Annotated in this window: 54 protein-coding genes and 2 tRNA genes (2 of these 56 running past the window's edge); 14 read left to right on the top strand and 42 right to left on the bottom strand. The window is 62.0% G+C overall.

All coding sequences use genetic code 11. The annotated features are described in order from the left end of the window. The 16 genes in view from nuoN to ndhC are tightly spaced (at most 55 nt apart) and all read right to left on the bottom strand, a layout consistent with a single transcriptional unit that may run on beyond the window. On the bottom strand, window positions 1-847 hold the 5' portion of the coding sequence (gene nuoN, locus EV664_RS00985; RefSeq protein WP_133493828.1) for an NADH-quinone oxidoreductase subunit NuoN. 599 nt of this gene lie to the left of the window's left edge; only the first 847 of its 1,446 coding nucleotides appear in the window; it begins with the start codon at window positions 845-847; its stop codon lies beyond the left edge, outside the window. Then, window positions 847-2,388, bottom strand: coding sequence for an NADH-quinone oxidoreductase subunit M (locus tag EV664_RS00980; protein ID WP_133493827.1), 1,542 nt, complete (start codon window positions 2,386-2,388; stop codon window positions 847-849). The genes nuoN and EV664_RS00980 overlap by 1 nt, the downstream gene beginning before the upstream one ends. A gap of 13 nt (window positions 2,389-2,401) precedes the next feature. After that, window positions 2,402-4,501: an NADH-quinone oxidoreductase subunit L gene (gene nuoL / locus EV664_RS00975; RefSeq protein ID WP_133493826.1), complete on the bottom strand. Its 2,100-nt coding sequence runs from the start codon at window positions 4,499-4,501 to the stop codon at window positions 2,402-2,404. A gap of 7 nt (window positions 4,502-4,508) precedes the next feature. Continuing rightward, window positions 4,509-4,814, bottom strand: a complete 306-nt coding sequence (gene nuoK / locus EV664_RS00970; RefSeq protein ID WP_133493825.1) for an NADH-quinone oxidoreductase subunit NuoK — start codon at window positions 4,812-4,814, stop codon at window positions 4,509-4,511. Next, window positions 4,811-5,422, bottom strand: coding sequence for an NADH-quinone oxidoreductase subunit J (locus EV664_RS00965; RefSeq protein ID WP_133493824.1), 612 nt, complete (start codon window positions 5,420-5,422; stop codon window positions 4,811-4,813). Before EV664_RS00965 ends, nuoK begins: the two co-directional genes overlap by 4 nt. A 34-nt stretch (window positions 5,423-5,456) precedes the next feature. Continuing rightward, window positions 5,457-5,942, bottom strand: coding sequence for an NADH-quinone oxidoreductase subunit NuoI (nuoI, locus tag EV664_RS00960; RefSeq protein ID WP_133493823.1), 486 nt, complete (start codon window positions 5,940-5,942; stop codon window positions 5,457-5,459). Window positions 5,943-5,946: 4 nt separating this feature from the next. Then, window positions 5,947-6,996, bottom strand: coding sequence for an NADH-quinone oxidoreductase subunit NuoH (gene nuoH / locus EV664_RS00955; protein WP_133493822.1), 1,050 nt, complete (start codon window positions 6,994-6,996; stop codon window positions 5,947-5,949). Next, complete coding sequence (gene nuoG, locus EV664_RS00950) at window positions 6,993-9,017, bottom strand: NADH-quinone oxidoreductase subunit NuoG (protein WP_133493821.1); 2,025 nt, start codon at window positions 9,015-9,017, stop codon at window positions 6,993-6,995. The genes nuoH and nuoG overlap by 4 nt, the downstream gene beginning before the upstream one ends. Window positions 9,018-9,026: 9 nt before the next feature. Then, on the bottom strand, window positions 9,027-9,662 hold the full coding sequence (locus EV664_RS00945; protein ID WP_133493820.1) for a hypothetical protein: 636 nt from the start codon (window positions 9,660-9,662) through the stop codon (window positions 9,027-9,029). A gap of 5 nt (window positions 9,663-9,667) precedes the next feature. After that, the gene (nuoF, locus tag EV664_RS00940) at window positions 9,668-10,969 is read right to left on the bottom strand and encodes an NADH-quinone oxidoreductase subunit NuoF (RefSeq protein ID WP_133493819.1); all 1,302 of its coding nucleotides are present in this window, start codon (window positions 10,967-10,969) and stop codon (window positions 9,668-9,670) included. A 1-nt stretch (window position 10,970) separates the two neighbouring features. Beyond that, on the bottom strand, window positions 10,971-11,129 hold the full coding sequence (locus EV664_RS19120; RefSeq protein ID WP_162848737.1) for a hypothetical protein: 159 nt from the start codon (window positions 11,127-11,129) through the stop codon (window positions 10,971-10,973). Next, on the bottom strand, window positions 11,126-11,803 hold the full coding sequence (locus EV664_RS00935; protein WP_133493818.1) for a complex I 24 kDa subunit family protein: 678 nt from the start codon (window positions 11,801-11,803) through the stop codon (window positions 11,126-11,128). Before EV664_RS00935 ends, EV664_RS19120 begins: the two co-directional genes overlap by 4 nt. Then, window positions 11,803-13,035: an NADH-quinone oxidoreductase subunit D gene (locus EV664_RS00930; protein ID WP_133493817.1), complete on the bottom strand. Its 1,233-nt coding sequence runs from the start codon at window positions 13,033-13,035 to the stop codon at window positions 11,803-11,805. The genes EV664_RS00935 and EV664_RS00930 overlap by 1 nt, the downstream gene beginning before the upstream one ends. 55 nt (window positions 13,036-13,090) lie before the next feature. Continuing rightward, complete coding sequence (locus EV664_RS00925) at window positions 13,091-13,936, bottom strand: NADH-quinone oxidoreductase subunit C (protein ID WP_133493816.1); 846 nt, start codon at window positions 13,934-13,936, stop codon at window positions 13,091-13,093. Further along, complete coding sequence (locus tag EV664_RS00920) at window positions 13,933-14,472, bottom strand: NuoB/complex I 20 kDa subunit family protein (protein ID WP_133493815.1); 540 nt, start codon at window positions 14,470-14,472, stop codon at window positions 13,933-13,935. Before EV664_RS00920 ends, EV664_RS00925 begins: the two co-directional genes overlap by 4 nt. Beyond that, window positions 14,463-14,837, bottom strand: coding sequence for an NADH-quinone oxidoreductase subunit A (ndhC, locus tag EV664_RS00915; RefSeq protein WP_133493814.1), 375 nt, complete (start codon window positions 14,835-14,837; stop codon window positions 14,463-14,465). The genes EV664_RS00920 and ndhC overlap by 10 nt, the downstream gene beginning before the upstream one ends. A gap of 193 nt (window positions 14,838-15,030) precedes the next feature. Here ndhC and EV664_RS00910 point away from each other — a divergent pair, with 193 nt between their 5' ends. Further along, window positions 15,031-15,543 (top strand): YbjN domain-containing protein, encoded by a 513-nt coding sequence (locus tag EV664_RS00910; protein WP_162848743.1) that lies wholly within the window; start codon window positions 15,031-15,033, stop codon window positions 15,541-15,543. A 208-nt stretch (window positions 15,544-15,751) separates the two neighbouring features. Here the strand turns inward: EV664_RS00910 and EV664_RS00905 are convergent, their stop codons facing one another. Genes EV664_RS00905 through EV664_RS00890 form a run of 4 tightly spaced genes read right to left on the bottom strand, consistent with a single transcriptional unit; the run spans window position 15,752 to window position 18,208 of the window. Next, window positions 15,752-16,573, bottom strand: coding sequence for an inositol monophosphatase family protein (locus EV664_RS00905; RefSeq protein WP_133493812.1), 822 nt, complete (start codon window positions 16,571-16,573; stop codon window positions 15,752-15,754). Continuing rightward, window positions 16,574-16,927, bottom strand: coding sequence for a hypothetical protein (locus tag EV664_RS00900; protein WP_133493811.1), 354 nt, complete (start codon window positions 16,925-16,927; stop codon window positions 16,574-16,576). A gap of 4 nt (window positions 16,928-16,931) precedes the next feature. Then, window positions 16,932-17,495 (bottom strand): elongation factor P, encoded by a 564-nt coding sequence (gene efp / locus EV664_RS00895; RefSeq protein ID WP_133493810.1) that lies wholly within the window; start codon window positions 17,493-17,495, stop codon window positions 16,932-16,934. 50 nt (window positions 17,496-17,545) lie between these two features. Next, a complete protein-coding gene (locus tag EV664_RS00890; protein WP_188656343.1) occupies window positions 17,546-18,208 on the bottom strand; it encodes a M23 family metallopeptidase in 663 nt (220 codons plus the stop codon). 240 nt (window positions 18,209-18,448) lie between these two features. Between EV664_RS00890 and EV664_RS00885 the strand changes: the two genes are divergently transcribed. After that, entirely contained in the window at window positions 18,449-19,729 is a 1,281-nt protein-coding gene (locus tag EV664_RS00885) for an ATP-binding protein (protein ID WP_133493808.1), read from the top strand. A gap of 3 nt (window positions 19,730-19,732) precedes the next feature. Here the strand turns inward: EV664_RS00885 and thiE are convergent, their stop codons facing one another. Continuing rightward, window positions 19,733-20,416: a thiamine phosphate synthase gene (thiE, locus tag EV664_RS00880; protein ID WP_229668020.1), complete on the bottom strand. Its 684-nt coding sequence runs from the start codon at window positions 20,414-20,416 to the stop codon at window positions 19,733-19,735. 165 nt (window positions 20,417-20,581) lie between these two features. Here thiE and EV664_RS00875 point away from each other — a divergent pair, with 165 nt between their 5' ends. Continuing rightward, window positions 20,582-21,136 carry a pseudouridine synthase gene (locus EV664_RS00875; RefSeq protein WP_133493806.1) on the top strand — a complete coding sequence of 185 codons (555 nt, stop codon included), beginning with the start codon at window positions 20,582-20,584 and terminating at the stop codon, window positions 21,134-21,136. A gap of 11 nt (window positions 21,137-21,147) precedes the next feature. On the opposite strand, the gene EV664_RS00870 is transcribed toward EV664_RS00875, so the two are convergent. Continuing rightward, on the bottom strand, window positions 21,148-22,311 hold the full coding sequence (locus tag EV664_RS00870) for a cupin domain-containing protein (protein WP_133493805.1): 1,164 nt from the start codon (window positions 22,309-22,311) through the stop codon (window positions 21,148-21,150). Window positions 22,312-22,588: 277 nt separating this feature from the next. After that, entirely contained in the window at window positions 22,589-23,476 is an 888-nt protein-coding gene (locus EV664_RS00865; protein ID WP_133493804.1) for a fructose bisphosphate aldolase, read from the bottom strand. 185 nt (window positions 23,477-23,661) lie between these two features. On the opposite strand from EV664_RS00865, the gene EV664_RS00860 reads away from it, so the two are divergent. Next, window positions 23,662-24,855 (top strand): MFS transporter, encoded by a 1,194-nt coding sequence (locus EV664_RS00860; RefSeq protein ID WP_133493803.1) that lies wholly within the window; start codon window positions 23,662-23,664, stop codon window positions 24,853-24,855. Between the two features lie 44 nt (window positions 24,856-24,899). Here EV664_RS00860 and EV664_RS00855 read toward each other — a convergent pair whose 3' ends face one another. From EV664_RS00855 to EV664_RS19375, 5 genes are read right to left on the bottom strand one after another with little or no spacing between them, the layout of a single operon-like run. Continuing rightward, entirely contained in the window at window positions 24,900-26,090 is a 1,191-nt protein-coding gene (locus EV664_RS00855; protein WP_133493802.1) for a phosphoglycerate kinase, read from the bottom strand. Continuing rightward, entirely contained in the window at window positions 26,087-26,494 is a 408-nt protein-coding gene (locus EV664_RS00850) for an MOSC domain-containing protein (RefSeq protein WP_244923118.1), read from the bottom strand. The genes EV664_RS00855 and EV664_RS00850 overlap by 4 nt, the downstream gene beginning before the upstream one ends. A gap of 54 nt (window positions 26,495-26,548) precedes the next feature. Continuing rightward, complete coding sequence (gap, locus tag EV664_RS00845) at window positions 26,549-27,553, bottom strand: type I glyceraldehyde-3-phosphate dehydrogenase (protein WP_133493800.1); 1,005 nt, start codon at window positions 27,551-27,553, stop codon at window positions 26,549-26,551. 27 nt (window positions 27,554-27,580) lie between these two features. Further along, window positions 27,581-29,560, bottom strand: coding sequence for a transketolase (gene tkt, locus EV664_RS00840; RefSeq protein WP_133493799.1), 1,980 nt, complete (start codon window positions 29,558-29,560; stop codon window positions 27,581-27,583). After that, a complete protein-coding gene (locus EV664_RS19375; protein ID WP_133493798.1) occupies window positions 29,557-29,892 on the bottom strand; it encodes a hypothetical protein in 336 nt (111 codons plus the stop codon). Before EV664_RS19375 ends, tkt begins: the two co-directional genes overlap by 4 nt. Between EV664_RS19375 and EV664_RS00830 the strand changes: the two genes are divergently transcribed. From EV664_RS00830 to EV664_RS00820, 3 genes are all read left to right on the top strand, one after another. Continuing rightward, the gene (locus EV664_RS00830) at window positions 29,891-30,193 is read left to right on the top strand and encodes a cell division protein ZapA (protein WP_133493797.1); all 303 of its coding nucleotides are present in this window, start codon (window positions 29,891-29,893) and stop codon (window positions 30,191-30,193) included. The two genes, EV664_RS19375 and EV664_RS00830, sit on opposite strands and share 2 nt — an antisense overlap. Before the next feature lie 156 nt (window positions 30,194-30,349). Then, window positions 30,350-30,940: a 5-formyltetrahydrofolate cyclo-ligase gene (locus tag EV664_RS00825; protein WP_229668019.1), complete on the top strand. Its 591-nt coding sequence runs from the start codon at window positions 30,350-30,352 to the stop codon at window positions 30,938-30,940. After that, a complete protein-coding gene (locus EV664_RS00820; protein WP_133494195.1) occupies window positions 30,940-31,146 on the top strand; it encodes a DUF2842 domain-containing protein in 207 nt (68 codons plus the stop codon). The genes EV664_RS00825 and EV664_RS00820 overlap by 1 nt, the downstream gene beginning before the upstream one ends. A gap of 39 nt (window positions 31,147-31,185) precedes the next feature. Here the strand turns inward: EV664_RS00820 and EV664_RS00815 are convergent. The 3 genes from EV664_RS00815 to EV664_RS00805 all read right to left on the bottom strand — a co-directional run bounded on the left by EV664_RS00815 (window position 31,186) and on the right by EV664_RS00805 (window position 32,751). Then, window positions 31,186-31,262 (bottom strand) — tRNA-Asp (locus EV664_RS00815). Between the two features lie 193 nt (window positions 31,263-31,455). Further along, a tRNA-Asp gene (locus tag EV664_RS00810) sits at window positions 31,456-31,532 on the bottom strand. A 43-nt stretch (window positions 31,533-31,575) separates the two neighbouring features. Next, window positions 31,576-32,751, bottom strand: coding sequence for an AI-2E family transporter (locus EV664_RS00805; protein WP_133494194.1), 1,176 nt, complete (start codon window positions 32,749-32,751; stop codon window positions 31,576-31,578). 207 nt (window positions 32,752-32,958) lie between these two features. Here EV664_RS00805 and glpK point away from each other — a divergent pair, with 207 nt between their 5' ends. Further along, window positions 32,959-34,431 carry a glycerol kinase GlpK gene (gene glpK, locus EV664_RS00800; RefSeq protein WP_133493796.1) on the top strand — a complete coding sequence of 491 codons (1,473 nt, stop codon included), beginning with the start codon at window positions 32,959-32,961 and terminating at the stop codon, window positions 34,429-34,431. Window positions 34,432-34,588: 157 nt separating this feature from the next. On the opposite strand, the gene EV664_RS00795 is transcribed toward glpK, so the two are convergent. Next, on the bottom strand, window positions 34,589-36,280 hold the full coding sequence (locus EV664_RS00795) for a class I adenylate-forming enzyme family protein (RefSeq protein WP_133494193.1): 1,692 nt from the start codon (window positions 36,278-36,280) through the stop codon (window positions 34,589-34,591). Window positions 36,281-36,608: 328 nt separating this feature from the next. Between EV664_RS00795 and EV664_RS00790 the strand changes: the two genes are divergently transcribed. The 4 genes from EV664_RS00790 (at window position 36,609) to EV664_RS00775 (ending at window position 42,068) form a co-directional block, all read left to right on the top strand. Continuing rightward, a complete protein-coding gene (locus EV664_RS00790) occupies window positions 36,609-38,633 on the top strand; it encodes a 3-hydroxyacyl-CoA dehydrogenase NAD-binding domain-containing protein (RefSeq protein ID WP_133493795.1) in 2,025 nt (674 codons plus the stop codon). Between the two features lie 128 nt (window positions 38,634-38,761). Then, complete coding sequence (locus EV664_RS00785) at window positions 38,762-39,952, top strand: acyl-CoA dehydrogenase family protein (RefSeq protein WP_133493794.1); 1,191 nt, start codon at window positions 38,762-38,764, stop codon at window positions 39,950-39,952. A 92-nt stretch (window positions 39,953-40,044) separates the two neighbouring features. Beyond that, the gene (locus EV664_RS00780; RefSeq protein WP_133493793.1) at window positions 40,045-41,172 is read left to right on the top strand and encodes an acyl-CoA dehydrogenase family protein; all 1,128 of its coding nucleotides are present in this window, start codon (window positions 40,045-40,047) and stop codon (window positions 41,170-41,172) included. Then, on the top strand, window positions 41,172-42,068 hold the full coding sequence (locus tag EV664_RS00775) for an acyl-CoA thioesterase (RefSeq protein WP_133493792.1): 897 nt from the start codon (window positions 41,172-41,174) through the stop codon (window positions 42,066-42,068). Before EV664_RS00780 ends, EV664_RS00775 begins: the two co-directional genes overlap by 1 nt. A gap of 15 nt (window positions 42,069-42,083) precedes the next feature. On the opposite strand, the gene EV664_RS00770 is transcribed toward EV664_RS00775, so the two are convergent. The 6 genes from EV664_RS00770 to EV664_RS00745 are packed head-to-tail and all read right to left on the bottom strand — an operon-like array spanning window position 42,084 to window position 48,291. Next, window positions 42,084-43,163 carry a TonB family protein gene (locus EV664_RS00770; protein WP_133493791.1) on the bottom strand — a complete coding sequence of 360 codons (1,080 nt, stop codon included), beginning with the start codon at window positions 43,161-43,163 and terminating at the stop codon, window positions 42,084-42,086. A 57-nt stretch (window positions 43,164-43,220) separates the two neighbouring features. Continuing rightward, the gene (locus tag EV664_RS00765) at window positions 43,221-44,021 is read right to left on the bottom strand and encodes an SDR family NAD(P)-dependent oxidoreductase (RefSeq protein WP_133493790.1); all 801 of its coding nucleotides are present in this window, start codon (window positions 44,019-44,021) and stop codon (window positions 43,221-43,223) included. Between the two features lie 12 nt (window positions 44,022-44,033). Further along, a complete protein-coding gene (locus tag EV664_RS00760) occupies window positions 44,034-44,798 on the bottom strand; it encodes an SDR family oxidoreductase (protein ID WP_133493789.1) in 765 nt (254 codons plus the stop codon). A 56-nt stretch (window positions 44,799-44,854) separates the two neighbouring features. Then, entirely contained in the window at window positions 44,855-45,898 is a 1,044-nt protein-coding gene (locus tag EV664_RS00755; protein WP_133493788.1) for a phosphotransferase family protein, read from the bottom strand. Continuing rightward, on the bottom strand, window positions 45,895-46,980 hold the full coding sequence (locus tag EV664_RS00750; protein WP_133494192.1) for a Zn-dependent alcohol dehydrogenase: 1,086 nt from the start codon (window positions 46,978-46,980) through the stop codon (window positions 45,895-45,897). The genes EV664_RS00755 and EV664_RS00750 overlap by 4 nt, the downstream gene beginning before the upstream one ends. A gap of 45 nt (window positions 46,981-47,025) precedes the next feature. Next, window positions 47,026-48,291 carry an acyl-CoA dehydrogenase family protein gene (locus EV664_RS00745; RefSeq protein WP_133494191.1) on the bottom strand — a complete coding sequence of 422 codons (1,266 nt, stop codon included), beginning with the start codon at window positions 48,289-48,291 and terminating at the stop codon, window positions 47,026-47,028. 177 nt (window positions 48,292-48,468) lie between these two features. On the opposite strand from EV664_RS00745, the gene EV664_RS00740 reads away from it, so the two are divergent. After that, the gene (locus EV664_RS00740) at window positions 48,469-49,704 is read left to right on the top strand and encodes a TetR/AcrR family transcriptional regulator (protein WP_133493787.1); all 1,236 of its coding nucleotides are present in this window, start codon (window positions 48,469-48,471) and stop codon (window positions 49,702-49,704) included. A gap of 121 nt (window positions 49,705-49,825) precedes the next feature. Here EV664_RS00740 and EV664_RS00735 read toward each other — a convergent pair whose 3' ends face one another. Further along, entirely contained in the window at window positions 49,826-52,582 is a 2,757-nt protein-coding gene (locus tag EV664_RS00735; protein ID WP_133493786.1) for a TonB-dependent receptor, read from the bottom strand. 408 nt (window positions 52,583-52,990) lie between these two features. On the opposite strand from EV664_RS00735, the gene EV664_RS00730 reads away from it, so the two are divergent. Next, the gene (locus EV664_RS00730) at window positions 52,991-53,692 is read left to right on the top strand and encodes a glutathione binding-like protein (protein ID WP_133493785.1); all 702 of its coding nucleotides are present in this window, start codon (window positions 52,991-52,993) and stop codon (window positions 53,690-53,692) included. A 52-nt stretch (window positions 53,693-53,744) separates the two neighbouring features. On the opposite strand, the gene paoC is transcribed toward EV664_RS00730, so the two are convergent. The 3 genes in view from paoC to paoA are tightly spaced (at most 4 nt apart) and all read right to left on the bottom strand, a layout consistent with a single transcriptional unit that may run on beyond the window. After that, the gene (paoC, locus tag EV664_RS00725; RefSeq protein WP_133493784.1) at window positions 53,745-55,937 is read right to left on the bottom strand and encodes an aldehyde oxidoreductase molybdenum-binding subunit PaoC; all 2,193 of its coding nucleotides are present in this window, start codon (window positions 55,935-55,937) and stop codon (window positions 53,745-53,747) included. A 4-nt stretch (window positions 55,938-55,941) separates the two neighbouring features. Next, entirely contained in the window at window positions 55,942-56,892 is a 951-nt protein-coding gene (locus EV664_RS00720) for an FAD binding domain-containing protein (protein WP_133493783.1), read from the bottom strand. A 4-nt stretch (window positions 56,893-56,896) separates the two neighbouring features. Continuing rightward, window positions 56,897-57,121, bottom strand: the final stretch of a protein-coding gene (gene paoA / locus EV664_RS00715) for an aldehyde dehydrogenase iron-sulfur subunit PaoA (RefSeq protein ID WP_133493782.1). 408 nt of this gene lie beyond the right edge of the window; the window shows 225 of its 633 coding nt (coding positions 409-633); the start codon falls outside the window, past its right edge; its stop codon occupies window positions 56,897-56,899.

Raw genomic sequence — 57,121 nt, 5'->3', positions numbered from 1 at the left:
TGATCGAGGCAAGCGCCGCGAAAATCACGATCTGCCGCCACTGATCGACCGCAGGCCCCATCGCTTCGATGGCAACGCGCACCGCCAGCCCCATCGCCGCGACCTTGGGGGCCGAGGCGAAGAAGGTGGTGACCGGCGTCGGTGCGCCTTCATAGACGTCGGGGGTCCACATATGGAACGGCACCGCCGAAATCTTGAACGCCAGCCCTGCGAACACGAAGACCAGCCCGAACAACAGCCCGAGCGAGCGGTCGCCCGCATATGCCTGTGCAATCACATCGAACAACGTGCTGCCGGTAAAGCCGTAGACCAGCGAGATGCCGTAGAGCAGGATGCCGCTCGCCAGTGCGCCGAGCACGAAATATTTCAGCCCCGCTTCTGCCGAACGCGTGTCCTGCCGCATGAAGCTCGCCAGCACATAGGCGGCAAGGCTCTGCAGCTCGAGCCCGACATAGAGCGTCAGCAGATCGCTCGCCGAAACCATCACGCTCATGCCGATCGCCGACAGCAGGATCAGCACCGGATATTCGGGGCGCAGATTATCGCCGCTGGTCGTCGCGAAGAAGCGCGGCGCGACCATGATCGACACTGCAGCGGCGATATAGATCAGCAGCTTGGCGAAGGCACCAAAGGCATCGGCGCGGTACAGGCCGTAAAACGCCTCGCCGCCATGCGATGCCGGGCCGAGCAGCGCGACACCGGCGCCGATCAGCACCGCCACTGCGGTCCAGCTCACGCCGCGCGCCGATGAATGGCCGCCCCATGCCGAAACCAGCATCAGCACCAGCGCGCCGACGGCAAGGACGATCTCAGGCAGGATCATCATCATTTGCTGGGCATAGCTCATCAGTGCGCCCCCCCTTCGGCACCATGGTGCGCGGCGGGCACCGCGGACGGGTTACCGGCGGTCGGCATGGAATCGCCCTTCGGCTGCGCGCGGTCGATACGCTCGAGCAGGATCGCCACGTCCTGACGCATCGGCGCAAGGAAGCTTTCGGGATAGACGCCCATCCACAGCACCACTGCCGCGATCGGCGCCAGCAGCGCGATTTCGCGCATGCTCAGATCAGGCATCGCCTTCACATCGTCCTTGGTCAGATCGCCGAACACCACCCGGCGATAGAGATACAACATATAGGCAGCGCCCAGAATGATACCGGTCGTGCACAAAAGCGCGGTCCAGGTCGACACCTGATAGGTGCCCATCAATGCCAGCAATTCGCCGACGAAGTTGCTGGTCCCGGGAAGGCCGATCGAGGCCATGGTGAACAGCAGGAAGAACACCGCATAGCGCGGCATGTTGATGGCAAGCCCGCCATAGCGGTCGATCTCACGCGTGTGCAGCCGGTCATAGATCACGCCGACGCAAAGGAACAGCGCGCCCGATACCAGACCATGGCCCAGCATGATCATCATCGCGCCCTCAATCCCCTGCCGGTTGAACGCGAACAGGCCGATCGTAACGATCGCCATATGCGCGACCGAGGAATAAGCGATCAGCTTCTTCATATCGCTCTGCACCAGCGCCACGAGCGAGGTGTAGATCACCGCGACCGCCGACAGACCGAAGATCAGCCAGATCAGCTGCGACGAAGCTTCGGGGAACATCGGCAGGCTGAAGCGCAGAAAGCCGTATCCGCCGAGCTTCAGCAACACGCCCGCCAGAATGACCGACCCGGCGGTTGGTGCCTGAACGTGCGCGTCGGGAAGCCAGGTATGCACCGGCCACATCGGCATCTTCACCGCGAAGGACGCGAAGAAGGCGAGCCATAGCCAGGTCTGGGCATGAACCGGGAAATCATGGTTCATCAGATCGGGGATATAGGTCGTGCCTGCCTGCTGCGTCATCCACAGCATCGCGATCAGCATCAGCACTGAACCGAGCAGCGTATACAGGAAGAACTTATAGCTGGCGTAGATCCGGTTCACCCCGCCCCAGATACCGATGATCAGATACATCGGGATCAGGCCCGCCTCGAAAAAGACGTAGAAGAGAAACAGGTCCTGCGCAGCGAAAGTACCGATCATCAGCACTTCGGTGAGCAGGAATGCCGCCATATATTCGGGAACCCGCTGCTGAACCGCTTCCCAGCTCGCCCCGATGCAGATCGGCATCAGGAATACCGAGAGCATGATCAGCAGCAGGGCAAAGCCGTCAATGCCGAGCGCCCAGGAAAAGCTGCCGAACAGCGCATCGCTATGTTCGACAAACTGCCATTGCGCGCCGCCGATATCGAAACTGGCCCACAGCACGATGCCCAGCGCCAGATCGACCAGCGTAGCGGCCAATGCCAGCCAGCGCGCCGATTTCGCGTCGAGGAACAGGCACACCACCGCCGCAACGGCGGGCACCAGCAACATGACGGAGAGGATGGGAAAACCGTTCATCGTCCTGCCCCCCTCACCGTGTCACAGCCCAGGTGATCGCCGCAGTCAGGCCGATCAACATGACGAAAGCATAGCTGTACAAATATCCCGATTGCAGGCGCCCGGTGAGCCGGCTGCCGAACGACACCACCGCCGCCGAACCATTGGGTCCGAACCGGTCGATCGTGCCTTCGTCACCCGCCTTCCAGAACAGACGGCCAAGAGCAAAGGCCGGACGCACGAAAATGAAGTGATAAAGCTCGTCGAAATACCATTTGTTGAGCAGGAAGCGATAGAGCAGCCGGAAATGATCGGCAAACTTCGCCGGCAGTTCCTTGTTGACGATATAGGCGTACCAGGCCGTGACAAGGCCGAGCAGCATCGCAACCGTCGCCGACAGCTTTGCCCAGGTCGGAATCTCGTGGGTCGCGTGGGCGAGATGTTCGTTGAAGAACAGGCTGCCCTTCCAGAACGCACCCGCGCTTTCCGGATCGATGAAGAACGGGTGGAAGAAATAGCCGGTGAACACCGCGCCCATCGACAGCACGATCAGCGGGATCAGCATCACGATCGGGCTCTCATGCGGATGATAGCCGCCCGTTCCTTCATGCATGTCCTCTTCACCCGGACCATGGACATGCGGCTCGCTGCCAGCATCCTCGGCACGCGGATTGTCGGCGACGTCGCCATGACCCGGCTCGACATGCGCGTCCTCATGGCCGTGATGGCCATGCCCGTCATGAACGGCGTGTTGAACATGCTCCGAAGTCGCCCAGCGCGGCTTGCCCCAGAAGGTCAGGAACATCAGACGCCAGGAATAGAAGCTGGTCAGCAGCGCGGCGATCACACCGGCCCAGAAGGCTCCGCCGCTTCCCGCCGCGAACGCGCTTTCGATGATCGCGTCCTTCGAATGGTACCCGGCAAAGCCGCCTACCTCATAGATACCGACGCCGGTGATGGCCAGCGTACCCGCCATCATGCCCCAGAAGGTGACCGGGATATGCTTACGCAGGCCGCCATAGCAGCGCATATCCTGTTCATGGTGCATCGAATGAATGACCGAACCCGCGCCAAGGAAGAGCAGCGCCTTGAAGAAGGCGTGTGTGAACAGATGGAACATCGCCGCGCCGTAAGCACCGACTCCTGCTGCGAAGAACATGTAGCCCAGCTGCGAACAGGTCGAATAAGCGATCACGCGCTTGATGTCGGTCTGCACCGTGCCGATCGTCGCTGCAAAGAAGCAGGTCGCGGCACCGACGACCGTAATCACGGTCATCGCGGTCGCGCTGGTTTCGAACATCGGCGACAGGCGGCACACCATGAACACGCCTGCGGTCACCATGGTCGCTGCGTGGATCAGCGCCGACACCGGGGTCGGGCCTTCCATCGCGTCGGGAAGCCAGGTGTGCAGGCCGAGCTGTGCCGACTTGCCCATCGCGCCGACGAACAGCAACAGACACAATACCGTCATCGTATCGAACCGGCCGCCAAGGAACCCGATCGTCGAACCCGCCATGCCCGGCGCTGCGGCTAGAATTTCGGGGATCGAAACGGTGTTGAACACCAGATACGTTCCAAAAATACCGAGCATGAAGCCGAGATCGCCGACGCGGTTGACGACGAACGCCTTGATCGCCGCGGCATTGGCGCTGGGTTTGCGGAACCAGAACCCGATTAGCAGATAGGAAGCAAGGCCGACGCCTTCCCAGCCGAAGAACATCTGGATCAGGTTGTTCGCCGTCACCAGCATCAGCATCGCAAAGGTGAAGAGCGACAGATAGGCGAAGAAACGCGGCTGATCCGGATCCTCCGACATATAGCCCCAGCTATAGAGGTGAACGAGGAACGAGACGCTCGTCACCACCACCAGCATGACCGCGGTCAGCGCATCGACGCGAAGCGCCCAGGAAACGTCGAGCGTTCCCGACTGCATCCAGGTGAAGACCGGCGCAACGCCCGCTTCGTTCGAGCCGGTAAGGAAGCCGATAAAGATCGGCCAGCTCAGCGCGCATGCGATGAACAGCGCGCCGGTCGTAACCACCTTAGGCACCAGCGTGCCGAATGCACGATTGGAAAGCCCGGCAAAGGCCGCCGCCAGCAGCGGCAGGAATACGATGAATTGAATCGAAGTCACCGAACGATCACCCCTTCATCCGGTTGACGTCATCGACCGCGATCGTGCCGCGGCCACGGAAATAGATCACCAGGATCGCCAGCCCGATCGCGCCTTCACCGGCAGCGACGGTCAGCACGAACATGGCGAATATCTGTCCGACCAGATCCTGAAGATAGGCGGAAAAGGCCACCAGATTGAGGTTCACCGCGAGCAGGATCAGCTCGATCGCCATCAGGATCACGATCAGATTCTTACGGTTCACGAAGATGCCCAGCACCCCCATGGTGAACAGGATCGCCGAAACGACCAGATAATGCGTAAGGCCGATCACAGCTCTACCCCCTTGCCGACAGGCGCGTTGACATTGCGGACCGCATCCTTCGACCGGCGCGAAATCTGATCATGGACGCGCTGGTGCCGTGAATCCGGCCTGCGGCGGAAAGTCAGGACGATCGCCCCGATCATCGCGACCAGCAGCACCAGCCCGGCGAGCTCGAACAGGAACAGATAGCGGCTGTAGAGCAGCGTCCCGATCGCCTCGATATTCGGCGTCGCAGCATCGATCGGCGCTGCGCGCCGCGCGAAATCGATCCCGCCCGCGCTCCATGCGCCGATCGCGATGAAGATTTCGCACACCAGCGCCAGCGACAGCGCAAGGCCGATCCAGAAATAGCGCACGAACCCGGCGCGAAGCTCGGCAAAATCGATGTCGAGCATCATCACGACGAACAGGAAGAGCACCGCGACCGCGCCGACATAAACGATGACGAGCAGCATGGCGATGAACTCCGCGCCGACCAGCACCATCAGGCCGGCGGCGTTGAAAAACGCCAGGATCAGCCAGAGCACCGAATGCACGGGATTGCGCGACGATATCGTGCATGCCGCCGAAAGCAGCACGACGATGGCGAACAGGTAAAAGGCGATAGCTTGTATCACGGAATCAGGAAGCCCCCGTTAGGTTGGCAGCCGCTTAACGGTAGGGCGCGTCTGCGGCAAGGTTTGCAGCGATGGCGCGTTCCCACCGATCCCCATTTTCGAGAAGTTTGGCCTTGTGATAGATCAGCTCCTCGCGCGTTTCGCTGGCAAATTCGAAATTTGGTCCCTCGACAATCGCATCCACCGGGCACGCCTCCTGACACAATCCGCAATAAATGCACTTCACCATGTCGATGTCGTAGCGAGTCGTGCGCCGCGATCCGTCATCGCGCGGCTCCGCCTCGATCGTGATGGCAAGCGCGGGGCAGATAGCCTCGCACAATTTGCACGCGATGCACCGTTCCTCGCCGTTCGGGTAGCGGCGAAGCGCATGCTCGCCACGGAACCGCGCCGAGATCGGGTTCTTCTCATACGGATAGTTGATCGTCGCCTTGGGCTTGAAGAAATAGCGCAGGGTCAGCGCATGCGCCTTCACGAACTCCCAAAGCGTCCAGGTTTTCAGGGTCTGTGCGAAACTCATATGCTCACAATCCCACTCGGGTCAGCATCAGGAACCCGGAAATAAGGAAGACGAAGAACAGGCTGAGCGGCAGGAATATCTTCCAGCCAAGCCGCATCAGCTGGTCATAACGATAGCGCGGGACCGTCGCCTTTACCCAGCTGAAGGCGAAGAAGAAGAAACCCATCTTCAGGAACAGCCAGATAATGCCCGGCACCGCATAGAGGATCGGAATGTCGAGCGGCGGCAGATATCCGCCCCAGAACAGGATCGAATTGAGCGCGCACATCAAAATGACGTTCGCATATTCGCCGAGCCAGAACAGCGCGAAGCTCATCGACGAATATTCGGTCTGATAGCCTGCAACCAGCTCCGATTCGGCCTCGGTCAGGTCGAACGGCGCTCGCTGCGTTTCGGCGAGCGAGGAGATGAAGAACACCACCGCCATCGGGAACAGCAGAATGTTGAACCCGAAGCCGTTGAGAATCTTGATCCCGTACACGCCGCGCTGCGCTTCGACGATGGCACTCAGGTTGAAGCTTCCCGCCCAAAGCACCACCGAAATCACGACAAAGCCGATCGCGACTTCATAGCTCACCATCTGCGCTGCCGCGCGGATCGCCGAGTAAAAGGGATATTTCGAGTTGGACGACCAGCCCGCAAGGATGATGCCGTACACGCCCAGCGACGATGCCGCGAGCACATAGAGCAGTCCGACATTGATATTGGCGAGCACCACGCCGGCCTGAAACGGCACCACCGCCCATACGATCAGCGCAACCGTGAAGGTGATGACCGGCGCCAGCAGGAACAGCCCCTTATTGGCGCTGGTCGGGATGATCGTTTCCTGAAGGAACACCTTCAGACCGTCCGCGAAGCTCTGCAACAGGCCGAAGGGGCCGACGACATTGGGGCCGCGGCGCAGCGCCATTGCCGCCCAGATCTTGCGGTCGGCGTAAATCACCATCGCAACGGCCAGCATCAGCGGCAGCGCGATGACGAGAATGCCGATGATCGTGGACAGGAACCACGCCCATCCGTGCATCATTCCCAGGGATTCGAACCAGGCGGTCATTCCGCGGCCTCCGCAAAGTCTTCGCCATGGATCAGTTCGGCCGAGCAGCGCTGCATGGTCGGGCTGGCGCGGCAGATCGCATTGGTCAGGTAGAAATCGGCAATCGGATAGGCGACCGAACCCGATGCTTCGCTGCCGAGCGACGGCGGGTTCCAGTCGAGCCGGGCAATGCCCTCATGGCCCAGCGCCGGAACCTCAGCGAACATCGCGGCGCGCAGCTGTTCATAGCTGTCGAACGGCAGCGTCTTGCCGAGCCGGTCGGACAGCGCGCGCAGGATCGTCCAGTCTTCACGCGCATCGCCCGGCGGAAATACCGCCCGGTCGCCGCGCTGCACCCGCGCTTCCAGATTGACGTACGTGCCCGGCTTTTCGGCATAGCTCGCGCCCGGCAGAATGACATCGGCGGCATGCGCGCCGCGATCACCATGATGACCGATATAGACTTTGAACGTGCCTTCGAATGCCGAATAATCGACCTCGTCCGCGCCGAGGAAAAAGGCCAGTTTCGGCTTGGCCGATACGATATCGGCCAGACCGCCCGCCTGTGCATAGCCGAGCATCAGCCCGCCCATCCGCGCGGCCGCCATATGGAGCACATTATAGCCGTTCCAGCTTGTGCCGTCCTCCAGCGTGCGCACCAGATTGAGCGAAGCGGCAGCCGCCAGCGACGCGCCATGGCCGCCCTTCAACGCCGCGCCGCCGACGATCACCACCGGCTTTTTGGCACCGGCAAACGCATCCTTCACCGCCTGCGGAAGATTGCCGATCAGCGACAGGTCATTGCCCAGCCATTCGGTCTTGTACGTCAGGTCGCGCTCGGGGCCGATGCCGAACACTTTCGCGCCGTGCTTGCGGATCGCCTTGCGGATACGCGTATTGACCAGCGGCGCTTCCCAGCGAAGATCGGTGCCGATCAGCAGGATAACATCCGCTTCCTCGACCCGTGCGATGCCGGTATTGAAATTGACCGCCGACAGGCTCGACACGTCATAGTCCATGCCGGTCTGACGCCCTTCGAGCATCGTCGAGCCGAACTTGCCGACCAGCGCCTTCGCCGCGAACATCGTCTCGCAATCGACCAGATCGCCCGCGACAGCGGCAACGCTGGTGCCCGCGCCTTCTGCGGCGGCGGCAATGGCGTCGAACGCCGCTTCCCATGTCACCGCTTCCAGCTTGCCGTTCCGGCGGACATAGGGCTTGTCGAGGCGGCGGCGGATCAGGCCGTCAATCGCATGACGCGTCTTGTCGCTCGCCCATTCCTCATTAACCTCGTCATTGACGCGCGGAAGGCTGCGCAGCACCTGACGGCCCCGGCTGTCGAGCCGGATATTGGTGCCGACCGCATCCATCACGTCGATGGCGAGCGTCTTGTTCAATTCCCAGGGCCGCGCTTCGAACGCATACGGCTTGCTCGTCAGCGCACCGACCGGGCACAGGTCGACGACATTGCCCGAAAGCTCGCTCGACACCGCCTTTTCCAGATAGCTGGTGATCTGCATATCCTCGCCGCGATAAATCGCGCCGATTTCCTCCACGCCCGCAACTTCCTCGGCAAAGCGGACGCAGCGGGTGCAATGGATGCAGCGGGTCATGATCGTCTTGACGATCGGACCCATATATTTCTCGGTAACCGCGCGCTTATTCTCGTCATAGCGGCTATGGCCCTTGCCATAGGCCATGGCCTGATCCTGCAGATCGCACTCGCCGCCCTGATCGCAGATCGGGCAGTCGAGCGGGTGGTTGATCAACAGGAATTCCATCACGCCTTCGCGCGCGGCCTTTACCATCGGGGTATCGGTGCGGATTTCCTGCCCCTCGCTCGCGGGAAGCGCGCAGCTTGCCTGCGGCTTGGGCGGTCCGGGCTTCACCTCGACCAGACACATGCGGCAATTGCCCGCAATCGACAGCCGCTCATGATAGCAAAAACGCGGGATTTCCTTACCCGCAAGCTCACAAGCCTGCAGGACGGTCGCGCCCTGCGGGACTTCGATTTCGGTTCCGTCGACGGTTACCTTAGGCATTTCTTGCTCTTAATCCAGTTTCTGTCCGGCGGCGGGTCCGCTGCTTACGCCCTTGCGCATCTTCCAAAGCGCCTCTGCGGCCATGCCGTGTAGCAATTCGCGATCGAAACCAAGTTTCGTACCGGTCGGAACGCAGTTCGCAAGTGTGGGAGCAAGCTTGCTCAGCGCAGCCTTCTCGGCCTCGCTCTTCACGTCAGTACGAACAAAGCTATCCGTATCTACCGGATCCCGCGTCGCCATGCATGCTGCCACGTCATAGCTGACAAGATCGGGGTCGCCGCTACCCTGAAACGGTATCGGCTGTTCACCTTGTACTGGAGCATCGGGCGGAGAGGAAAATTCATCGGTATAAAGCTGCTCTGCCAATGCGCCGCGCATGCTCGCCGAGTTCATCTTCAGCTTACCGCCCCCGCCGACCACTTTCAAACAGCCGCTGCGCCGCTTGCCGATCGCTTGCATCGCGGCGTTCGCCTCAGCGCTCCCCGGCTTTTCGTTCAGCAAAGCAGCTACGCTGTCCTTGTCTCCGCGAACAACACATTTCGCGAAGGAATGCATATAATATGCGGCCCGGTCATGGTCATCAGCATGCGCCGCCGGCACGAACGCCGGCACCGTCAACGCGAGTATGAAGCTCGCACCTGCCATCTTAATCATTCCGCGGCCTCCATCATCGGTTCAGCACCACCACGCTTTTCGGTGATACGGCGCTCCAGTTCGGGGCGGAAATGGCGGATAAGGCCCTGAATAGGCCATGCGGCGGCATCACCCAGCGCGCAGATGGTGTGGCCCTCGACCTGCTTCGTCACTTCGAACAGCGTGTCGATTTCCGAAATATCGGCATCGCCGGTGCGAAGCCGTTCCATCACGCGCCACATCCAGCCCGTACCCTCACGGCACGGCGTGCACTGGCCGCAGCTTTCATGCTTGTAGAAATAGCTGATCCGGCTGATCGCCTGAACAATGTCGGTGGACTTGTCCATGACGATGACAGCCGCGGTACCAAGACCCGATTTCAGGTCCTTCAGCCCGTCAAAATCCATCGGCGCGTCCATGATTTCGGCAGCCGGAACCAGCGGCACCGACGATCCGCCGGGAATGACGGCGAGCAGATTGTCCCAACCGCCCTTGATCCCACCGCAATGCGTTTCGATCAGCTCGCGGAAGGTGACCCCCATCGCTTCTTCGACGACGCAGGGGCGTTCGACATGGCCCGAAATCTGGAAAAGCTTGGTGCCCTTGTTATTCTCGCGCCCGAAGGACGAGAACCACTCCGACCCGCGCCGCAGGATCGTCGGCACCACCGCGATCGATTCGACATTGTTCACCGTGGTCGGGCAGCCATAGAGACCCGCCCCGGCCGGGAAAGGCGGCTTCAGGCGCGGCTGCCCCTTCTTGCCCTCAAGGCTTTCGAGCATCGCGGTTTCTTCGCCGCAGATATACGCGCCCGCACCGCGATGGCAGAAGACATCGAAATCATAGCCCGACCCGCAGGCATTCTTGCCCAGAAAACCCTTGGCGTATGCTTCGGCGATCGCCGCGAACAGCGTTTCGGCCTCGCGAATATACTCGCCGCGAATATAGATATAGGCCGCCCGCGCACGCATCGCGAAGCCGGCGATCAGCGCGCCTTCGATCAGCTTGTGCGGATCGTGGCGGATGATCTCGCGGTCCTTGCACGAACCCGGTTCCGATTCGTCAGCATTGATGACGAGGAAGTTCGGACGATCCGGCTTCGGCTCCTTGGGCATGAAGCCCCATTTCACCCCGGTGGGAAAGCCAGCGCCGCCGCGCCCGCGAAGGCCCGACGCCTTGACCCGGTCGATAATCTCATCCTGCCCGATGTCGAGCAGCGTCTTCGTCGCATCCCAGTCGCCGCGCTTCATCGCGGCATCGATACCCCATGACTGAAAGCCATAGAGATTGGTGAAAATGCGGTCCTTGTCGGCGAGCATCTTAACGCCCCTTCCCGATCAGCTTTTCAGCGAAGAAATATACGGCCACCGCAGCCGCGAGCCCGATCGCGACGACGATCAGGCCAAGCGCGACCTTAAGCACCAGCACGAGGAGCGCGATGGCGACGATGCCGACCAATATGGCGATCAGCAGGTTCAAACCGCCTTCTCCCACTCATCGCGATAATCGTGATTTTCATCCACCATCGCGGTCAGCGTAGTCGGTCCGCCCACCGGCTCGCTCGTTTTGCGACCCGGCTCCTGCGTGCCCGTCTTGGGCTGCTTGCCCTCGGCCAGCGCGTCGAGCACCGCGACCGTGCGGTCATAGGTCAGATCTTCGTAATTATCGTCGTTGATCTGAACCATCGGTGCCGTCGCGCAATTGCCCATGCATTCGACTTCGGTCAGCGTCCACAGACCGTCCTCGGTCGTATGGCCTTTCTTCATGCCCTTCGACTTACACGCGCGGAACACTTCGTCCGACCCGCGCAGCCAGCACGGCGTCGTGCCGCACACCTGCACATGATAGCGGCCGACCGGCTGCAGATTGAACATGGTGTAGAAGGTCGCGACCTCGAGCACGCGGACATAGGGCAGCCCCAGTTCGCGCGCGACAAATTCGATCACCGGCACCGGCAGCCAGCCTTGCGTCTGCGTCTCCGCCCCTACCTGCCGCTGAGCAAGGTCGAGAAACGGGATCGTGCACGATTGCTGACGCCCCTCGGGATAGCGCCCCAGCACTTCCTTCGCCTTGGCGGCATTGTCCGGCGTCCACGCGAAAGCGCCCCAGCGCTCGCGGATTTCCGGCGTATCTGGAATAGTCTTCGCAGCCATTAGCGGTCACACTCCCCGAACACGATGTCCATCGCGCCCAGAATGGCGGTCGTATCGGCCAGCATATGGCCCTTGGACATGAAATCCATCGCCTGCAGATGCGAAAACGCCGTGGGGCGGATCTTGCAGCGATAGGGTTTGTTCGATCCGTCGCTCACCATGTAGATGCCGAATTCGCCCTTGGGGCTTTCGGTCGCCACATATACCTCACCGGCGGGCACGTGATAGCCCTCGGTATACAGCTTGAAGTGGTGGATCAGCGCTTCCATCGAATGCTTCATTTCGCCGCGCTTGGGCGGCCCGACCTTGCGATCGGTCGTCATGATCGGGCCTTCGGGCATCTCGGCCAGACACTGTTTCATGATGCGCGCCGACTGATAGACTTCCTCGACCCGGACCATGAAGCGATCGTAGCAATCGCCGCGCGTGCCGACCGGAATGTCGAATTCCATCCGGTCATAGACGTCATAAGGCTGGCTCTTGCGGATATCCCAAGGAATGCCCGCACCGCGGATCATCGGCCCCGAAAAGCCCCACGCAAGCGCATCCTCGCGGCTCACGACCGCGATATCGACATTGCGCTGTTTGAAGATCCGGTTCTCGGCGACCAGACTGACCGCATCGCCGAACAGCTTCGGCAGGCGCGTATCGAGCCAGTCGGCAATATCGGTGAGCAGCTTGAGCGGCGCATCCTGATGCACCCCGCCGACGCGGAAATAGTTCGAATGCATCCGCGCACCCGACACCCGCTCGAAGAAGTTGAGGCAATCCTCGCGCAGCTCGAACATCCACAGGTTCGGCGTCATTGCGCCGACATCCATGACATGGCTGCCGAGGTTGAGCATATGGTTCGAAATACGCGTCAGCTCAGCGAAGAATACGCGCAGATATTGCGCGCGCAGCGGCACTTCGAGGTCGAGCAGCTTTTCGACCGCCAGCACATAGCTATGCTCCATGCACAGCGGCGAGCAATAATCGAGGCGGTCCATATAGGGCAGCGCCTGCGAATAGGTCTTATACTCGATCAGCTTTTCGGTGCCGCGATGGAGCAGGCCGACATGCGGGTCGATCCGCTCGATAATCTCGCCGTCGAGCTCCATGACAAGGCGAAGCACGCCATGCGCCGCCGGATGCTGCGGACCGAAATTGATCGTGTAATTCTGGATTTCGACATCGCCGGAAACCTGTCCCGGCTCATGCTGCTCCAGAAGCTCTTCTACATATTCCGCCATATTCAGCTTTCCCACCCGCTCATAGCGAACGGATTCGGTTCACGGTGCTTAGCCATCACTGATTCTGCCCCCCATCCTTGGGCGGCACGACATCGGGATCGGCGGGCTTGTCCTGCGGCTGATTGCCGGGATGCGGCTGACCGACACCCGTCTTGGTCGTATCGTCGCTGGTCTTGGGCTCCTCTGCCTGAGGCGGAGTCTTCTCCTCCGTCCCCTTGGCGATTTCCGCGGCTTTCAGCGGCGTCGGCGCGCCCTTTGCCTCGGGCTGCGGCGCGGGCGTCGCATCGGGTGCCTTTTCATCGCCGGGCAGCACATATTTCGCGCCTTCCCAAGGACTCATGAAATCGAAAGTGCGGAAATCCTGAGCCAGTTCGACCGGCTCATACACCACGCGCTTCGCCTCTTCCGAATACCGCAGCTCGACAAAGCCGGTAAGCGGGAAGTCCTTACGCTGCGGATGGCCGCGAAAGCCGTAATCGGTGAGGATACGGCGAAGGTCGCGATTGCCCGAAAACAGCACGCCGTACATGTCGTACACTTCGCGCTCCAGCCAGCCCGCGACCGGCCAGATGCCGGTCACCGACGGCACCGGCTTCACTTCGTCGGTCATCACCTTGACGCGCAGCCGGTGGTTCTTCGTCACCGAAAGCAGGTGATAGACCACCTCGAACCGCTCTTCGCGATCGGGATAATCGACGCCCGCCACTTCCATCAGCTGCTGATATTGCAGCGCCGGATCGTCGCGCAGCGCAGTCATCGCCGCGACCAGCGAATCGCGGTTCACGGTCAGCGAAACCTCACCCACCCGATCGACCGCCTCGACCAGCATATCGCCGAGCGCAGCCTTTGCCGAATCGATCACGCCGTCATTGGGCGCATATTTCGGTGCAGATGCTCTCATCGTTCCAGCGTCCCCGACCGGCGGATCTTCCGCTGCAGCTGCATCACGCCATAGAGCAGCGCCTCTGCCGTCGGCGGGCAGCCGGGGACATAGATATCCACGGGCACGATACGGTCACAGCCGCGAACCACCGAATAGCTGTAATGATAATAGCCGCCGCCATTGGCGCAGCTGCCCATCGAAATCACATATTTCGGGTCCGACATCTGATCATAGACGCGGCGAAGCGCGGGCGCCATCTTGTTGCACAGCGTGCCCGCGACGATCATCACGTCCGACTGGCGCGGCGAAGCGCGCGGCGCGGCGCCGAACCGCTCCATGTCATAACGCGGCATGTTCACATGGATCATCTCGACCGCGCAGCAGGCAAGACCGAAGGTCATCCACCACAGCGAACCGGTGCGCGCCCATTGGAACAGCTCCTCGGTCGAAGTGACGAGGAATCCCTTATCGGTCAGCTCACCGTTCAGATTGTCGAAGAAACGCTGGTCGGGCGCGGTGCCGGCGGCCGGCGACGGGCTAAGCTCTACTCCCATTCCAGGGCTCCCACTTTCCAGGCATAAGCAAGGCCGAGCGCAAGCTCAGCGATGAAGACCATCATCGAAATCCATGCGGTCCAGCCAAGCTCGAAAACGCTGACTGCCCATGGATACAGGAATGCAGCCTCCAGATCGAAGACGATGAAGAGAATCGCGACGAGATAGAAGCGCACGTCGAACTGGTTGCGCGGATCTTCGAACGCGGGAAAGCCGCATTCATATTCCGCCAGCTTGTCGGGATACGGATTGTGCGCGCCGGTCAGCCGACCGACCAGCATCGGCAGACCGACAAAGGCAGCCGAAAGCCCCAGCGCCACGGCCAGGAACAGCAGAATGGGCAGATATTGCGACAGGTCGACCAAAGTCCATCTCGCGTTTGCGGAAAAATATGGCGCGCTTCTAGGACGGAGGCCCCGTATGAGCAAGGCCCTCGCCCCAATATGTTGCGTAAAATCCTCGCTCGCGATGCTCCTTCACCACGCGACTCGCCTTGTCGCTTGGCGAAGCGGGCGTCGGCACGGTATGCGGCGCGGGAGTGAAAGGATGAATGGCGATATGCGTACCCTTATGGCGGCAGCGACGATCCTTGGCAGCGCCTTCTGGCTCGCCCCGGCCTCGGGTGCACAACCCGTGCTGCCGGCGCAGGGCCAGAATGCCAATGTGACCGCCGATCCGCAGGTGCTGGCCGCGCTTGTCCGTTCGGAGGGCTATAAGGTCACGATCGACCATACCGATGACGGCGATCCGTTTCTTCAGACCGACGTCGACGGCACGCCCTTCACGATCTTCCTCAACAATTGCATCGCGGGAAAATCGTGCCGCACGGTGCAATTCTATGCCGGTTTCTCGGTTTCCACGCCGCGCAGGCTCGACCTGATCAATCGCTGGAATCAGCAGAAGCGCTTCGCCAAAGCCTATATCGACGATCAGAACGATCCCCGACTCGAAATGGACCTCAATCTGGCGGGAGGCGGAGTCGCGCGCGGCAATTTCCTCGAAAATTTCCGCGTCTGGATTCGCCTGCTCACCGCGTTCAAAAAGCATATCGGCTGGAACGACGCCGAATAATATCGGCGCGCGCGAAACTGAGCAGCGGCACCATCGTCCTTGCGAGCCCCGAAAGGGCGCGGCAATCCGGAGTCGCGAACGGATAGGTCGTTGCCGCGCTCCGACGATGACGACCGGGTCAGCCAGCCACGCCGTCCGCAAGAGCAAAAAAGAAAGGCGCCACCTCATGGCAGCGCCTTTCCTCTAGAACCGTCGTTTCGACAGCGCGTCACTGGTTGCGAAGCGCGCCTGCCAAGAGCTTGTGCAATCGCGAATGCAGCACATCATTGGCGGCGAGCAGCTGTTTGCGCTCGATCGCCATATCGGTGCCGCGATAGTCGGTGACGAAGCCGCCCGCCTCCTTGACCAGCAATATGCCCGCCGCGCAGTCCCAGGGCTGAAGCCCCGATTCCCAAAAGCCGTCAAACCGTCCGGCAGCGACCCAGGCCAGGTCGAGCGCAGCCGAACCTAAGCGGCGGATACCCGCGATCTCCGGCGCGACGGCACCGAAAATCCGGTTCCATTCGACGAAATTGCCATGGCCCAGGAACGGAATGCCGGTGGCGATCACCGATTCGGACAGATCGCGCCGCGACGACACGCGCAGCCGCTGATCCTGCAACCATGCGCCCCTGCCCTTTTCGGCCCAGAAGCTTTCGTCGGTCAGCGGCTGATAGACCAGACCGGTGGTGATTTCCGGTTTGCCCTGCGCCCCGTGCGGGTCCTCCACCGCGATCGAGATGGAGAAATGCGGAATGCCGTGCAGGAAGTTCGTCGTCCCGTCGAGCGGATCGACGATGAAGCGCGGCTTGTCCGGATCGCCTTCGATCTCACCCGATTCCTCGACCAGCATCCGCCAGTCGGGGCGTGCCTTGCGCAGCTCCTCGATGATCGTTTCCTCGGCGCGTTTATCGGCCATGGAAACGAAATCGGCGGGCCCTTTCCGGCTCACCTGAAGCTGCGATACTTCGTTGAAGTCACGGCGAAGCCGGGGCGCCGCCTTGCGCGCCGCCCGTTCCATCACCGTCAAAAGTCCCGAATGCGAAGCCATTCAGCGTCCTTTGCTCTTACCGGCGGGCACCGCCTTTTCGGGCGGCACGCCGCACACGCGCGCCACCACGGTCAGGCGGATCGTCGCATCGTTCGCGTCCAGTTTCTTATTCGCCGCGAACACCTTGGTCACGTCCTGCGAAATCGCGGAAAGCGAATTTTCGTAGATACAGCCGAAGATCGCCGACTTCACATTGGCGGGCACCTTGTCCGACTGAAGCCCGCTGACGATCACGCCCAGGGTTTTCTGCGCCGCGTCGATCTCGGCCTTGCTCGGCGCCTTGTCTTGGGGGGCGGCGGCGGCCGGGGCAGCGATCATCGCAGCGGCAGCGGCGAAAAGAATCGGAAAACGCAAAATATTACTCCGCTCGTTTGACATAAGCCTGTTCATAGACATCGACGATCACGCGCGTTCCCGCGGTGATGTGCGGCGGCACCATGATGCGCACGCCATTGTCCAGAATTGCAGGCTTGTAGGAGGAAGAGGCGGTCTGCCCCTTCACCACGGCGTCGGCCTCGACGACCTCGGCCTCGATCTGATCGGGGAGCTGCACCGAAATCGGCTTTTCCTCGTGCAGTTCCATCACCACGTCCATGCCGTCCTGCAGGAACGCAGCGGCATCGCCCAGAATGTCGCTGGGCAGCGTGATCTGTTCGAACGTGTCCTTGTCCATGAAGGTCAGCATTTCGCCGTCCTGAAACAGGAACTGGAAATCCTTGGTGTCGAGCCGCACGCGCTCGACCGTCTCTGCGGAACGGAAACGCACGTTCGTCTTACGCCCGTCGATCAGATTCTTCATCTCGACCTGCATATAGGCACCGCCCTTGCCGGGCTGGGTGTGCTGGATCTTCACCGCACGCCAGATGCCTTTATCATATTCGATAATATTGCCGGGACGAATATCCACGCCGCTGATCTTCATGGCGATCCACCAACCTTTTTGGATGTGAGAAATAGCTGTGGGGCGCGGCTTTAACCGCCATGCGCGTTTTGAGCAAGCAGCGGATAGGGATCGACCGGCACTCCCTGCCACCATCCGTCCCCCGGCGCGAGCCGCGAGACCCCGAAATGCAGGTGATGCACCCCCGGCGCGGCATTGCCGGTATCGCCGACATAGCCGATGACATCGCCTGCTTTGACGTGCATCCCTTCTTTCAGATCGGGGGCATAGCCGCCCAGATGCGCGTAATAGAACATCCATCCTCCGCCCGCCGAGCGCTGATAGACGGTGATTCCGCCGCCGCCCTTGCTGAAATAGAGTTTCTCGATGGTTCCGGGCGCGGCGGCGAGCACCTTCGTCCCGCTCGGCGCCATGATGTCGGTGCCCTCATGCGTGCGGCCATTCTCGCCGCGCGGATCGCCATAGCTGTCGGTAATCTGATCGATCCCGACCCCCGCCACCGGAATGGAAAGCATCGGCTCACCCGCAGGAGAGATGCGCGGAATCGACGGCGCAGGCGCGGGCATCGCCGGTTCCTCCGCCATCGCCTGCGCCGCGCGCTCGCGATGTTTCAGCCGGACGAGCGGCCTCGCGCCCGCATCTGGCGCAGGCTCAGCCGCCGCCGCGCGCTTATCCGGCCCGATCCGCACCGTCGCCGCGAACAGCGCCACCGCGCCCAGCAACAGCACCAGCATCACCCAGCCAAAGCCCGACAGCAGCGCGGGCGCGCCTGCACGCGCCCCGGTCTTCTCGCCCTCAGAAATCGCGCAATTCCTTTCGCCATTGCTGCGGATCGATTCTCAACGAAGCGTGCGCGCGCTTGTTTCCCCGCCCCGCCCCGCAACGCGAACGGCTTGACGGCGCAGCGCCCGCCATGGACAGTCCGTCCCAACGGGAGAGACGCTCTGTTCGCCATCCGACCTCATCGCCCGCGCATGGTCGCTTATATCGCGGTCCTCGTGCTCGCGCTCGGCGCGATTCAGCTCGGGGCCAGCCTGTCCTTCTATCAGGCGATCGACCGGCAAACCGCGCGTGAGGATCATGCCCGCCGCATTGCCGAGCTGCTCGTCGTCAGCGACCGGCTGCACGCCATCGCTCCGGACCGCACCTCGGGTGCGATGACCACGCGCTTCCTCTCCGCCTCGGTCACCCCGGCCCCCGCCATCCCTTCCGGCCCCGCTTCGTCCGAAAGCGCCGCCATCGCGCACACGATCACCGCATGGGAGCCGAGCCTTGGCGGTCGCTCCTTACGCGTCGCGCGGCAGGCGGGAAGCGGCGGCAGCGACGATCTCGTCGGGTCGATCCGGCTTGCCGACGGCAACTGGCTCAATTTCCGATCGATCGGCATCGGGTCGATGTGGCCTGTCGCGTGGCGCGCGATCGTGATGACCTTGCTGATGACGGCAAGCCTGCTCGCGCTCGGCCTTGTCTCGCTCCATTTCCTCAACCGCCCTTTGCGCCGCCTCACCCGCGCCGCCGATCAGATCGGCCATGGGCGCGAGGTCGCGATTCCCGAATTCGGCCCGCGCGACCTGCGCGACCTTGCCCATGCGATGAACCATATGCAGGCGCGCATCGCGCGGCTCATCAAGGATCAGGCGACGTCGTTCGAAGCGATCAGCCATGATCTGCGCACGCCGCTCGCGCGGCAGAAAATGGCAGCCGACCTGATCGACGATGAAGACGTGAAGCTACTGATGCACGCCAATGTCGATGAAATGGAAGCGCTGCTCGCCTCGCTCCAGCAATTCCTGCGCGCCCAGCATATGCCCGCCGACCCCGGTAGCATCGATCTGACCGAATTTATCCGCGATGTGATCGCCCCGCTGGCGCACCACATCGATTTGCGTCCCGACGATAGCGGCGCAATCACCACCTATCCCGAGCCGCTCGCCATCGCGCTCTTCGCGCTGATCGAAAATGCGATGCTTTATGGCGAGCGCGTCACGATCCATATCGAACGTGACGAAGCGCAGCGCCCCGTCATCGTGATCGAGGATGACGGCCCCGGCATCCCGCCGGAGCATTATGAGGCGATTCTCGACCCGTTCTTCCGCCTCGACGAAGCGCGCAGCCGCGACACATCGGGCTTCGGCCTCGGCATCCCGACCGCGCACCGGCTGATGACTCGCTTCGACGGCGGACTCGCTTTCGGCGCATCGTCGCTCGGCGGCCTCGCCGTCCGCCTCACCATACCCACGCCGCCAAAGCCGTAACGCTTATTCGCCCCGCAGCACCCGCGTAAAGGCGCGCACCGCCGCTGCCTCATCACCGTTCCACACCGCGCCGCTGACCGCGAGGAAATCGGCCCCCGCCTCGACCAGCGGGCGCGCATTGTCGGGCGTGATCCCGCCGATCGCGACACAGGGAAGCTCGAACACCTGCGACCACCAGGTCAGGATCGCCGGGTCGGGATGATGCTTCACCACCTTGGTCGTGGTGGGATAAAAACTGCCGAACGCGACATAGTCCGCCCCCGCCTCGCCCGCTTCCATCGCCAGATGGCGGCTGTCATGACAGGTGACGCCGATCTGGACGGTGGGGCCAAGGATCGCCCGCGCGTCGGCAGGATCACCGTCGCTCTGCCCCAGATGCACCCCGTCCGCGCCCAGCCTTTTGGCAAGGCTGACATCGTCATTGACGATAAAGGCGACATCGCGATCCGCGCACAGCGCCTGAAGCGGTTCGGCAAGCCGCGCCGCGCTATGCTGGTCCATATCCTTCACCCGAAACTGGAACGCCGCCACCGGCCCGGCATCGAATGCGCGCGCCAGACGGTCGATAAAGCCGTCCGCCATTGCGGGCGGAGAAATAAGATACAGCTCACACGAGCCGGAGCCGCCCTGCGGCTGAAACCCCTCGGCGAAATAGCGTTCGGGCGAAGCGTGGATATCGTCAGTCACCAGCGCTGGTTAGCGTGGGGCGCGGCATGCTTCAAGCGGGCGTGACCGAACCCGCGCCCCGGTCTTCGTCCTGCATTTGCTTTCGCTGGTACTTTCGAAGACATAGCATGCACCGCCACAACCGGGCAGGCGATCGCTCGCGCCAATCCCATCATCAGAGGCTCCATGCCGCGACTAATCCTTTTCAACAAACCCCATGGCGTGCTGTGCCAGTTTACTGATCGCGGCACCGCAGGATCACAGCGGCCAACCTTGTCGCAGTTCATAGATGTTCCCGGCATATACCCCGCGGGTCGGCTTGATCTGGATAGCGAGGGCTTGCTGCTGCTGACCGATGACGGGCGACTGCAGGCGCGGATCGCCGATCCCAAATTCAAAATGCCGAAAACCTATCTGGTGCAGGTTGAGGGCGATGTTGCCGAGAAAAGCCTCGACAGGCTGCGAACCGGCGTACGGTTGAAAGACGGCATGACGCGGCCCGCCAAAGTCGAACGCATCGACGATTTCAACCTCTGGCCGCGCGATCCGCCGGTCCGTTACCGCAAATCGGTGCCCGATTGCTGGCTCAGCCTCACGATACGCGAAGGCAAAAACCGTCAGGTGCGAAGGATGACCGCCGCGGTTGGCCATCCCACGCTCCGGCTTGTGCGCTGGTCTGTCGGCGACTGGGCGATCGACGATGTAGCGCCGGGTGAGTGGCGCGAGATTGATATACCCTGATCGCTGGCAGGCTACGCTTCATATTCGAAGGCAAGGCTGCCCTGATCAAAAAGCGTCCTGAGCAGTTCGAGCACAGGGCGCGAAGCCGCCATGCCGCGATCAAGCGTGAAGCAATCGGTCGAGCACAGCAATTCAGCAAAGGCCGCCACTTCGGCCGAACATTCGAAACTCTGCCCGTCGACGAACAGCAACACCGACCCCGCCCCCTGCCGGAAAAACGAAAACCGACTGGCCGGATTTCGGCGCATCGGCAGTTCGCTGGCGATGCCGGACTGCAGCGCTTCAATTTCAACAGGCTCTTCCGGCTGCCAGTCGATATCGGGATATTTCGGGGTGGTGCTGTAGCGACCGAACCAGCTCGCAAACGCGGCGCTATCCAGCATTTTTTCAGCGATCATGTCTTTTAGCCGGGCAATCGCGGCGCTGGTAATTTCCCCCTGATTGGCCTGAACCTTCAGGTCCGGATCGCTGTAACGATAATCATCCTGCAGATTATCCAGCATTTCGTCGCAATAATGCGCGATCAGCTCGCTGCTTGAGGGCGCACGAAAACCGATCGAATAGGTCATGCATTCGTCGCCGATTGCCACGCCATTATGGGCGATGCCTGGCGGGACGTACAAAATATCGCCCGGCTCCAGAATCCACTCCTCGCTTGCCTCGAAATCGGCGAGCAAACGCAAATCATCATGCGGCAGCAATTCGGTGCTGGAATCGCACATCGGGCCGACCTGCCACAGGCGCCGGCCTGCCCCCTGAATCAGAAACACGTCATAGTGATCGAAATGCGGACCGACGCCGCCCCCATCCTTGGCATAGCTCACCATGACGTCATCGATCCGCCAGTTGGGGATGAAGCGGAACGGCGTGATGAGAGCGGCAACGTCCGGAACATGGTGATCGACAGCCTGAACGAGCAGAGTCCAGCGCTGCTTTTCAAGGGCATCGAAACGCGATTCAGGCAAGGGCCCATGTTCGACATTCCAGGCCCGCTGCGGCTGGGCGCTTGTCTGCTCGATCAGGCGTGCCTCAATGCCGTCTTCGCAGGCAAGGCCCGCAAGTTCATCGGGGTCGAGTGGATTGCGCCAATCCACCCACGGATTCCGGATCAGTAATGGCCTGCGCTGCCAATAATCACGCAGGAAACCTTCGATGTCGAACTCTCGAAATTGCATATTTACTCGCGTGAAAAATCGCACCCGGATGGTTGTGCGACCGTACAGCTTCGGGCGGAAGTGTAGGGGTTCGCTCTATATGCTCTTTTTGTAAGAGAAAGGCAGCCATTTGAGGCTGCGGCGTTTCATATGCGGGCCGGCACGATAGCCGTGTTGCACGGAGGTAGCGAAGGCAGCCGGGCTGCTCCGGGCAAAGCGCAACAACCCGGCCCGCACCACAAAAAAATGCAGTATACTTAGGAAGGGCGAACCTCCGGGTCCGCCCCTTTCCCTCACCTCAACAGGTCGACGCGGCGTAAATCTCGTCGATCGCTTCGCCCAGCGCCTTGTCGAACTCGTCATCGCTCATCTGGGCTCGCAGGTCGGACAGCAGCGCGCGGCTGAAGCTGGCGATCATGCCCGGATTTTTGGACAATTCGGTGCACGCATCGGTGCGCGAAAATCCGCCTGACAGCGCCACGACGCGCAGCACGCGCGGATGGTCGATCAGGTCGTTGAACAGCCCCGCCTCGGCCGGAATCGACAATTTCAGCATTACCTCGACATCGCCCGGCAGGCGGTCGAGCGCTGAGAGCAGTTCGTCGCGCAGGATCGCATCAGCCTCGGCGCGGTCATCGCTCCTGATGTTCACTTCGGGCTCGATGATCGGCATCATGCCATGGCCCAGCACCTGCTGCGCCACCTCGAACTGCTGCGCGACCACCGCCGCAATGCCTTCGCGGTTCGCATGGTGGATCACCGAACGTTCCTTGGTGCCGAACACGCCCAGCCCTTTGGCGCGGGTCAGCAGCTGGTCGAGTTCGGGCATCGGCTTCATCAGCTGAACGCCGTTGGCTTCTTCTTCCAGTCCCTTGTCGATCTTGATGAAGGGGACAATGTCCTTGTCCTTCAGCGCGGTCGGGGTGGGTTTGCCGCCGACCGTCCCGTCCATCGTGCGTTCGAACAGGATCGCGCCCAGCACCTTGTCACCGGTGAAAGCGGGCGAGCTGATGATCCGGCTGCGCATATCGTGGATCAACGCGAACATCTCCGCTTCATCCGAATACGCGCTTTCGTCGATGCCGTATCCGCTCAGCGCCTTGGGCGTCGAACCGCCGCTCTGATCGAGCGCCGCGATAAAGCCGTTGCCCTCGCCGATCTTCCGTTTCATTTCGCCGTCTTGCATTGCTACCACCCCGTTCTTGCCTGTTTTGATTATGGCAAACGGTTAACCACAGCGCGAAAGACGCCGCAATGCGGCATTTTTTTCGATAACGTTCTCAATGCCCGGATTGGGGACGGCGGCACGATTGCGCGCGAGGTTGCGCCATAAGGTTGCGCCACGCGCCGAAATGGGGTGGAGAGCGCTGCATGACCGAAAACGCGCATCCTTCCGGCCTTTCGCGCCCGCTATTGCTGCTGATGTCGGCGACCTGCGGTGTGCTGGTCGCCAACATCTATTACGCACAGACGCTGATCGACACCATCGGGCCGGAGATCGGACTGTCGCCGCAAAGCGCCGGGCTGATCACCACGCTCACCCAATTGGGCTATGGCGCGGGGCTGGCGCTGTTCGTTCCGCTGGGCGATCTGTTCGAAAACCGGCGGCTTGCGCTGCTCGCGGTGGCCGGGACAATATTGGGCTGTATCGGCGTTGCACTATCGACCGGCCCGGCAACTTTCCTGCTCGCATCGCTGGTTACCGGCATTTGCGCAACCGGAGCGCAGATCGTTCTGCCGCTCGCTTCGCACCTCGCCCGCCCCGAACGGCAGGGGAGCGTGATCGGTACGATCATGAGCGGGCTGCTGTTCGGCATCATGCTCTCGCGCCCGCTGGCCAGCTTCGCCGCCGATCTTGCTGGCTGGCGTTCTATCTTCTACGCCTCGGCCTTAGCAATGTCCGCTATAGCATTGTTATTGCTTTATTTCTGTCCTCAGCGAACGCCCGAAACCCGGCTGAGCTATAGTGCGATTATCGCATCGGTTTGGCGCCAATTTCGCCAACATCGCTCGCTTCGGATGCGCGCTTTATACCAATCGGCTATGTTCGCGGTATTCAACCTGTTCTGGACCGCCGCTCCGCTGCAACTGCTTGGCCCGATGGGCTTTTCGCACCAGCAGGTGGCATGGTTCGCGCTTGCCGGAGCAGGCGGCGCGCTCGCCGCCCCGCTCGCCGGAAAACTGGCCGATCACGGGCTGATCTGGTGGACGACGCTGGGCGCAATGCTGCTGATCGTGCTGGGCTTTGTGGGGGCTGGATTTGCGGCTGCGGCGGGGAGTTTCATCGCCTTTGCGATCACCGCGATCCTGATCGATGCCGCCGTGCAACTCAATCAGATTACAGGGCAAAAAATCATCTTCGCCCTGTCGCAGGACGCTCGCTCCCGGGTCAATGCGGCCTATATGACGGCGATGTTCGTGGTCGGTGCGTCGGGCTCGGTGCTCGGCTCGGCGACCTTCGAAGCGGGCGGCTGGCGGCTCAGCGCGGCTGCCGGCGCGGCCATTGGCGCGGTGGTGCTGGCGGCGTTCCTGCTTTTCGACCGCGGTGCCAGCAGCGCGGAATAGATGCAGGCGAGGGAAGCGTTTATCGCCCCCCTCGCCCAGAACGCTCAGTCGATCAGCGCAGCGACGCCGGGCAATTCCTTGCCCTCCATCCATTCCAGAAACGCACCGCCCGCAGTCGAGACAAAGCTGAATTCATCCGCAACCCCCGCCTGATTGAGCGCGGCGACCGTATCGCCGCCGCCCGCGACCGAAGTCAGCGACCCTTCCTTGGTCAGCGCCGCCGCCGTTTTGGCCAGCGTCACCGTCGCTGCATCGAAGGGGGGGGTCTCGAACGCGCCCAGCGGCCCGTTCCACACCAAAGTGTGGCAGGTTTTGAGCACATCGGCGAGCGCCTCGGTCGCTGCCGGACCGATATCGAGGATCATCTCGTCGGCCGCGACCTCATGCACGTTGATCGTGCGCGTTTCTGGATTGGCGCGGAATTCCTTCGCCACGACAACGTCATAGGGAAGATGCACGGTGCAGCCCGACGTATCGGCGGCATCCATGATCGCTTCGGCGGTATCGGTCAGATCATGTTCGCACAGGCTCTTGCCCACATCGACCCCGCGCGCGGCGAGAAAGGTATTCGCCATGCCCCCGCCGATAATCAGATGGTCGACCTGCCCGACCAGATTTTTGAGCACGTCGAGCTTGGACGAAACCTTGGCTCCGCCGACCACCGCTGCGACCGGTCGCTTCGGATCGCCCAGCGCAGCATCGAGTGCGTCAAGCTCCGCCTGCATCGCTCGCCCGGCAAAGGCCGGGAGGCGATGCGCCAGCCCTTCGGTCGATACATGCGCACGATGCGCCGCCGAAAAGGCGTCGTTGACATAGAAATCGCCCAGCTTAGCCCATTCTTCGGCAAGCGCCGGATCGTTCTTTTCCTCGCCCGCAAAAAAGCGCGTATTTTCCAGCACCGCGATATCACCCGGCTGCATCATCGCGATCGCGTCGCCCGCACCGTCAAAATCGATAAAGCGCACCGGACGGCCCAGCACCGCCTCATAGGGCTTTGTGACTATCGCCAGCGACATTTCCGGGTTGCGCTGCCCCTTGGGCCGCCCGAAATGCGCCAGCACGACGACCTTCGCCCCGGCATCGGCAAGCTCGGTCACCGTCGCCATGGTCGCCTTCAGCCGGGTTGCGTCGGTGACTTCACCGTCGGCCATCGGCACGTTCAGGTCTTCGCGGACTAGCACCCGCTTGCCCCGCACCTCGCCGATATCGTCGAGCGTTTTGAAATTGCGCGTCATTCGATCACCTCTATCTTGTCCCCCGTGGCGATTTCGCCATCCTCGATCACACGAGCGAGCGCGCCGCCGCGCCAGTCGGGTTCGAGCGCGGCTTTCAGCCCCTCGGCGATTTCCTCCATGCGGTGGCACGGATCACATTCGCCGGTGATTTCGAGGATCAGCGAAGCGCCGATCCGCAGCTTTGCCCCCAGCCGCTGCGGAAGGTCAAAATCCTCGACCAGCAGGTTCGCCCGGCGCTCCTGCCAGCCAATGTCATGGCCGGTTTCGCGCATCGCGGCGGCCCAGTCGCCAGCCTCCATCAGCGTGATCTGACGCCGGCGTTTGCTGCCCGGCTTTGCCACCCCACGAAAATCGCCGGTCAGGCCGCCGTCCTGTGTGACGGCGACCCGATCGAGCAGCTCCATCGGCCCGCGGGGCCTCCCATGCCGGGCGATCCCTGCGAGCCGACCGGTCATGGCTTAACCGAACTTCGCCATCGCAGCAGCCGTATCGACCATGCGGTTGGAAAAGCCCCATTCATTGTCGTACCAACTCACGACGCGGACCAGCTTGCCGTCGATGACTGCGGTTTCGAGGCTGTCGACGGTCGAGCTATACGCTGTGTGGACGATATCGATCGACACCAGCGGCTCGTCGGAGAAATGCAACACGCCCTTCAGCGCGCCCTCGGCCGCGTCCTTGAGCAGCTTGTTGACTTCCTCGACGCTCGTGTCGCGCTTCGGCTGGAAGGTCAGGTCGACAAGGCTGCCGTCCGGCACCGGAACGCGAACCGCCGACCCGTCGAGCTTGCCCTTGAGCTCGGGCAGAACCTCACCGACCGCACGCGCGGCACCCGTGGTGGTCGGGATCATCGACATGCCCGCGGCACGCGCGCGGCGCAGATCGGGATGGATCTGGTCGAGGATCTTCTGATCGTTGGTGTACGCATGGATCGTGGTCATCAGGCCGCGCTCGATACCGATCGCATCGTTCAGCACCTTGGCAACCGGGGCGAGGCAGTTGGTCGTGCACGACGCATTCGACACGATCTTGTGATCGGCGGTCAGCTTGTCATGGTTGACGCCGTAAACGACGGTCAGGTCGACTTCCTTGCCCGGCGCAGAGATCAGCACCTTTTTCGCGCCTGCATCGATATGCTTCTGCGCGTCCGAACGCTTGGTGAAGAAGCCGGTGCATTCGAGCACCAGCTCGACGCCGTTCTCGGCATGGGGCAGATTGGCGGGGTCGCGCTCTGCGGTCACCTTGATCCGCTTGCCGTCGATGACGAGGTCGTTGCCGTCGGCCTTCACGTCACCCGGATATTTGCCATGGACGCTGTCGCGGCTGAACAGCCATGCATTCGACTTGGCGTCGGCGAGATCGTTGATCGTCACCAGCTCCAGCCCGCAATCGGGGCGCTCCAGAATGGCGCGCGCCACCAGGCGACCGATACGCCCGAACCCGTTGATCGCAATCTTCGTCATGCTTTTCTCCCAGCGTTCGCTAAAATTTCATTCGCCCAGCGCGGCGACAATCCGTGTTTCGATATGGTCCGGCGTAAGTTCGAAATGTTCGAACAGTCGCGCCGCCGGGCCGGATGCACCGAACCGGTCAAGCCCGAAGCGCAGCCCGTTCACCATCGTGTAGCGTTCCCAGCCCATCGTCGTTCCCGCCTCGATCGACACGCGCAGAATTTCTTCAGGCGCGACATTCGGCAGAACATCCTCGCGATAGTCCGCCGGCTGTGCATCGAAGCGCGACCAGCAGGGCATGGATACCACATCGGCACCGATGCCACGCGCTTCAAGCCGCTCGCGCACCGTAACCGCCGTTTCGACTTCCGACCCCGTGGCGATCAGGATCACCCGGCGCTTCGCTTCCGCCGCGCGCAGGCGATAGGCACCGCGCGCCGACCGGTTTTCGGCGGCTTCCTCGCGAAGCTGCGGCAGGTTTTGCCGCGACAAAGCGAGGAGCGAGGGGCCATCCTTGCGCTGTACCGCCAGCTCCCAGCATTCCGCCGTTTCGACCACATCGCAGGGCCGATAGCTGTCCAGGTTGGGAATGACGCGCAGGCTCATCATATGCTCGATCGGCTGATGCGTCGGCCCGTCCTCGCCCAGCCCGATCGAATCGTGCGTCATCACATAGGCAACACGCGCCCGCTGCAAAGCGGACAGGCGGATCGCCGGACGGGCATAGTCGGAGAACACCATGAACGTGCCGCCATAGGGAATCACGCCGCCATGCAGCGCCATGCCGTTCATCGCCGCGCCCATGCCGAATTCACGAATGCCGTAATAGACATAGCGGCCGCTATAGTCACTCTTGTCGAACGTCCCCAGCCCCTTGGTCAGGGTATTGTTCGATCCGGTAAGATCGGCCGAACCGCCGATAGTTTCGGGCAGCGCAGCGTTCACCGCTTCCAGCGCCATTTCGGATGCCTTGCGGGTCGCGACCTTTTTGGGATCGGCGATCAACCCGGCAATATAGTCCTTCAGGCTGAAATCCTGCGGGAGGTCGCCCGCCATCCGGCGTTCGAATTCGGCGCGGTCGGCATGACCGGCAAGCCGCGCCTTCCATTCGCTATGCGGTGCTGCCCCGCGCTGGCCGGCTTTCAGCCATTCGGCGCGGATAGCTTCCGGAATATCGAACGGCGGATAATCCCAGCCCAGCTCCTTACGCGCCGCAGCGACTTCTTCTGCGCCCAGCGCGGCGCCATGCGTAGCGGCCGTGCCCTGCTTGTTTGGCGCGCCCTTGCCGATGATCGTGCGGCAGCGGATCAGTGAGGGACGGTCAGACGCCATCGCTGCTTCCATCGCGCGCGCCACATCGGCCATGTCATGCCCGTCACATTCGACCGTATGCCAGCCGGTTGCGGCATAGCGGGCAACGATATCCTCGCTCGACGATTTGTCGACCGCGCCGTCGATCGTGATGCGGTTATCGTCCCACAGCACGTTCAGCCGGGCGAGCTGCAAATGCCCGGCAAGCCCGATCGCCTCATGGTTGATGCCCTCCATCAGGCACCCGTCGCCTGCAATCACCCAGGTACGATGATCGACCAGTTCATCGCCGAACTTCGCATTCAGATGGCGCTCCGCCATTGCCATGCCGACCGCCATCGCAAGCCCCTGCCCCAGCGGGCCGGTGGTGCATTCGACGCCGGGAAGCTCGAAATTTTCGGGGTGCCCGGCGCACGGGCTGCCCACCTGACGGAAATGGCGGATGTCCTCGATCGTCGGACGGGCATAGCCGGTGAGATGGAGCAGCGAATAGAGCAGCATCGACCCATGCCCCGCCGACAGAACGAAGCGGTCGCGATCGGCCCAGAAGGGATCGCTGGGATCGAATTTCAGATATTTGGTGAACAGGACGGTGGCGACATCGGCCATTCCCATCGGCATTCCGGGATGGCCGGAATTGGCGGCCTCTACCGCATCCATCGACAATGCCCGGATGGCGTTGGCGAGATCGGTGTCGGAAACGCTCATGCTGCTCTCCCTGAGCGCGTGGGCGTTCGCATGCCCTCGCGCGAATCAAATGGTGCGTCGCCTTTGGGGCGCAGGCCCGGCTTCGTCAACCGCTCCTGCGGCTTGCCGTCGGGGCCGCTCGTCCCTATTCCTGTCCAATGTCGGAACGACTGACCCATCCAGCCATCGAACGGATCGAACGCGCCGTCGCACGGATTGAGCGTGCGTCGAGCGCCCGCGCCTTTCACGGCGAGCGGCTCCATCGCCGCCACGAAGTCCTTCGCCACCGAGTCGAGGATGCGATCGCGGCAATCGATTCGCTGATCGCAGACACGGACGGGGAGCAGGATCATGGCTGAGGTCGCGCTTGAAATTGCCGGGCGCAACCATATCATCGCCTGTCGCGACGGCGAAGAACCGCATCTGCGCGCACTCGCCGAACGGCTGGGCCGCCATTCCGCTGCCGCACTGCATGCCTCGGGCGGCGGCCCGCCTGAGCGCACCATGCTGCTGCTCGCACTGATGATGGCCGATGAAGTCGTCGAGATGGAGCGCAATCCGCCGCAGGGATTATCGCCCGAACTGCTCGACCGACTCGCCGATCGTCTCGAATCCGTTGCATCGGCTCTTGAGGATGATGACGCGACATCCTAAATCATTGTGCGGCGGGAACTGCCCGGCACGAGCCCTTGCGATTATCCCTGAGGCGATAGAGACATCCAAGGGAGCTGTCCCTGTTCGGGCCCTGGCCCGATGCACACGGCGCCCACCTGACGTTACTGGCGTCAGAGGATATTCAGGCAAACGACCATGGCGGTCCCGCCACCTTCCCGCCACATGACCCTTCCCGATGCCAAGGCTGCGCTTCGCAGCGAGCTTCGGGCGCGTCGTCGCGCCTTTGTCCGGGCAGGCGATGTGCCGCCGATCGCGCTTCCCGAATTTTTGGCGGCGCATATTGCCGAAGGGACCATGGTGGCGGGCTATCTGCCGCAGCGATTCGAGGCGGACCCGCACGCGATGATGGCGCAGTGCCGATTGCTGGGTGCGCGGCTCGCCTTGCCGCACGTCACCGCCATGGGTCAGTCGATGCGTTTTCTGTGCTGGAGGCCCGATGATCCGCTCGAAACCAATGCGCTCGGCATCGCGCAGCCGCTTGCCGACGCCCCGGAAGCGACACCCGACGTCATCCTGACGCCGCTGATCGGGTTCGACGATCAGCTGAACCGGCTGGGTCAGGGCGGCGGTTTTTATGATCGCGCCTTTGCCGCGCACCGCCATGCGCTGCGAATTGGGGTGGCATGGTCAGTACAACAAATCGACGGGGTGCCGGTCGAACCATGGGATATGCCGCTTCATGCCGTAATAACCGAGCGCGAAGCGATAAGGGGGGATGGAATTTGATGGAACCGACCTGGCGCAAACCGGCGGGCATGCTCGCGATTCTCGCGCTGATCGCCGTCTGGGCGATTCTGGTCGCGACCTTCGCAGGCGAGATCGGCAGCCTTATCTGGCCGCTTCAGGCGCTGGTCTATCTGGTAACGGGGATTATCTGGATCGCGCCGCTAAAGCCGCTGCTTCGCTGGATGGAAACCGGGCGATGGCGGTGAAAGGGAAATGCGCCATTTTCCGTCAATGAAGGGGGAAAATGGCGCGAGTGACGGGACTTGAACCCGCGACCTCCGGCGTGACAGGCCGGCGCTCTAACCAACTGAGCTACACCCGCACTCTGGCGAAGAACGGCTGATACCGCGCTTCGTTGTTGCATATCCGCTTTCGCGTCCTGCGAAAAGGATATCGCTGCATCAGCGACACCCTGTCGGGTCATCCGCGCAATGCATGTCATGAAAACAGAGCATCGGATCGAACGATCCGCTCCGGTTTCGCCGAAACCATTGCCCTGCGATCAACAGGAGAAATGGCGCGAGTGACGGGACTTGAACCCGCGACCTCCGGCGTGACAGGCCGGCGCTCTAACCAACTGAGCTACACCCGCTCTCTAGCGAGGAGGCGGCTGATACTGGGGGCATAAGGGGGTGTCAACCGGAATAGTGGGATGACGAGGAAAGATTATTCTCCTCACGATGCGGATCATGGACCAGCGTGCCGTGTTCGAACAGGAAACCCGCGATATCGGGGCTTCCGGCAGCCTCCATCACCGTCTGAATGATGATGAGCAGCGGCACCGCCAGCAACGCGCCGGGCGTTCCCCATACCCATCCCCAAAAGCTCAGCGAAATCAGAATCAGGATCGGATTGATCGTCAGCCGGTGCCCGACGATCGTGGGAGTGATGACATTCGCCTCGATCAGATGCGCGCCGACCATCACTGCGGCGGGAAGCAGCGCCCACCACAGGTCGGTAAAGGTCATCAATCCCCCGACCGCGATCAGGAACGCAGCGAAGATCGGCCCCAGATAGGGGATATAGTTGAGCAGCGCGACGATACCGCCCCACATCAGCGGCGTCGGCATGCCGATCGCCCCCAGCGCGCCCGCAACGATCAGCCCCAGCGAAATATTGATGACCGTGATCGTGCCGATATAGGCGGAGGTGTCGTCGACCACATCCTGAATGACCCGCGCGGTCGCCATCGCACCGTCAAAGCTCGACCGGCTGGTGATCGCCTTGCGCCTGAGTCGGGTCCAGCCCGACAGGAAGAAGAAGATGATCAGGATCGCGAAGAACATCTCCAGCAGCGCCGAAGGCGCGGACGTCGTGAACAGGTCGAACAGCGACCGGGGCGGCTGCGCCATGCTGAGCGACGTTTCGGGCACCGGCGGCGCGCTGGCGACATTGCGGATCAGCTTGTTCACGAAATGCTGCAGATTCGAATAGAAATCGATCAGCGGCGAGATATTGCGCTGAATCTGGTCGATCCGTTCGGGCAGCATCTGCGCCCAGCCCCAGGCAGGCACAACGATCGAGGCAAGCGCGACGTTCGCCGCAATCAGGAACAGCAGCACACAGATCAGCGCGGCGGCGGGCGGCGGCAGGCGATGCCGCTCCAGCCACTCGAGTACCGGCACCAGCGCGATCGCGATCACCAGCGCAGCGGTAAGCGGCAGGAAGAATTCCGACCCCGCCTGCAATGCGAAGGGCAGCGCGATCAGCAGCCCCAGCCCGGCGATCAGCGTCAGCCCGGCGAGCAGCCGGTCGCGGCGCAACTCGTCGTCGAGCTCGCCATCGCCCGCCCCGCCCCGCGGACGAAGCAGACCGCCGCGCGGCGACTTGCGCGGCGTTTCCGAAGAAACCTCGCTGTCCCTTCCCTCACGCGGATCGGAAACCGGCTGATCGGTCAAAATGAAGCGTCCTTATACTGCAACCGCAATCGTCTAGCGTCTTTTCGCGGGCGTGATAATCCCGGCCGACACGCTTTGCTCACCATTGCCGAGCCGGAGGTCAGGCCCTAGCAATATGCAATGGCTGATCTGATCCTGGTCCTTGACGAGGGCACGACCTCGACCCGCGCAATTCTGTTCGATTCCTCCGGCACCGCCGTTGCGACGCGGGCAGCGGAACTCTCCCAACACTATCCCGAGCCCGGGCGGGTCGAACATGATGCGGCAGAAATCTGGGAACAGACCCTTGCCTGCGCACGCGCCGTCATCGAACAGATCGGCGGCCCCGAGCGGGTGGCCGCAATCGGCATCACCAATCAGCGCGAAACGATCATTTTCTGGGACAAGCGCACCGGCGAACCGCTCGCCCCGGCGATTGTCTGGCAGGACCGGCGCACCGCCGCGATATGCCGCAAAATGCGCCAGAATGGCGAAGAAAGCACGGTTCAGGCGCGCACCGGCCTGCTGCTCGATCCCTATTTCTCCGGCTCAAAAATCGCCTGGGCGATGGAGCATTGGCCGCAGCTCGGCGAAGCGGGCGAGCATCTTGCCATCGGCACAGTCGAAAGCTGGCTGGTGTGGAAGCTTACCGGCGGGCTGCACATCACCGATGCGACGAATGCTTCGCGCACGCTGCTGATGGCGCTGGGCAGCGGCAATTGGGACGACGGGCTCGTCGCGCTGTTCGATGCCCCCCGCGCCGCGCTGCCCGAAATCGTCGATTGCGCCGGGCAATTCGGCACTACCAGCCTGTTCGGCGGCGAAATTCCGATTTGCGGCCTTGCCGGCGACCAGCAATCGGCGCTGATCGGCCAGACCTGTTTCGAACGCGGCGATACCAAGGGAACCTTCGGCACAGGTGCGTTCATCCTGACCAATAGCGGCAACACGCCGCCCAAATCGCGCAATCGCCTGCTCTCCACCATCGCATGGCAGATCGGCGGCCAGCGCACCTATGCGATGGAGGGTTCGATCTTCGTGGCGGGCAGCCTGATCCAATGGCTTCGCGATTCGGTCGGTCTGATCGATGCGGCGGCGGAAACCGAGGAACTGGCCAATGCCGTGCCGGACAATGGCGGCGTCTATGTCGTTCCCGCGCTTGCCGGGATCGGCGCCCCCTGGTGGGAGCCCGATGCGCGCGGCACCATATCGGGACTGAGCTTCGCGACCGGCAGAGCGCATATCGTTCGCGCTGCGCTGGAGGCAATGGCGCACCAGACTCAGGACCTTAAATCCGCATTCGTGTCGGACAAGATCAGCTGGTCGAGGCTAAGGATCGACGGCGGTATGGTGGCGAATAACTGGATGGCGCAGGACCTCGCTGATATCGTCAACCTGCCGGTCGAGCGCCCCCGCTTTGCCGAAACCACGGCGCTGGGCGCGGCGATGCTGGCCGGGCTGGGCTGCGGCTGGTTCGACACGCTGGAGGATGCAGCGGCCATGCGCGGGCCGGTCGATTCGTTCGAACCGGCGCTGGGCAAGGCTGCGCGGCAGAAGCGGCTCGACGGCTGGCACCTCGCCGTACACAGCGTCATCGGCGAGGCGCACGACTGATATCGGGGGCGAATGGGTCCCTGACTAACCTGATTTTGTCATTGCGAGCCCCAAAGGGGCGCGGCAATCCAGAGCGAGGCGCGCGTCGCTGGATCGCTTCGTCGCTGCGCTTCTCGCGATGACGATCTTCATTGCGGCGCACGCCGCTCCACATTGATCAGGCCGGTTCGAACAACGCCTTCAGGTCGCGTTTCAGGATTTTGCCATTGGCATTGCGCGGCAAAACCTCCTCGCTGAACAGAATGCGCACCGGCACCTTGAACGCCGCAAGCCGCGCGGCGACCCATTCGCGAAGCTCCGCCTCGCTCGCATGGCTTCCCGGCGCGAGATGGACTACGGCGGCAGGTTCCTCACCCAGCGTATGGTGCGGTATCCCGACCAATGCAGCGTCGGTCACGCCCGGATGTGCGTAGAGCACGTCCTCCACCTCGGATGAGTAGATATTCTCGCCGCCGCGAATGATCATGTCCTTGGCGCGATCCACGATATAGCAGAATCCCTCTTCGTCGAGCCGGGCGATATCGCCGGTGCGCACCCACCCATTGGTAAAGGTTTCAGCCGTCGCCTCGGACTTGTTCCAATAGCCTTTCACGACCATCGGGCCCTTGCACCATAATTCTCCCGTCTCCCCGACAGGCATTTCGCGCGATCCGTCTTCGGACATGATCTTCAGCTCGGCGACCGGCACCGCGGGACCGCAACTTGTCGGGCGATTGAGATAGTCCTCGCCGCCATGCTGAGTGACCGTCGCCATGGTCTCGGTCATGCCCCAGCCATTGCCCGGAAGCGCGCCGAACTCCTCGTAAATCTTGCGCACCAGATCGGGCGCCGACGGCGCTCCGCCATAGGAAATCGTGTCGAGCGAGGAGAGATCATATTTCGCGCGATCGGGATGTTCGAGCAATTGCCAGGCAATGGTCGGGACGCCGCCGGTAAAGGACACCTTCTCCCGCTCGATAATCTCCATCGCCTCAACGGGGTCCCATTTGTGCATGAAGATCACCGTCGATCCGGTAGCGATTCCTGTCATCAGCGCGGCGCTGCATGCCGTCACGTGAAAGAGCGGAATGACCAGCAGCGCGACTTTGGGCTCGGGTTCGGGCGGCATTTCCCCGCGCCGCAAGAAGCTGCGCGCATTGGTATAGCCGCTCGTGAGAATATTGGTCGTGATATTGCGATGCGTGCCGAGCGCGCCCTTTGAACTGCCGGTAGTCCCGCTGGTGTAGAAAATGGTGGCGTCGTCGTCCGGCAGCAGATCGACCTGCGGGAACGGCGCCTCCGGCAGGTCCATCCAGCGACCGGTCGGCCCGATCATATCCTCCAGACGCCGGAATTTTCCATCGAGCGGCTCGTCGCATCGCGTCACCCATATCTGTTCCAGATCAGGCAGATCAGCATAATGATCGCTGAGGCGCCGATGCCGTCCGGCGTCGCAGATCAGCAGCCGCGCCCCCGAATCGGCAATGCCGTAATGCAGCTCGCTACCCGTCCACCATGCATTAAGCGGCACCACGATCGCGCCGATACTGGCGATCGCAAAAAACGCCATCGGCCATTCGGGAAGGTTGCGCATGGCGAGCGCCACCCGGTCCCCCTTTCCAATCCCCATAGCCAGCATCTGCTCGGCCAGAGCGGCGGTAGCGCGATAATTCGCCTCATAGCTAACCCGCTCGTCGCGATAGACGGTGAAATCGCGCGGACCAAAGGCGCGCGCGGCCTGAGCGAGCATCGCCAGTGTCGGCGGGCTGTTCTTCCATACCCGCGTCGAAACGCCGCGAATATCGACCGTCTCCATTTCGAACTTGCTGCCCGGCGCGGTCAGCGCCGCGTCAACCTCCTTCAACGTCATTTTCGGCCAGTCGGGCGGCAATGCGACGAGCGGTTCGGTAGCCAAGGCAAACTCTCCGGTATTGAATGTCGGGTTTGGTATTTTTATCGGTTTCCGGTAACGCTAGTCTTGATTCAAGCGCGGCTCAAGGCAATAGAAAATCCGTCACGAATTTTTGATCGGGCGCAAACGGTTCGAAATAAGGGTATGGACGCAGGCAAGTTTCGGAACGCCGTATGGAAATGCGAATCCGGCCTTGTGGTCGCAGGTGTTTCAACGCGCAAATTCCTTCGATTCGCTTTGCGTACATGCTTCGGACGCAGTGCCCACCGCAGATAAGGAGAAACAAATGTCCGCAGTTACCACCGAACGAAAAGGCGACATTCTGGTCCTCACCGCGAACAATCCGCCGGTGAACGCGCTGGGCGCGGCAGTGCGTCAGGGGCTTGAGGCCGGGATCAGGGAAGCTGCCGGGGACGCTTCGGTCAAAGCGGTGGTCATCCGCTGCGAAGGCAAAACTTTTTTCGCTGGCGCGGACATCACCGAATTCGGCAAGCCGATGCAGGAGCCGAGCCTGCCCGTACTGGTCGACATGATCGAAGCGAGCGAAAAGCCGGTCGTCGCTGCCATCCACGGCACGGCGCTGGGCGGCGGTTTCGAAGTGGCTCTGGCGTGCCATTACCGCATCGCTGTCCCGTCGGCGAAATTCGGCCTTCCCGAGGTCAAGCTGGGCATCCTTCCCGGTGCCGGCGGTACGCAGCGGCTGCCGCGCCTCGCCGGGGTCGAGGTCGCGCTCGAACTCGCGACCAAGGGCAGCCCGATTCCGGCCAAGCAGGCCGCCGAATATGGCATTGTCGACCGGATGGCGGGCGAGGACAGCCTCACCGAAGACGCGATCGCCTTTGCCGGTGAAATCGCCGGTGCGCGCCCTTTGCCAGTAACAAGCGAGAAAAAGGTCGAGGCCCAGCCCGGCACGTTCGACGCCTTCCGCAAGGCCAATGCCCGCAAATTTCGCGGTTTCGAAGCGCCCGAAGAAATTATTCAGGTGATCGAATCCACCTATGACAAGCCCTATGCCGAAGGCGTTCAGCGCGAGCGCCAGGGCTTTATGAAACTCATCATGGGCAATCAGTCGGCAGCGCAGCGGCATATCTTCTTCGCCGAACGCAAAGCATCGAAGATCGACGATGTGCCAGACGACATTCAGCTTCGCGATATCCGGCGCGTCGGCGTGATCGGCGCCGGGACGATGGGCGGCGGCATTTCGATGAATTTCCTGTCGGCGGGTATTCCGGTGACGATCGTCGAAATGGCGCAGGAAGCGCTTGATCGCGGCACCGGCGTGATGCGCAAAAATTATGAGAGCACCGCGAAAAAGGGCCGCATCACCAGCGAGCAGGTCGAAAAGGCGATGGGCCTGCTCAATCCCACGCTCGATTTCGACGCGCTGTCCGAATGCGATCTCATCATCGAAGCGGTGTATGAGAATATGGACGTGAAGAAGGACATTTTCGGCCGTCTGGACAAGATCGCGAAGCCGGGCGCGATTCTCGCCTCCAACACCAGCTATCTCGACATTAATGAGATCGCAGCGAGCACGTCGCGCCCCGAAGATGTGCTTGGCATGCATTTCTTCTCACCCGCCAATGTCATGAAGCTGCTCGAAGTGGTTCGCGGCGACAAAACCGCAAAGGACGTGCTCGCCACGGTCATGGCGCTGTCGAAGAAGATCCGGAAGGTCGCGGTGGTTGCGGGCGTGTGCCATGGCTTTATCGGCAACCGCATGCTGATGCCGCGTCAGGTCGAGGCGAACCAGTTGCTGATGGAGGGCGCAACGCCCAGTCAGATCGACAAGGTACATGTCGAATTCGGCATGCCCATGGGGCCGTTCCAGATGGCCGATCTTGCCGGCGTGGATATCGGCTGGCACCGCGATCCCAATCGCATCGAAAGCATCCGCGATCAGCTATGCGCCGAGGAACGCTGGGGTCAGAAAAAGGGCGCTGGCTTTTACGATTATGACGAGAAGCGTAACCCCAGCCCGTCGCCGCGCGTGATGGAAATCATCGAGGAATGGCGCGCCAAGACCGGCACGCCGCAGCACGACGTGACCGACGAGGAAATCGTCGAACGCACGCTCTACCCGATGGTGAATGAGGGCGCGCTGATCCTTGAGGAAGGCAAAGCACAGCGAGCGAGCGATATCGATGTCGTCTGGATCTATGGCTATGGCTGGCCGGTCTATCGCGGCGGACCGATGTTCTGGGCCGATACGGTGGGCCTGAAAACCATTGTCGAGGCGCTCGACAAACACGGCTTCACCGTTTCGAAGCTGCTGCGCGACAAGGCCGAAAAGGGCGAAAAGTTCAACTGACCCTGACCGGGGCGGCGGTACGTACGCCGCCCCTTCTGGTTATACCCGCAAACGCAGAGATGCAGTTCAGAGAATTGCGGAAGCCAACCGCAGCCTGAGCACCACGAAATCAAGATGAGGATGCCGCGATGACCGATGATCTGGAAAGCTTTCGCCTTGAAACGCGCGAATGGCTGAAAGCGAATGTCCCGCAATCGATGCGCGAACCGGTGCGCGGCGACAAGGATATCAACTGGGGCGGCCGCCGCGCCGATTATGCGAATAATCCGGAGCAGAAGCTCTATATGGACCGCATGGCCGAACGCGGCTGGACGGTTCCCGACTGGCCGGTCGAATATGGCGGCGGCGGACTTTCGGCGGCGCATACGAAAATCCTGAAAGAGGAAATGCGCCGGATCAATGCGCGCATCCCATTGAGCAGCTTCGGCATTTCGATGCTCGGTCCTGCCCTGCTCAAATATGGCAATGAGGCGCAGAAGCGCGAGCATCTCCCCAAAATCGCACGCGGCGAAATCCGCTGGTGTCAGGGCTATAGCGAACCCAATGCCGGGTCGGACCTTGCCGGACTCGCCACCTCGGCCGAGGACAAGGGCGATCATTTTCTGGTAAACGGGCAAAAGGTCTGGACCAGCTATGCCGACAAGGCAGACTGGATTTTCTGCCTCGTCCGCACCGACAAAAGCACCAAGCAGGGCGGGATCAGCTTCGTGCTGTTCGACATGGAAAGCGAGGGCGTTTCGACAAAGCCGATCCTGCTCATCTCCGGCTATTCGCCCTTTTGCGAAACCTTTTTCGACAATGTGAAGGTGCCGAAGGAAAATCTGGTCGGCGAACTCAACAAGGGCTGGGACGTCGCCAAATATCTGCTGGGGCATGAGCGGGAGATGATCTCAGGCATGGGCCTCGGCACCACCGGCGGCAATCCGCTGATCGACGGGGCGATCGCGACGATCGGCCTCGACGATCAGGGCCGCCTCGCCGATCCGGTGCTGCGCGCGCAAATCGCGCTGTACGAGGTGCGGTCTCAGGCGTTTTCGGCGATGTCCGAACGCTTTATCGACGAACTCAAGGGGGGCCGCGCGCATCCCGCCCAGCCCTCGATGATGAAATATTACGGCACTGAGCTGAACAAGACGCGCCACGAACTGATCATGGCGTCGGGCGGATCGGACGCGCTGGAATGGGAGAGCGAGCGTTCGGACAAAGGCTCGAAGGCGCGAACCTGGCTGCGTACCAAGGCCAATTCGATCGAGGGCGGGACGAGCGAGATTCAGCTCAACATCATTGCCAAGCGCATCCTCGAACTGCCGTCGAGCTGAACCCGAATATCGCCGCCCCGGCAAAGGCCGGGGACGCAGCCTTATCTTCCCCGCAAGGCCGACCGCGGCTCCCGGGGCCAAGGAGAGATCAGATGCCGCTTTATCTCAACGAAGAACAGACCATGCTTGCCGATACCGCCAAGGACTTTATCGGCGAAAGCGCGCCCGTCAGCCATTTGCGCGGGCTTCGCGACAGCAAAAATAGCGACGGATTTTCGCGCGACCTGTGGAAGCAATTCGCCGAAATGGGCTTCACCGGAATCCTGATCGCTGAGGAGGATGGCGGCCTTGGCCTCGGCCATGTCGAGGCGGGGGTGGTGCTTGAGGAGATCGGGCGCAACCTAACCCCCTCGCCCTTCCTGACCACCGCCGTCGCAGCGGTTGCCGCGCTGAACGGATCGGCGCAGCGCGAACGCTGGTTTCCCGGTATTTTGTCGGGCGAAACCGTCGCCGCGCTCGCGATTGACGAAAAAGCGAAGCACACCGCCGGCATCGCGATGCAGGCAGAGCGATCGGGCAACGGCTTTCGCCTCAACGGCGCCAAACAATTTGTGACGCATGGCCATATCGCCGATCTCATCCTCGTCGCCGCGCGGACCGGCGGGTCGGCGAACGATCGCGAAGGCATCACTTTGTTCGCAGTGCCGAAGGATGCAAGCGGCATGACCGCCGAGGCCGAGCGGCTCGCCGATTCAAGTATCGCTGCACGGCTGCGTTTCGACGGCGTAGAGGTCGATGCCGATGCAGTGATCGGTGAGGTCGATCAGGGCGATAAAGTGCTCGACACGCTGCTTGCTGCTGGCCGCGCCGGAGCGTCGGCGGAAATGCTGGGCGTGGGCGCCGGCGCGATGACGCTGACCGTCGATTATCTGAAAGAACGCAAACAGTTCGGCAGCCGCATCGGCAGCTTTCAGGCGTTGCAGCATCGCGCCGCGCACCTCTATTCCGAAATGGAGGTTGCCCACGCTGCCGTGCTGAAGGCGCAGCAATTGCTCGACAGCGGCGCGGCCGAAGCGTCGCGCGCGGTCTCGGTGGCGAAGGCGATGACCGGCCTTGCCACCACTTTATCGGTGCAGGAGGGCATTCAGATGCATGGGGGCATCGGCATGACCGACGAATATGATATCGGTTTCTACATGAAACGCGCACGGGTGCTTGCAGAGATGTTCGGCGATGCCAATTATCATGCCAATCTGCTTGCCGAAATGACGGGATATTGATGACAACGACTGAGGTTCCTGAACGCCGTTCCCCCGCCGACCTTGTCGAGGAGCTTACCCGGCTCCTCGATATCGAAACGATCGATACCGATCTGTATCGCGGCGGGCAGCAGCCGGGCGGCGAAGGCCGGGTGTTCGGCGGTCAGGTGGTGGCGCAGGCGTTGCAGGCGGCGCAGCGATCGATCGAAAGCGACAAGGCTGCGCATTCGCTCCACGCTTATTTCATGCGCGCGGGCGATGAGAATTTTCCGATCGTCTATCGCGTGGTTCGCGATTTTGACGGCGGCAGCTTCGCCAATCGCCGGGTCATCGCCATGCAGAAGGGCAAGCCCATTCTGAACATGACGGCATCGTTCCAGCGGCCCGAACAGGGGCGGCATCATCAGGATGCGATGCCCGATGTACCCCCACCCGAAACATTAGCCTCCGAAGCGGATCTGCGCCGCCAATATGCCGACAGGATTCCGGAGAAGTTCCGGAAAGTCATGCTGCGCGATCGACCGATCGACATTCGCCCGGTCGAACCGCGTCGATGGATCGGCGGCGATGACAAGCGCGAGCCACAACAGCATTGCTGGTTCCGGCTTGTCGGTCCCACCGGCGACGATCCGGCGATGCATCGCGCGATCCTTGCTTATGCATCCGACATGACGCTGCTCGGCACCTCACTGCTCGCCCATGGCCTGCACTGGACGACGCACAAGCTGCAAAGCGCCAGCCTCGACCATGCCTTGTGGTTGCATGAGGATTTCCGCGCCGACGAATGGCTGCTCTATGCCTGTGACAGCCCATGGACCGGCCATTCGCGCGGGTTCAATCGGGGGCAGATTTTCACGCGAGAAGGAAAGCTCGTCGCAAGCGTTGCTCAGGAAGGGCTGATCCGCCTGCGCGAGTGAATATGCCTGGCCCGGTCAGTCCGGCCCGCCAGCCTCCCGGTCCGGCATTTTGAAGCGCACGCGCTCGACGCATCCCACCCGAAGCGCGTCGCTTTGCGGCAAACGCGCCTGAGCAACGAGGCGTTTCGCTGCCTCGCCAAAAGCGCTTGCCGGTTCGCTCGCCACCACCTCGACATTGCCCGTCTGCCCCCAGGGCGCAGCGTCGAACCGGACAACCGCCCAGCCTTCGATGCCGCGACGGTTAAAGGCAGGGGGAAAATAGTCGGCGAGCGCGGGAAGATAGGTCCAGTCCCCCATTTTCGGACAGGTCGCTGCCGAAGCGATCAGCGTTTCTGGTAAGTCCGGCGCGGCCAGCTGCGGCGTGCGACCGCGCCAGAAAAAATAACGACAGCCGCGATAGGCCTGTGCTTTCGTGAACCGCCATTGCTTCAGCGCCTTCGCTCCGGCGCGGTTCAGTTCCTCATTGCCGGTCGAATCCATCAGGCTCACCTGCTCAGGCACACCGCGCCGATCGACGTCGAAGCGATAAAAACTGACCGACAGCCGTCCCGGCACCTGATCGATCCGGGCAAAGTCAGGATATACCGTGGTCAGCCGCGTCGGCCGAACGTCGTCGCAATTGGAATCGGGCAGTGCAAAGGAACGCCAGACATTGATGCCGCGCCCGCCCGTCATATTGGGAAGCGCAGCATAGCGCATCGCCTCGATCTGCGGCGCCGCATCGGGTCGATAGGCCTGCGGAACGAAGGTGACGGTGCAGCCACGCAGCGAATGACCGGCCGGGAACCGCCAGACGGCGAGCGCTGCGGTCACGTCGTTCGGCTGCCGCGCCGCCGCAGTCGCATTTTGCGGATGGATCGCCAGCGGTCTGCCCTGCGCATCGATCCGGAAGGCGATCGCAAGCGGCGCCATATCGGGATCGCGCGACGATCCGATATAGCCAGCGTTGGGCACCACCGGTTCGCGCCAGACCGGAACTACCGCGCTGCCCTCACAGCGAACCTCGCCGCTGGTATAGGTGATGAGCCTCTGCTCCGCAGAACGCGGCGGGAGCGGGACTCCGGACGGAGCAGCGTGAGGCATCACGATCATCATGATCGCAGCTTCCTCCTGCGGTGTGACAGCGTCAAGACAGTTTAGAGGCCATCGCGATCAGGCGGCGGTCTTACCGAACTCCTGCCGCGTGACCGGATGACTCGAAGACAGGCCGCCATCCACCGCAATAGCCTGTCCGTTGATATAGCTGGCATCGTCCGACGCGAGGAACAGGACGGTTCGTGCAATCTCTTCGGGCTCACCGCCGCGCCGCATCGGGTTCAGCCGCCCGATCCGGTCCGTCTTTCCTGCCGCACGCGCATGCTCATACGCGAATTTGGTCATGCCGGTTTCGATCAGCCCCGGACAGACCGCATTCACCCGGACATTGCTGCCCGACAATTGCTGCGCGCTGGTCTGCACCAGATTGATCACCCCCGCCTTGGATGCCGAATAAGGCACACCGCCCGCGCCCGATCGCAATCCGGCGACGCTCGCCGTACAGACGATCGCCCCCTTGCCCCGCTCGACCATTTTCAGTGCGCCATATTTGATGGCCAGAAAAGGTCCGATCAGATTGATCCGCAAAATATCCTGCCACAGATCGACCGTGCAGTCGAAAAGCCCCGTCAGACCGCCTGAAATCCCGGCATTGGCGTGAAATATATCGAGCCCGCCATGGCGGTCGCATGCCGTATCGACGAGCGCGATGACATCGGCCTCTTCGCCTGCATCGCCCTGAATGCCATATGCGCTGCCCCCGGCGCTGCGGATCAGCTCGACCGTCGCATGCACCGCCTCGCTTCGGTCGCCGGCCACCACCTGTGCGCCCTCCGCAGCAAACGCCATCGCCGTTGCGCGGCCGATGCCCGATCCCGCGCCGGTGACGATAACCGATTTTCCCGTAAAGCTTCCCATATCGCCCTCCGCTCAGCTCAACATGCCGCCGTCGATGACCATCGCCTGCCCGGTCATGAACGCGCCCGCCGGGGACGCGAGAAACACCACCGCCCCGGCAATATCGTCCGGCTCGCCGATGCGGCGCAGCGGTGCGGTCCGCGAAAGCGCTTTTTCCTTTTCGGGGTCTTCCCACAAGGCGCGGGCGAAGTCGGTGCGGATCACGCCGGGCGCGATGCAGTTCACCCGGATATTGTCCGCGCCATATTCCACCGCATAGTTGCGCGCGAGCTGGAAATCGGCCGCTTTCGAGATGTTATAGCCGCCAATGACCGGCGATCCCTTCAGCCCGCCGATCGAGGAAATGATGACGATTGCGCCATCCTTTCGCTCGCGCATTTCGGGAACCACCATTTGGACCAGCCAGTGGTTGGAAAGGATGTTGTTGTCGAGGATTTTGCGAAACTGATCGTCGGAAATCCCCGCCATCGGTCCGTAATACGGATTGCTCGCAGCATTGCAGACCAGAATATCGATCCGGCCGAACTGGGCGCGCGCCTGATCGACCAGATTCCGGAGTGCTGCCTTGTCCGAAATATTGGCAGCAACGGCGATGGCGCTGCCTTCGCCGTGCTCGGCATTGATTGCCTCGGCAACCTCTTCGCAGGATTCCTGATTACGGCTCGAAATCACCACCTTCGCGCCATGCGCAGCAAGCTGCTCTGCCGCTGCCCGGCCGATGCCGCGCGACGAGCCGGTGATGATGGCGACCTTACCGGCCAGATCGAACAAGCGCATCTCTCTCTCCCGATAGCTGCCCGGTCGTTGCACCGGTACAGGCATGATGTATGTTGCTATTCCGCACCGGCGCGTTTCGCGAAGTCCCACGATGCGCGCGCCAGCCCCGGCACACGCGCTGCCATCGCCTCGGCATGTGCATTGGACGCATTGCCGTCGATCCAGCGCTTCTTGATCCCCTGCACGATCGCCATCAGCCGGAAGAGATTGTACGAAAAATACCAGTCGAGATCGGGCACGCCGTCCCTGTTCGTCTTTTCGCAATAGCGCGCAGTGATTGCCTCCAGCGTCGGAATACCGGTTTCCGACCCGGCAAGCCCCGCCACGCCCGAACGGGCGTCGTCCGGCGGTGTCACCCAGTTCATCGCCAGATAGGCGAAATCGGCGAGCGGATCGCCCAGTGTCGACAATTCCCAGTCGAGCACCGCCATAATGCGCGGCTTGCCCGTTTCGAAGATCATATTATCGATGCGATAATCGCCATGCACGATCGAGGTGCGTGTCTGCGGCGGGACGGTGGCGGGCAGGAATTCGATCAGCCGCTCGACGTCGGCTATGTCGTCGGTCTGGCTCAGCCGATATTGTTTGGTCCAGCGCGCGACCTGACGCTCGAAATAATTGCCGGGCTTACCGTAATCGCCAAGCCCGATGCCTTCATACTCAATCGAGTGAAGCATCGCGAGCGTATCGACTATAGCCTCATAATGCCTAGTCCGGCTGAGCGGCTCGACCGCCGGGATCGCACCGTCCCAGATCGTCTCGCCCTCGACCATTTCCATGATGTAGAAAGGCGCGCCGATCACATCGCTGTCTTCGCACAGGCCATAGGGCCGCGCGACCGGAAAGCCGCTGGGGTGCAGCGCCGCGATGACGCGATATTCACGTTCGACCGCATGCGCGGAAGGAAGGATATCGCCGAACGGCTTGCGACGAAGCACATAGGTGCCGCTCGGTGATGTCAGCCGATAGGTCGGGTTGCTCTGCCCGCCGGGAAATTTCCGACATCCAAGCGGCCCCTGAAATCCGTCGACATGATCCGCCATCCAGTCGGTCAGACGGGCCATATTCAGATCGCAGCAATTGTTTTCACTATCGCTCATCCAAATTCGATCACGGATCGCACCGTGTCCCCCTTGCGCAGCTTTTCGAGCGCGTCGTTGATATCCTCCAGCGCAATCCGCTCCGCCACCATGGTGTCGAGATCGAGCCGTCCGTCGAGATACATGTCGACCAGTCGCGGCATGTCGATCGGAAATTGGGTCGAGCCCAGCAGCGACCCCTGCAATTTCTTGCCGGTGAGGAAGGTGTGGCCGGGAATGCTGACCCGCTTTCCGGGCGCGATCATGCCAAGCACGGTCGCAGTGCCGCCGCGGCGCAGGATGTTCCAGGCAAGCTCCGCGGTTTCGGTGCGACCCACCGCCTCGATCGCATAATGGACGCCGCCATCGCTTTGCGCCAGCACCTGCTTGACCAGATCGTCGGCACCTGCGTCGAACACATTCGTCGCCCCCATTTTGGTGGCGAGACTGCGCTTCTCGGGCACCGGATCGATCGCGATAATCTGCCCCGCCCCGGCAATTCTGGCGGCGTTGATCGCGGCAAGACCGATACCGCCTGCCCCGATCACTGCGATGCTTTCGCCCGGTTTCATCTTGCTGTCGTTGAACACCGATCCCGCACCGGTGATGACCGCGCAGCCCAGCAGCGCCGCCCGGTCCATCGGCATCTCCTTCGATATCGCGACACAGGCATTTTCATGCACCAGCATCTTCTCGGCAAAGGCCGACAGGTTCAGGAACTGTGCGATCGGCGTTCCATCGTCTGACGCAATGCGCGGCGGCGCACCTTTCGCCCGCCGCGTCGCCGGGTTGACGCATAGCGACGGCCGCCCGGTGACGCACATTTCGCACGAACCGCAAAACACGGTGAAGAAGGTGATGACATGATCGCCGGGCTTCACGCTCAGCACGCCCTCCCCCACTGCCTCGACCACGCCCGCCGCCTCATGGCCCGGAATGGTGGGAACCGGATGGGGAAACGCGCCATCGATGAAATGCAGGTCCGACCGGCACACGCCGCACGCTTTTGTGCGGATCAGCACCTCGCGCGGGCCGGGCTGGGAAAGCGCGACCTCCCCGATCACCAGCGGCTGGTTCGCCTCGTGCAGAATTGCTGCCTTCACCATGTATCCTCTTTCAATCTCAACCCGAACGGAGCGCAGCCGCGATCAGCCCCGCCCCGGCACCTCCGCCTTGGCGTCCGGATATTTGCCGAATTCGGCGCGGGCGATGGCGCGGTTGTGCACTTCGTCCGGACCGTCGGCAAAGCGAAGCGTGCGGACATTGGCCCAGGCGCTTGCCAGTTCGAAATCCCCCGACACACCGCCGCCGCCATGCGCCTGTATCGCATCGTCGAGGATGTTGAGCGCCATGGTCGGTGCCTGCACCTTGATCATCGCGATCTCGTCGCGCGCTGCCTTATTGCCCGCTTTGTCCATCATATCGGCAGCCTTAAGGCAGAGCAGTCGGGTCATCTCGATATCGATCCGCGCGCGCGCGATCCGCTGCTCCCATACCGAATGGTCGGCGATCCGCTTGCCGAATGCGACGCGCGACAAGAGTCGCTTCGCCATTGCCTCGATCGCGCTTTCGGCGATGCCGATGGTGCGCATGCAATGGTGGATCCGCCCCGGCCCGAGCCGCCCCTGTGCGATCTCGAAGCCGCGCCCTTCGCCCAGAATGATATTCTCCGCGGGCACCCGGACATTGTCGAGCACCACTTCGCCATGGCCGTGCGGCGCATGGTCATAGCCATAAACGCTGAGCATCCGTTCGATCCGCACACCGGGAGCGTCCATCGGCACCAGGATCTGACTTTGCTGCTGATGCCGATGCGCATCCGGACTGGTCTTGCCCATCACGATCGCGATCTTGCAGCGCGGATCGCCCACCCCGCTCGACCACCATTTGCGGCCGTTAATGACATAATGGTCGCCGTCACGGACCATCGATGTTTCGATATTGGTGGCATCGGAGGAAGCGACCGCAGGCTCAGTCATCAGAAACGCCGACCGGATTTCGCCATGCATCAGCGGCTTTAGCCAGCGATCCTTCTGCGCGCGCGTGCCATAGCGGTTGAGCACTTCCATATTGCCGGTATCGGGCGCCGAACAATTGAAGCATTCGCTGGCCCAGCTTATCCGGCCCATTTCCTCCGCGCATAACGCATATTCGAGATTGGTGAGCTGCTCGCCTTCGAACTCGAAACTGTCATCGACCGGCGGCTGTCCCGAATGCGGCGGCATGAAGAAATTCCAGAGGCCTTCGGCGCGGGCAATTTGCTTCACCTCCTCGATCACCGGAATCACCTTCCAGCGGTCACCTTCCGCCTCCTGCGCATGATATTGCGCGTTGCGCGGCCGGATATTCCTGTCGATAAAGCTTCTCACGCGGTCGCGAAACCAGGTTTCGCGCTCGTTCAGCGTGAAGTCCATCAGCCATCCTCCCTCATGCGGAATCATTATCGTCGGCATGATTTGTAGACCGTACCCGTTTTTCGGTAAAGCAGATACAGCGCAAAATTATCCCTACGACTCACTGGTGATCGCTTGCGTTCACCCCCGCATTGGATAAAACTTAGCTTTCGAATTCACCTTTCTTCGGACACGTTAATGACTCCTGCCTTCGCCGACAAAGATCAGGGCACCGCCCGTTTTCAGGCAAAACGCGAAGCGATCCTTTCGGCCGCGGCGGCGGTGATCAACGAACAATCGGCAAAGGGCATGACGTTCGCCGATGTCGCTCGCCGGGTCGGGCTCAATACAACCAGCGTCACTTATTATTTTCAGCGCAAGGAGGACCTTGCGACCGCGTGCTTCTCAAACACGCTGGATTATCTGCAGAACATGCTGAGCGAGGCAGGCGGTGAGTCGACGCCCGAGGCGCGGGTCGCAAAGGTCGTCTCGCTCAATATGGCGCGGCTTGCCAGGATCGAGGCGGGCGAGGAGAGCGAATTCGCGCTGCTGTCCGATCTGCGCGCGACCGACGGGAAGGCAAAAGCGTTCCTGATGGGAAAATGGCGCGAAACCTTTCGCATGACGCGGGCTTTATGGGGCGAAAATCCTAGCCGCGCCGAAAAGGATCTGGCGAGCGCGCGCGCGCACGTTCTGCTCGAAAATCTGTTCTGGACGCCCGCATGGCTGCGCCGATATGCCGCCGATCAATATGACCGGGTAGAGGCGCGGTTCATGGAAATTTTCCGCAACGGTCTGGCGCCCGCCGATGCGCAATGGCAGCCCGAGCTGCTTCAGATCGCGCATTGGGAGCCGCAGCCGGGGCGCGAATCATTCCTTCTCGCTGCCACCAGACTGATCAACGAACTGGGCTATCGCGGCGCATCGGTGCAGCGGATCGCATCCGAATTGAAGGTGACCAAGGGCAGCTTCTATCACCATCTCGACGCGAAGGACGATCTGGTCCTGCAATGCTATCGGCGCAGTTTTGAGGCGATTACGACTGCCCAGCGAGAGGCCGACAGTGGCGAGGGAAGCTATTGGCATCGCCTTTCCAGCACCATGGCAACGCTGCTCGACATGCAGTTTTCCGAACGCATGCCGCTGCTGCGCACCACTGCGCTGCACGGCCTGCCGGGTGAAGTGCGGCTGGAGATGCTCGATGAATCGAACCGGATTGCGCGTCGCTATGCGGGGACGATCAGCGACGGCATCGCCGAAGGGTCGATCCGCGCCGTCGATCCGCTGGTCGCCAGCCAGATGCTGATGGCGATACAGAATGCCGCGTTCGACATGCACAAATGGGCATCCACCATGCCGCGCGAACGCGCCATCGCCATGTATGCATCGACGATCCTGTTCGGCATGTTCGACGACCGGATGCTCGACGCCTGAACGTTCCGCCTGACGCATCCCGACAGCGCCCGCGCGCCGTAAATCGTCCTTCAAACCAGGAAAAAGGCGGGGCGCCACCGGCACCCCGCCCTTCTTACTCGCCAAGGGGATCGGCGCTTTTTCAGAATTTACCGCGCAACGTCACACCATAGGTACGCGGTTCGGCGAGATAGGCCGAATAGGTCTGTTGCGACGCGACGAACGGCGTGTTGAACGCAACCTGCGTATATTGGGTATTGGTCAGGTTCTGCGCCCAGCCCTCGATCGACCAGCGCTGGTCGGGGCCGCGAATACCGATACGAGCATTCAGCAGAACATAGCTGTCCTGTTCCTTGCCATAAAGCAGGTCGGACCCGGTGTTGTAGTTATCGACCATACGGGCATTGAGATAGATCAGGCCCGAAAGACCGCTGTCGCCGATCGGCGGGGTATAGGAAATCGAAGACGTCCCGACCCATTCGGGCGCGTTGGAGACATGCTGACCCGGGAGCAGCCGAAGCGCCGGATCAAGCGGTGCGCCATTGTCGCTGCCGATCAGATTATTCTTATAGCTGGTATCAGCATAGGTCAGGCCCATCGTCATATTAACGTAGCGGACCGGGTTGAGCGACGTTTCGAATTCGACACCCTGCGCCACCACGCCCGCCTGAACATTATCGGCATCGCAGCCACCCGTGGTCTCGCTGGCATCGGTATCGCCGCCGCCGAGATCGGTCGAGCAGCTATTGACGTTCTGCACCACGAAAACGGAGCCGTTGAAAGTATTGAGCTGGAAGTTCTTGAACTCCTGCCGATACAGGGTCAGACCGGCGGAGAAATTGCGCGTGGCATATTTCAGGCCTGCCTCATACGCATTCACCGTCTCTGCGCCGAATTGCAGATTGGCGGTGCTGCCGGCAACGAGGGGGCCAAGGATGACGCCATTGGCGGCAGTGCCGGTCAGCGCCGATTTGTCGAGGTTGAACCCGCCCGCCTTATAGCCGCGCGAATAGCTGGCATAGACCATCAGATCGTCGATGGGCTTGTACGACAGGATGGCGGTACCGGTGAATTCATCCTCATGCCGGCGATCGTTCAGAGTGACACCGTTCAGTTCCGCCGAGTTATTGCCCTGACATGATAGCGCAATGATGCCGCCCGCAAGGCCGGCGAGCGGCGCGCTGGCCAGCAGCGGTGACATCAGCTGACGATTGGTCGCGCACATCGTATTATCGTTCTGGAACGCAGCGTCGAGCTTCTTGGTCTCATCCGTATAACGAAGCCCGAGCGTCAGATCGAGCTTGCTGGTCAGATGTACGATATTGTGCGTGAAGATCGCGAAGCTCTCGCTATTCTGCTTGAAGACATCGCGAATGGTGCCGCGATCGTTGATCTGGGCAAGATTGTCGAGACCGGCGAAAATCAGTCCTGTGGCCGGACCGAAGGCGCCCGCGCCGCCATTCGCTGCGCGCAACGCCCCGCGCCCGAACGCGCTCAGACACCCGGTGCTGAGCGGTGAGGCAAGCGCCGGATTGATCGCATTGACGATGCGGCACGGCGCGAACGCGCCATATTGCGTACCGAAGCGCAGATTATCGCGAACGGTCAGGTCTTCATTGGCGTAGAAGCCACCGACCAGCCAGTCGAGCTTGTCGTTGAACGCCGAACCCTGCAGCCGCAATTCCTGCGTGAAGGTATGGAATCCGCGCGCACCGGCATCCTCGTTCGGCGCGCGATAGATGATGTCGACCTGCGTATAGTCGGTATCCGCCCCCTGATAGTTGGAATATTCGCGATACGCAGTGATTGAGGTCAGCTTGATATCGCCGAGCTGGAAATCGCCCTGAAGCGAAAGCCCGTAATCCTCGGTCCGGCCGTCATAAGAGCGGCCCGGCGTGATATACAGGTCGCGATTGAAGGTGCTCTGGTTGAGCGCGCGCGGGTCCTGCCCCAGCGCAAGCAGAACCGGAACGATCGGGTTCTGCGTGCTGGTGAGCGCGGGCGATCCGGGCACGGGGCGATTATAGGGATCGAGGCCCGGACTGATCGTCGCCAGCGGCGCAAAGTCCGGCTGAACAAAGGTCGCGCCGCAGCACGCCTCATCCTTCTTCGAATAATCGCCGATCAGCCGCAGGGTGACATCGGCATTGGGTTCGAACAGCATCTGGCCGCGCACCAGATAGCGGTCGCGATCATTGACATCCGTATCGTTCACGACATCGCGGTAGAAACCGTCGCGCTTCAGATAGACGCCGTCGACGCGGGCGGCAAGCGTTTCGCTGATCGGGACGTTCAGCCCCGCCTCGGCGCGAACCTGATTATAATTGCCATAGGTAAAGGCGCCATAGCCCGAAAATTTGAATTCAGGCGGCGCGGTGAAGATGCTGATCAGACCGGCGGAGGAATTGCGGCCGCCGAGCGTGCCCTGCGGCCCGCGCAGAATTTCCACCCGCTCGATCGGCCCGAGCTCGCCGAGCGCATTGCCGCTGCGCGAACGATAGACATTGTCGATGAACACCGCGACCGAGCTTTCCAGTCCCGGATTGTCGCCCACCGTGCCGATACCGCGAATACGGGCCGATCCGTTCGCTTCATTGCCGGTGGAGGAAACCAGAAGCGAGGGCGCCAGCTGGTTCAGCTCACGAATGTCGGTCGCACCGGATTTTTCAAGGCTCTCCGCAGTCACGGCGGAAATCGCCACCGGCACATCGGCAAGAACCTGCGACCGTCCCTGTGCGGTGACGACGATTTCATTCTCGGCCGAGGTCCCCGCGGCCGGCGTATCGGGCTGATCCTGGGTCGTATCCGCGGCGCTTACGTCCTGCGCGCTTGCCGGTACGGCATATGCGAAAATCATCGCAGGGACCGCGCAAGCGACGAGAAGGTGTCTCTTGGTCATTTTCCTCTCCATCCGACTGGGACGCTATCGATCCCATACCGTAAACTCGAATAGAACCTTGAATGGCGGTTTCGTCAAGCAGAGTTAAAGTTGCAAAACACCACTTAATCCGGGCTGTGCTCCAAAAGTTACAGCATTGTAGAATTGCGTAGGTCGCAAAACCGCATATCCGAAATGAATCCGTCCGCTCGATAAACAGGGGCGAGCTACTGCCTGCGCCGGCCGGCTTTTTCGCACACGTCGCGCTGTCCTGGCATCCCATCGAAGTTCCGCCTTTGCGGCGATTAGAATATATAGTATGCAAATTGCCGATCCGGTCGCGCGCCCGGCCGTCCGGCGGCCGCTTGCCAACCCCCATCCCTGCCCCCACCTATCGCTTTTCTTCATGTTGAGAGAAAGCAGGCGCCAATGATCGATCTTCATTACTGGCCGACACCGAACGGCCATAAAATCACGATCTTTCTGGAGGAGGCCGGAGCCGACTATACGATCCGGCCGGTCAATATCGGTGAGGGCGACCAGTTCAGGCCCGACTTCCTTAAAATTGCGCCGAACAATCGCATGCCCGCGATCGTCGATCACGCGCCCTCGGACGGCACTGAACCGATCGCCATCTTCGAATCCGGTGCGATCCTGATGTATCTCGCTGAAAAAACGGGTCGCTTTCTGCCCACAGCACTGCGCGAGCGCTATGACGTGATCCAGTGGCTGATGTGGCAGATGGGCGGCCTCGGCCCGATGGCGGGCCAGAACCATCATTTCAATCGATATGCACCTGAAAAAATCCCCTATGCGATCGATCGCTATGTGAAGGAAACCAATCGACTATATGGCGTGCTCGACCGTCGCCTCGCCGGGCGGGACTATGTCGCCGGGGACTATTCGATCGCCGATATGGCGATCTATCCCTGGATCGTGCCGCACGAAGCGCAGGGTCAGGCTCTGGCCGACTTCCCCGATCTGAAGCGCTGGTTCGAAGCCATGGCCGAGCGGCCCGCCGTCAGGCGCGCTTATGCGAAGGGCGAGGAAATCCGGCCCGAGGCGCAGAGCCAGATGACCGACGAACAGAAGAAAATCCTGTTCGGCCAGACCGCGAAGACCGGGGCCTGAACGGAAAGACCGGCGGAGGGTATCAGACAGACCCTCCGCCGGTCCCGTGCCGTCACCCGATAGCGGGCAGGCGATCGAGATATTTGTCGAGCGTGATCGGATATTCGCGCACCCTGACGCCCGTCGCATTGTACACCGCATTGGCTACCGCCGAACCGGGGCCGCAAATCCCAAGCTCACCGACGCCCTTCGCCTTGAGCGGCGATATTACGGAATCGAGCGTGTCGAGAAACACGACATCCTGATGCGGGATATCCGCATGCACCGGCACTTCATATCCGGCCAGATCATGATTGACGAAATAGCCGAACCTTCTGTCGACCGCGAGCTCCTCGGTGAGAGCGGCGCCCGCCGACATCACCATTGCGCCGATCACCTGACTGCGCGCTGACAGGGGGTTGAGAATCCGCCCCGCATCGCACACCGACAGCATCCGGCGGATATGCGTTTCGCCGGTATAGGCATCGACCGCCACTTCGCAGAAATGGCCGGCATAGGTGCCGAGATCATAATCGGACTGGAAATCGCCATAGGTCATCTCGCCATCGGCGGACATTTCGCCTGCGTCGTTCAACGCGAAGCTCTTGCCGTTGGCGCGGATCGCACCGTCCGTGAAATCGGCGCTGTCGCCGTCAAAGCCGAGCTTCTCGCCGATCGCGCGACGCAGCACGAGACAGGCGGCATAGACGCCCGCTGTCGAGCTCGCCGCACCCCACTGGCCGCCCGATCCCGATGACACCGGATAGCGCGAATCGCCAAGCTCGACGCGCACCCGGTCAAGCGGCAGGCCCATGGTCTCCGCCGCGGTCTGCGCGATGATCGTGTAGCTGCCGGTGCCGATATCGGTCATGTCGGTCTCTACGATCAGCATCCCGTCGCCCGAAAGCCGCACCCCCGCCGCTGATTTCTGGATCGGCGCACCGCGATAGCCGCCGGCAACGCCCATGCCGATCAGCCAGCGCCCTTCGCGCACCTGACCGGGCTTCGCTTTGCGCTTCGACCAGCCGAACCGCTCCGCCCCCTCTTTCAGGCAGCGGGTAAGGTGCCGTTCGGAAAAGCGCTTTGACGGGTCGCCCGGCACCTCGGCGCCCGGATCGTTTTTGATCCGCAATTCCACCGGACACATCGCAAGCGCTTCGGCGAGCTCATCCATCGCCACTTCAAACGCCAGATGCCCCGCCGCCTCGCCCGGCGCGCGCATCGCATTGCCTTCGGGCAAAGGCAACGTGGCGGTATAATTGGCGGTCATCCGATTGGCCCCGGCATAGAGTTTCGGCGTCTGCGCCGTGCCGTCCTCGCCATCGGTGCCGGTGATATTGCCCGACCAGTTTTCATGCCCGACCGCCGTGATGCGCCCATCGCGCGTCGCGCCAAGGCGCACCCGCTGGATCGTCGCGGGCCGATGCGTCGTATTGTTGAAGATCAGCGGGCGTTGCAGCGCGATCTTCACCGGACGCTGCGCCGCTTTCGATGCCAGCGCGGCAAGCACCGCATCCGCGCGGATGAACAGCTTTCCGCCGAACCCACCGCCGATATAGGGCGAATCGAGCCTGATCTTTTCGGGCGCGATGCCGAGGATCTGACCCAGCGCCTCCTTGCCCCAGTTGATCATCTGGTTCGAGGTCCAGAGCGTCAGCTCCTCCCCCTTCCATGACGCGATGGTCGCATGCGGCTCCATCATCGCATGGCTTTCATCGGGCGTATGATAGGTGGCGTCGATCTTTACCGGCGCGGCATCGAAGGCGGCGTCGAAATCGCCGCGCTTGTGGAGCGCCTTTCCGCCATCGGCAAGGGGTGCCTGCGGCGCGAGCTCGGCCAGATCATATTCCGCTGCTTCGCGGTCATAGCGGGTGCGGATCAGATGCGCCGCCGCGCGCGCCTGTTCAAACGTCTCAGCCACCACACAGGCAATCGCCTGATGATAATGCGCGACTTCCCGCCCGCCGAACAGCGGCGCATGATTATAGGGCGAGGTGCCGACCGGCTTCGTCTCCGGCGCAGCGATCACAGCGATTACGCCGGGTGCATTGCGGGCATCCTCGACATCCATCGATGTGATCCGTCCTTTGGCGATCGCCGATCCGACGATCCAGCCATATGCGGCATCGGGCGCGACATCGTGCCGTTCATAGGCATAGGGCGCGGTACCGGTCGTTTTTAGCGGGCCGTCGATGCGCGGCGTGGATTTGCCCACGATCCGCGCCTTGTCGAACAGATTCTCGCCTGCTGGTGCGTTGAATTCCATGGCGTCAGCTCCTTGCTTCGGCGATGACGCCCGCGAGCGTACGCTCGGCAAGCGGGATCTTGAAGCTATTGTCCCTCGTCGGCCGGGCATCGGCAAAGGCGCGCTCGACCACCGCTTTGGCACCGTGCGGCAGCAGCGCTTCCGCCGCCTCGACGCGCCATGGTTTGGGCGCAACCCCGCCGAACGCCACCCTGCCCGTTCCATCGGGCTGGATGACCGCGGCGACCGAAACCAGCGCAAAAGCATAGGAACGCCGGTCGCGAACCTTGTGATAGAAATGCCTGCCGCCCGGCGGGCGCGGCAGCGTGACGGCGGTAATCAGCTCGCCCGGTTCGAGCACCGTTTCGATATGCGGCGTATCGCCCCATAGCCGATGGAAATCGGCGACCGGGATCGAGCGGGTCATGCCGTCCGACTTCACCGTTTCGACGACTGCATCGAGCAGCCGCATCGCAACCGCCATATCGCCGGGATAGGTGGCGATGCATTTGTCCGACGTGCCGATCACACCGAGCTGGCGCGACACACCGTTGATCGCCGCACATCCGCTTCCCGGCTGGCGCTTGTTGCAGGGCAGATTGGTGTCGTAGAAATAGCTGCACCGCGTCCGCTGAAGCAGGTTGCCGCCCGTCGTCGCCTTGTTGCGCAGCTGACCCGACGCCCCGGCCTGAATAGCGCGGGTGAGCACGGCATAATCGCGCCGCACCCGCGGATGCGCGGACAGCGCGGTATTGCTGACCAGCGTACCGATACGCAGACCGCCCTCATCGGTTTCCTCGATCGTGTCGAGGCCGAGGTCCTGCACATCGACGAGATGCGTCGGCACCTCGATTTCCAGCTTCACCAGATCGAGCAGATTGGTGCCGCCGGCGATGAACTTCGCGCCCTTCGTCGCGGCGACCGCCTGAGCGGCGGCGGCAGGGCTGTCGGCGCGCTGATAGGTAAAGGCTCGCATGGTTTCAGCCCTCCGCGACTTCGGACATCGCGTCCGAGATGTTTGAATAGGCGCCGCAACGGCAGATATTACCGCTCATCCGCTCGCGCATCTCATCGCGCGTCGGCTGCATGGTGCCGGTAAGGTCTTCGGTGACGTGGCTTGGAATGCCCTGCCGGATCTCCTCCAGCACCGACACCGCCGAACAAATCTGTCCCGGCGTGCAGTAACCGCACTGATAGCCGTCATG

Source organism: Stakelama pacifica, assembly GCF_004361835.1.
Taxonomy (GTDB): Bacteria; Pseudomonadota; Alphaproteobacteria; order Sphingomonadales; family Sphingomonadaceae; genus Sphingomonas; species Sphingomonas pacifica.
This window is presented reverse-complemented; position numbering and strand designations above follow the sequence as displayed.

What these genes read in the sequence shown, in the direction of transcription:
- EV664_RS00775 (WP_133493792.1), top strand. Translation starts at nt 41,172, where the DNA reads ATGACAACGACTGAGGTTCCTGAACGCCGTTCCCCCGCCGACCTTGTC.
- EV664_RS00875 (WP_133493806.1), top strand. Translation starts at nt 20,582, where the DNA reads ATGCCGCGACTAATCCTTTTCAACAAACCCCATGGCGTGCTGTGCCAG.
- EV664_RS00855 (WP_133493802.1), bottom strand. Translation starts at nt 26,090, where the DNA reads ATGACGCGCAATTTCAAAACGCTCGACGATATCGGCGAGGTGCGGGGC.
- EV664_RS19375 (WP_133493798.1), bottom strand. Translation starts at nt 29,892, where the DNA reads ATGATCCTGCTCCCCGTCCGTGTCTGCGATCAGCGAATCGATTGCCGC.
- nuoH (WP_133493822.1), bottom strand. Translation starts at nt 6,996, where the DNA reads ATGACCGCCTGGTTCGAATCCCTGGGAATGATGCACGGATGGGCGTGG.
- EV664_RS00735 (WP_133493786.1), bottom strand. Translation starts at nt 52,582, where the DNA reads ATGACCAAGAGACACCTTCTCGTCGCTTGCGCGGTCCCTGCGATGATT.
- EV664_RS00885 (WP_133493808.1), top strand. Translation starts at nt 18,449, where the DNA reads ATGGTCGCTTATATCGCGGTCCTCGTGCTCGCGCTCGGCGCGATTCAG.
- EV664_RS00790 (WP_133493795.1), top strand. Translation starts at nt 36,609, where the DNA reads ATGTCCGCAGTTACCACCGAACGAAAAGGCGACATTCTGGTCCTCACC.
- EV664_RS00920 (WP_133493815.1), bottom strand. Translation starts at nt 14,472, where the DNA reads ATGGGAGTAGAGCTTAGCCCGTCGCCGGCCGCCGGCACCGCGCCCGAC.
- gap (WP_133493800.1), bottom strand. Translation starts at nt 27,553, where the DNA reads ATGACGAAGATTGCGATCAACGGGTTCGGGCGTATCGGTCGCCTGGTG.
- EV664_RS00980 (WP_133493827.1), bottom strand. Translation starts at nt 2,388, where the DNA reads ATGAACGGTTTTCCCATCCTCTCCGTCATGTTGCTGGTGCCCGCCGTT.
- nuoI (WP_133493823.1), bottom strand. Translation starts at nt 5,942, where the DNA reads ATGAGTTTCGCACAGACCCTGAAAACCTGGACGCTTTGGGAGTTCGTG.
- EV664_RS00770 (WP_133493791.1), bottom strand. Translation starts at nt 43,163, where the DNA reads ATGATGATCGTGATGCCTCACGCTGCTCCGTCCGGAGTCCCGCTCCCG.
- paoC (WP_133493784.1), bottom strand. Translation starts at nt 55,937, where the DNA reads ATGGAATTCAACGCACCAGCAGGCGAGAATCTGTTCGACAAGGCGCGG.
- EV664_RS00730 (WP_133493785.1), top strand. Translation starts at nt 52,991, where the DNA reads ATGATCGATCTTCATTACTGGCCGACACCGAACGGCCATAAAATCACG.
- nuoF (WP_133493819.1), bottom strand. Translation starts at nt 10,969, where the DNA reads ATGCTCGCCGACAAGGACCGCATTTTCACCAATCTCTATGGCTTTCAG.
- EV664_RS00780 (WP_133493793.1), top strand. Translation starts at nt 40,045, where the DNA reads ATGCCGCTTTATCTCAACGAAGAACAGACCATGCTTGCCGATACCGCC.
- EV664_RS00765 (WP_133493790.1), bottom strand. Translation starts at nt 44,021, where the DNA reads ATGGGAAGCTTTACGGGAAAATCGGTTATCGTCACCGGCGCGGGATCG.
- EV664_RS00820 (WP_133494195.1), top strand. Translation starts at nt 30,940, where the DNA reads ATGGAACCGACCTGGCGCAAACCGGCGGGCATGCTCGCGATTCTCGCG.
- EV664_RS00870 (WP_133493805.1), bottom strand. Translation starts at nt 22,311, where the DNA reads ATGCAATTTCGAGAGTTCGACATCGAAGGTTTCCTGCGTGATTATTGG.
- EV664_RS00825 (WP_229668019.1), top strand. Translation starts at nt 30,350, where the DNA reads ATGGCGGTCCCGCCACCTTCCCGCCACATGACCCTTCCCGATGCCAAG.
- EV664_RS00905 (WP_133493812.1), bottom strand. Translation starts at nt 16,573, where the DNA reads ATGGCTTCGCATTCGGGACTTTTGACGGTGATGGAACGGGCGGCGCGC.
- EV664_RS00755 (WP_133493788.1), bottom strand. Translation starts at nt 45,898, where the DNA reads ATGAGCGATAGTGAAAACAATTGCTGCGATCTGAATATGGCCCGTCTG.
- EV664_RS00720 (WP_133493783.1), bottom strand. Translation starts at nt 56,892, where the DNA reads ATGCGAGCCTTTACCTATCAGCGCGCCGACAGCCCTGCCGCCGCCGCT.
- glpK (WP_133493796.1), top strand. Translation starts at nt 32,959, where the DNA reads ATGGCTGATCTGATCCTGGTCCTTGACGAGGGCACGACCTCGACCCGC.
- tkt (WP_133493799.1), bottom strand. Translation starts at nt 29,560, where the DNA reads ATGAGCGTTTCCGACACCGATCTCGCCAACGCCATCCGGGCATTGTCG.
- EV664_RS00890 (WP_188656343.1), bottom strand. Translation starts at nt 18,208, where the DNA reads ATGCTGGTGCTGTTGCTGGGCGCGGTGGCGCTGTTCGCGGCGACGGTG.
- EV664_RS00930 (WP_133493817.1), bottom strand. Translation starts at nt 13,035, where the DNA reads ATGGCGGAATATGTAGAAGAGCTTCTGGAGCAGCATGAGCCGGGACAG.
- EV664_RS00785 (WP_133493794.1), top strand. Translation starts at nt 38,762, where the DNA reads ATGACCGATGATCTGGAAAGCTTTCGCCTTGAAACGCGCGAATGGCTG.
- EV664_RS00830 (WP_133493797.1), top strand. Translation starts at nt 29,891, where the DNA reads ATGGCTGAGGTCGCGCTTGAAATTGCCGGGCGCAACCATATCATCGCC.
- EV664_RS00860 (WP_133493803.1), top strand. Translation starts at nt 23,662, where the DNA reads ATGACCGAAAACGCGCATCCTTCCGGCCTTTCGCGCCCGCTATTGCTG.
- nuoG (WP_133493821.1), bottom strand. Translation starts at nt 9,017, where the DNA reads ATGCCTAAGGTAACCGTCGACGGAACCGAAATCGAAGTCCCGCAGGGC.
- EV664_RS00795 (WP_133494193.1), bottom strand. Translation starts at nt 36,280, where the DNA reads ATGACGTTGAAGGAGGTTGACGCGGCGCTGACCGCGCCGGGCAGCAAG.
- EV664_RS00925 (WP_133493816.1), bottom strand. Translation starts at nt 13,936, where the DNA reads ATGAGAGCATCTGCACCGAAATATGCGCCCAATGACGGCGTGATCGAT.
- EV664_RS00865 (WP_133493804.1), bottom strand. Translation starts at nt 23,476, where the DNA reads ATGCAAGACGGCGAAATGAAACGGAAGATCGGCGAGGGCAACGGCTTT.
- EV664_RS00745 (WP_133494191.1), bottom strand. Translation starts at nt 48,291, where the DNA reads ATGGACTTCACGCTGAACGAGCGCGAAACCTGGTTTCGCGACCGCGTG.
- EV664_RS00760 (WP_133493789.1), bottom strand. Translation starts at nt 44,798, where the DNA reads ATGCGCTTGTTCGATCTGGCCGGTAAGGTCGCCATCATCACCGGCTCG.
- efp (WP_133493810.1), bottom strand. Translation starts at nt 17,495, where the DNA reads ATGAAGATCAGCGGCGTGGATATTCGTCCCGGCAATATTATCGAATAT.
- EV664_RS00910 (WP_162848743.1), top strand. Translation starts at nt 15,031, where the DNA reads ATGCGTACCCTTATGGCGGCAGCGACGATCCTTGGCAGCGCCTTCTGG.
- EV664_RS00945 (WP_133493820.1), bottom strand. Translation starts at nt 9,662, where the DNA reads ATGGCAGGTGCGAGCTTCATACTCGCGTTGACGGTGCCGGCGTTCGTG.
- EV664_RS00740 (WP_133493787.1), top strand. Translation starts at nt 48,469, where the DNA reads ATGACTCCTGCCTTCGCCGACAAAGATCAGGGCACCGCCCGTTTTCAG.
- EV664_RS00935 (WP_133493818.1), bottom strand. Translation starts at nt 11,803, where the DNA reads ATGGCTGCGAAGACTATTCCAGATACGCCGGAAATCCGCGAGCGCTGG.
- EV664_RS00850 (WP_244923118.1), bottom strand. Translation starts at nt 26,494, where the DNA reads ATGGAGCTGCTCGATCGGGTCGCCGTCACACAGGACGGCGGCCTGACC.